General features: G+C 69.6%; 50 protein-coding genes and 6 pseudogenes (1 of these 56 running past the window's edge). 27 read left to right on the top strand and 29 right to left on the bottom strand.

Annotated features, from left to right (window positions below; genetic code table 11):
• On the bottom strand, positions 1-114 hold the start of the coding sequence (locus I8N67_RS21200; protein ID WP_200304736.1) for a VOC family protein. The gene continues 381 nt to the left of window position 1, outside the view; the window shows 114 of its 495 coding nt (coding positions 1-114); it begins with the start codon at positions 112-114; the stop codon falls past the left edge of the window.
• 230 nt (positions 115-344) lie between these two features.
• Between I8N67_RS21200 and I8N67_RS21195 the strand changes: the two genes are divergently transcribed.
• The 4 genes from I8N67_RS21195 (at position 345) to I8N67_RS44260 (ending at position 6,202) form a co-directional block, all read left to right on the top strand.
• On the top strand, positions 345-1,577 hold the full coding sequence (locus tag I8N67_RS21195) for a sensor histidine kinase (RefSeq protein WP_200304735.1): 1,233 nt from the start codon (positions 345-347) through the stop codon (positions 1,575-1,577).
• Positions 1,574-2,248: a response regulator transcription factor gene (locus I8N67_RS21190; RefSeq protein WP_200304734.1), complete on the top strand. Its 675-nt coding sequence runs from the start codon at positions 1,574-1,576 to the stop codon at positions 2,246-2,248. The genes I8N67_RS21195 and I8N67_RS21190 overlap by 4 nt, the downstream gene beginning before the upstream one ends.
• Before the next feature lie 183 nt (positions 2,249-2,431).
• Positions 2,432-5,674 (top strand): efflux RND transporter permease subunit, encoded by a 3,243-nt coding sequence (locus I8N67_RS21185; protein ID WP_200304733.1) that lies wholly within the window; start codon positions 2,432-2,434, stop codon positions 5,672-5,674.
• 396 nt (positions 5,675-6,070) lie between these two features.
• A complete protein-coding gene (locus tag I8N67_RS44260) occupies positions 6,071-6,202 on the top strand; it encodes a hypothetical protein (protein WP_307835309.1) in 132 nt (43 codons plus the stop codon).
• A gap of 23 nt (positions 6,203-6,225) precedes the next feature.
• Here I8N67_RS44260 and I8N67_RS44255 read toward each other — a convergent pair.
• The 5 genes and pseudogenes from I8N67_RS44255 to I8N67_RS44650 all read right to left on the bottom strand — a co-directional run.
• Positions 6,226-6,369, bottom strand: a pseudogene (locus I8N67_RS44255) (cupin domain-containing protein); the annotation flags it as partial.
• A 310-nt stretch (positions 6,370-6,679) separates the two neighbouring features.
• Entirely contained in the window at positions 6,680-7,588 is a 909-nt protein-coding gene (locus tag I8N67_RS21175; protein ID WP_200304731.1) for a MarR family winged helix-turn-helix transcriptional regulator, read from the bottom strand.
• Positions 7,589-8,100: 512 nt separating this feature from the next.
• Entirely contained in the window at positions 8,101-9,699 is a 1,599-nt protein-coding gene (locus I8N67_RS21170; RefSeq protein WP_200304730.1) for an MDR family MFS transporter, read from the bottom strand.
• A gap of 69 nt (positions 9,700-9,768) precedes the next feature.
• The gene (locus I8N67_RS21165; RefSeq protein WP_234046032.1) at positions 9,769-10,380 is read right to left on the bottom strand and encodes a TetR/AcrR family transcriptional regulator; all 612 of its coding nucleotides are present in this window, start codon (positions 10,378-10,380) and stop codon (positions 9,769-9,771) included.
• Positions 10,377-10,655: pseudogene (locus I8N67_RS44650) on the bottom strand (hypothetical protein); the annotation flags it as partial. The gene I8N67_RS21165 and the pseudogene I8N67_RS44650, both read right to left, overlap by 4 nt.
• Positions 10,656-10,768: 113 nt before the next feature.
• Between I8N67_RS44650 and I8N67_RS21155 the strand changes: the two are divergent.
• The gene (locus tag I8N67_RS21155; RefSeq protein ID WP_200304760.1) at positions 10,769-11,359 is read left to right on the top strand and encodes a M24 family metallopeptidase; all 591 of its coding nucleotides are present in this window, start codon (positions 10,769-10,771) and stop codon (positions 11,357-11,359) included.
• Between the two features lie 67 nt (positions 11,360-11,426).
• Here the strand turns inward: I8N67_RS21155 and I8N67_RS21150 are convergent, their stop codons facing one another.
• Both I8N67_RS21150 and I8N67_RS21145 read right to left on the bottom strand, forming a co-directional pair.
• On the bottom strand, positions 11,427-11,717 hold the full coding sequence (locus I8N67_RS21150) for a hypothetical protein (protein ID WP_200304729.1): 291 nt from the start codon (positions 11,715-11,717) through the stop codon (positions 11,427-11,429).
• A gap of 22 nt (positions 11,718-11,739) precedes the next feature.
• Positions 11,740-12,096, bottom strand: a complete 357-nt coding sequence (locus I8N67_RS21145) for an SDR family oxidoreductase (protein WP_200304728.1) — start codon at positions 12,094-12,096, stop codon at positions 11,740-11,742.
• Between the two features lie 311 nt (positions 12,097-12,407).
• On the opposite strand from I8N67_RS21145, the gene I8N67_RS21140 reads away from it, so the two are divergent.
• From I8N67_RS21140 to I8N67_RS21100, 10 genes and pseudogenes are all read left to right on the top strand, one after another.
• Positions 12,408-13,247: a polyphosphate polymerase domain-containing protein gene (locus I8N67_RS21140; protein WP_307835308.1), complete on the top strand. Its 840-nt coding sequence runs from the start codon at positions 12,408-12,410 to the stop codon at positions 13,245-13,247.
• Positions 13,244-13,921, top strand: coding sequence for a DUF4956 domain-containing protein (locus I8N67_RS21135; protein ID WP_200304726.1), 678 nt, complete (start codon positions 13,244-13,246; stop codon positions 13,919-13,921). Before I8N67_RS21140 ends, I8N67_RS21135 begins: the two co-directional genes overlap by 4 nt.
• Entirely contained in the window at positions 13,921-15,648 is a 1,728-nt protein-coding gene (locus tag I8N67_RS21130) for a CotH kinase family protein (RefSeq protein WP_200304725.1), read from the top strand. Before I8N67_RS21135 ends, I8N67_RS21130 begins: the two co-directional genes overlap by 1 nt.
• Positions 15,649-15,742: 94 nt before the next feature.
• Positions 15,743-16,489, top strand: coding sequence for a response regulator transcription factor (locus I8N67_RS21125; RefSeq protein WP_200304724.1), 747 nt, complete (start codon positions 15,743-15,745; stop codon positions 16,487-16,489).
• Positions 16,486-18,192 (top strand): sensor histidine kinase, encoded by a 1,707-nt coding sequence (locus I8N67_RS21120; RefSeq protein ID WP_200304723.1) that lies wholly within the window; start codon positions 16,486-16,488, stop codon positions 18,190-18,192. The genes I8N67_RS21125 and I8N67_RS21120 overlap by 4 nt, the downstream gene beginning before the upstream one ends.
• A 203-nt stretch (positions 18,193-18,395) precedes the next feature.
• On the top strand, positions 18,396-19,703 hold the full coding sequence (locus tag I8N67_RS21115; protein ID WP_234046031.1) for a dolichyl-phosphate beta-glucosyltransferase: 1,308 nt from the start codon (positions 18,396-18,398) through the stop codon (positions 19,701-19,703).
• 19 nt (positions 19,704-19,722) lie between these two features.
• A pseudogene (locus tag I8N67_RS42785) lies at positions 19,723-20,406 on the top strand (ArnT family glycosyltransferase); the annotation flags it as partial.
• 232 nt (positions 20,407-20,638) lie between these two features.
• Complete coding sequence (locus tag I8N67_RS42780; protein WP_234046047.1) at positions 20,639-22,072, top strand: mannosyltransferase YkcB-related protein; 1,434 nt, start codon at positions 20,639-20,641, stop codon at positions 22,070-22,072.
• A gap of 28 nt (positions 22,073-22,100) precedes the next feature.
• A complete protein-coding gene (locus I8N67_RS21105; protein ID WP_200304722.1) occupies positions 22,101-22,835 on the top strand; it encodes a response regulator transcription factor in 735 nt (244 codons plus the stop codon).
• On the top strand, positions 22,832-24,370 hold the full coding sequence (locus I8N67_RS21100; protein ID WP_200304721.1) for a HAMP domain-containing sensor histidine kinase: 1,539 nt from the start codon (positions 22,832-22,834) through the stop codon (positions 24,368-24,370). The genes I8N67_RS21105 and I8N67_RS21100 overlap by 4 nt, the downstream gene beginning before the upstream one ends.
• An 80-nt stretch (positions 24,371-24,450) precedes the next feature.
• Here the strand turns inward: I8N67_RS21100 and I8N67_RS21095 are convergent, their stop codons facing one another.
• The 10 genes from I8N67_RS21095 to I8N67_RS44250 all read right to left on the bottom strand — a co-directional run bounded on the left by I8N67_RS21095 (position 24,451) and on the right by I8N67_RS44250 (position 37,859).
• Positions 24,451-25,422 (bottom strand): MFS transporter, encoded by a 972-nt coding sequence (locus I8N67_RS21095; RefSeq protein WP_234046037.1) that lies wholly within the window; start codon positions 25,420-25,422, stop codon positions 24,451-24,453.
• Positions 25,423-25,698: 276 nt separating this feature from the next.
• Positions 25,699-27,012: an amidohydrolase family protein gene (locus I8N67_RS21090; protein WP_200304720.1), complete on the bottom strand. Its 1,314-nt coding sequence runs from the start codon at positions 27,010-27,012 to the stop codon at positions 25,699-25,701.
• The gene (locus tag I8N67_RS21085) at positions 27,009-28,595 is read right to left on the bottom strand and encodes an FAD-dependent oxidoreductase (protein WP_200304719.1); all 1,587 of its coding nucleotides are present in this window, start codon (positions 28,593-28,595) and stop codon (positions 27,009-27,011) included. Before I8N67_RS21085 ends, I8N67_RS21090 begins: the two co-directional genes overlap by 4 nt.
• Positions 28,592-29,488, bottom strand: a complete 897-nt coding sequence (locus I8N67_RS21080) for an alpha/beta fold hydrolase (protein ID WP_200304718.1) — start codon at positions 29,486-29,488, stop codon at positions 28,592-28,594. The genes I8N67_RS21085 and I8N67_RS21080 overlap by 4 nt, the downstream gene beginning before the upstream one ends.
• Positions 29,485-30,336: an alpha/beta fold hydrolase gene (locus tag I8N67_RS21075; RefSeq protein WP_200304717.1), complete on the bottom strand. Its 852-nt coding sequence runs from the start codon at positions 30,334-30,336 to the stop codon at positions 29,485-29,487. Before I8N67_RS21075 ends, I8N67_RS21080 begins: the two co-directional genes overlap by 4 nt.
• A gap of 98 nt (positions 30,337-30,434) precedes the next feature.
• Complete coding sequence (locus I8N67_RS21070; protein WP_200304716.1) at positions 30,435-32,213, bottom strand: FAD-dependent monooxygenase; 1,779 nt, start codon at positions 32,211-32,213, stop codon at positions 30,435-30,437.
• Positions 32,214-32,216: 3 nt separating this feature from the next.
• The gene (locus I8N67_RS21065) at positions 32,217-32,870 is read right to left on the bottom strand and encodes a VOC family protein (RefSeq protein WP_200304715.1); all 654 of its coding nucleotides are present in this window, start codon (positions 32,868-32,870) and stop codon (positions 32,217-32,219) included.
• A gap of 23 nt (positions 32,871-32,893) precedes the next feature.
• Positions 32,894-33,847, bottom strand: a complete 954-nt coding sequence (locus tag I8N67_RS21060) for a fumarylacetoacetate hydrolase family protein (protein ID WP_200304714.1) — start codon at positions 33,845-33,847, stop codon at positions 32,894-32,896.
• Between the two features lie 193 nt (positions 33,848-34,040).
• Positions 34,041-36,380 (bottom strand): thiamine pyrophosphate-binding protein, encoded by a 2,340-nt coding sequence (locus I8N67_RS21055; protein ID WP_372443769.1) that lies wholly within the window; start codon positions 36,378-36,380, stop codon positions 34,041-34,043.
• 168 nt (positions 36,381-36,548) lie between these two features.
• Complete coding sequence (locus tag I8N67_RS44250; RefSeq protein WP_200304712.1) at positions 36,549-37,859, bottom strand: PucR family transcriptional regulator; 1,311 nt, start codon at positions 37,857-37,859, stop codon at positions 36,549-36,551.
• A 527-nt stretch (positions 37,860-38,386) separates the two neighbouring features.
• Between I8N67_RS44250 and I8N67_RS21045 the strand changes: the two genes are divergently transcribed.
• Both I8N67_RS21045 and I8N67_RS21040 read left to right on the top strand, forming a co-directional pair.
• Positions 38,387-38,569 carry a hypothetical protein gene (locus I8N67_RS21045; RefSeq protein WP_307835305.1) on the top strand — a complete coding sequence of 61 codons (183 nt, stop codon included), beginning with the start codon at positions 38,387-38,389 and terminating at the stop codon, positions 38,567-38,569.
• Between the two features lie 276 nt (positions 38,570-38,845).
• Positions 38,846-39,244, top strand: coding sequence for a GerW family sporulation protein (locus I8N67_RS21040; RefSeq protein ID WP_200304711.1), 399 nt, complete (start codon positions 38,846-38,848; stop codon positions 39,242-39,244).
• A gap of 103 nt (positions 39,245-39,347) precedes the next feature.
• Here I8N67_RS21040 and I8N67_RS21035 read toward each other — a convergent pair whose 3' ends face one another.
• Positions 39,348-39,680: a hypothetical protein gene (locus I8N67_RS21035; RefSeq protein ID WP_200304710.1), complete on the bottom strand. Its 333-nt coding sequence runs from the start codon at positions 39,678-39,680 to the stop codon at positions 39,348-39,350.
• Positions 39,681-39,960: 280 nt separating this feature from the next.
• Here I8N67_RS21035 and I8N67_RS21030 point away from each other — a divergent pair.
• A pseudogene (locus I8N67_RS21030) lies at positions 39,961-42,012 on the top strand (alpha-L-fucosidase).
• Positions 42,013-42,429: 417 nt separating this feature from the next.
• Here I8N67_RS21030 and I8N67_RS21025 read toward each other — a convergent pair.
• Positions 42,430-42,636 (bottom strand): annotated as a pseudogene (locus I8N67_RS21025) (mycothiol transferase); the annotation flags it as partial.
• A 152-nt stretch (positions 42,637-42,788) separates the two neighbouring features.
• The gene (locus I8N67_RS21020) at positions 42,789-43,226 is read right to left on the bottom strand and encodes a hypothetical protein (protein ID WP_200304709.1); all 438 of its coding nucleotides are present in this window, start codon (positions 43,224-43,226) and stop codon (positions 42,789-42,791) included.
• A gap of 205 nt (positions 43,227-43,431) precedes the next feature.
• Between I8N67_RS21020 and I8N67_RS44245 the strand changes: the two genes are divergently transcribed.
• A complete protein-coding gene (locus tag I8N67_RS44245) occupies positions 43,432-44,532 on the top strand; it encodes a sensor histidine kinase (RefSeq protein WP_307835304.1) in 1,101 nt (366 codons plus the stop codon).
• A gap of 144 nt (positions 44,533-44,676) precedes the next feature.
• Positions 44,677-45,279, top strand: a complete 603-nt coding sequence (locus I8N67_RS21010; protein WP_200304708.1) for a response regulator transcription factor — start codon at positions 44,677-44,679, stop codon at positions 45,277-45,279.
• Positions 45,280-45,408: 129 nt separating this feature from the next.
• Here I8N67_RS21010 and I8N67_RS21005 read toward each other — a convergent pair.
• The 3 genes and pseudogenes from I8N67_RS21005 to I8N67_RS20995 all read right to left on the bottom strand — a co-directional run bounded on the left by I8N67_RS21005 (position 45,409) and on the right by I8N67_RS20995 (position 48,927).
• A pseudogene (locus I8N67_RS21005) lies at positions 45,409-47,092 on the bottom strand (glycosyl hydrolase family 28-related protein).
• Between the two features lie 248 nt (positions 47,093-47,340).
• Positions 47,341-47,760: a hypothetical protein gene (locus I8N67_RS21000; RefSeq protein ID WP_372443768.1), complete on the bottom strand. Its 420-nt coding sequence runs from the start codon at positions 47,758-47,760 to the stop codon at positions 47,341-47,343.
• A 312-nt stretch (positions 47,761-48,072) separates the two neighbouring features.
• Positions 48,073-48,927 carry a PfkB family carbohydrate kinase gene (locus tag I8N67_RS20995; RefSeq protein WP_234046030.1) on the bottom strand — a complete coding sequence of 285 codons (855 nt, stop codon included), beginning with the start codon at positions 48,925-48,927 and terminating at the stop codon, positions 48,073-48,075.
• Positions 48,928-49,087: 160 nt separating this feature from the next.
• On the opposite strand from I8N67_RS20995, the gene I8N67_RS20990 reads away from it, so the two are divergent.
• On the top strand, positions 49,088-50,089 hold the full coding sequence (locus I8N67_RS20990) for a glycoside hydrolase family 43 protein (RefSeq protein ID WP_200304758.1): 1,002 nt from the start codon (positions 49,088-49,090) through the stop codon (positions 50,087-50,089).
• Between the two features lie 318 nt (positions 50,090-50,407).
• On the opposite strand, the gene I8N67_RS42765 is transcribed toward I8N67_RS20990, so the two are convergent.
• Positions 50,408-50,707, bottom strand: a complete 300-nt coding sequence (locus I8N67_RS42765) for an alpha/beta fold hydrolase (protein WP_234046029.1) — start codon at positions 50,705-50,707, stop codon at positions 50,408-50,410.
• 446 nt (positions 50,708-51,153) lie between these two features.
• On the opposite strand from I8N67_RS42765, the gene I8N67_RS20980 reads away from it, so the two are divergent.
• From I8N67_RS20980 to I8N67_RS20970, 3 genes are all read left to right on the top strand, one after another.
• The gene (locus I8N67_RS20980; protein WP_307835303.1) at positions 51,154-51,369 is read left to right on the top strand and encodes a hypothetical protein; all 216 of its coding nucleotides are present in this window, start codon (positions 51,154-51,156) and stop codon (positions 51,367-51,369) included.
• Between the two features lie 100 nt (positions 51,370-51,469).
• Positions 51,470-52,366, top strand: coding sequence for a phosphotransferase (locus I8N67_RS20975; RefSeq protein ID WP_200304706.1), 897 nt, complete (start codon positions 51,470-51,472; stop codon positions 52,364-52,366).
• A complete protein-coding gene (locus I8N67_RS20970) occupies positions 52,363-52,671 on the top strand; it encodes a transposase (RefSeq protein WP_200304705.1) in 309 nt (102 codons plus the stop codon). Before I8N67_RS20975 ends, I8N67_RS20970 begins: the two co-directional genes overlap by 4 nt.
• Positions 52,672-52,708: 37 nt before the next feature.
• On the opposite strand, the gene I8N67_RS43905 is transcribed toward I8N67_RS20970, so the two are convergent.
• Together I8N67_RS43905 and I8N67_RS43900 are read right to left on the bottom strand one after the other, a co-directional pair.
• Positions 52,709-53,296: a serine hydrolase gene (locus tag I8N67_RS43905; RefSeq protein WP_267912801.1), complete on the bottom strand. Its 588-nt coding sequence runs from the start codon at positions 53,294-53,296 to the stop codon at positions 52,709-52,711.
• The gene (locus I8N67_RS43900) at positions 53,293-53,898 is read right to left on the bottom strand and encodes a serine hydrolase domain-containing protein (RefSeq protein ID WP_267912798.1); all 606 of its coding nucleotides are present in this window, start codon (positions 53,896-53,898) and stop codon (positions 53,293-53,295) included. Before I8N67_RS43900 ends, I8N67_RS43905 begins: the two co-directional genes overlap by 4 nt.
• An 86-nt stretch (positions 53,899-53,984) precedes the next feature.
• On the opposite strand from I8N67_RS43900, the gene I8N67_RS20960 reads away from it, so the two are divergent.
• Together I8N67_RS20960 and I8N67_RS20955 are read left to right on the top strand one after the other, a co-directional pair.
• Entirely contained in the window at positions 53,985-54,836 is an 852-nt protein-coding gene (locus I8N67_RS20960) for an alpha/beta fold hydrolase (RefSeq protein WP_200304704.1), read from the top strand.
• A 129-nt stretch (positions 54,837-54,965) separates the two neighbouring features.
• Positions 54,966-55,835, top strand: coding sequence for an alpha/beta fold hydrolase (locus I8N67_RS20955; protein WP_200304703.1), 870 nt, complete (start codon positions 54,966-54,968; stop codon positions 55,833-55,835).
• A 55-nt stretch (positions 55,836-55,890) separates the two neighbouring features.
• Here the strand turns inward: I8N67_RS20955 and I8N67_RS20950 are convergent, their stop codons facing one another.
• Complete coding sequence (locus I8N67_RS20950; RefSeq protein WP_200304702.1) at positions 55,891-56,463, bottom strand: TetR/AcrR family transcriptional regulator; 573 nt, start codon at positions 56,461-56,463, stop codon at positions 55,891-55,893.
• A gap of 77 nt (positions 56,464-56,540) precedes the next feature.
• Positions 56,541-57,008, bottom strand: coding sequence for a winged helix-turn-helix transcriptional regulator (locus I8N67_RS20945; protein ID WP_200304701.1), 468 nt, complete (start codon positions 57,006-57,008; stop codon positions 56,541-56,543).
• Between the two features lie 93 nt (positions 57,009-57,101).
• On the opposite strand from I8N67_RS20945, the gene I8N67_RS20940 reads away from it, so the two are divergent.
• The gene (locus I8N67_RS20940; protein WP_200304700.1) at positions 57,102-57,602 is read left to right on the top strand and encodes a PaaI family thioesterase; all 501 of its coding nucleotides are present in this window, start codon (positions 57,102-57,104) and stop codon (positions 57,600-57,602) included.
• The last annotated feature ends 69 nt before the right edge of the window (positions 57,603-57,671 follow it).

Below are 57,671 nucleotides of genomic sequence, written 5' to 3'. Positions count from 1 at the left end.
TCGTTCCTCGTCCTCGTCGGTCACTGTCAGGCCGAGAACCCGCGTGTAGAAGTCGCGCATGGTGTCGAGGTCGTTCACCCAGAAGCCGGTGTGACCGAGGCCGGTGATCGCCATTTTGTGTCCCCTTTTTCAGGAGTAGAGTTTCGTTTTACAGGACAATAGGCAGGCGGTGGTGGAGGCGTCAACCGTCGGCAGTGAGGGGACGGGCTCGGTTTCGGGACTGCGGCATGTCCGTCAGGCGACCGCGCCCGTGACGCACGTCGCTCACGTACCGCGATTGCGGTAGTGGCCAATGCCACGTTCAGGCGACGAACGAGGGCCGTACCGGTGCCTACGCTGCAACCATGACAACCAAGGGCCGATGGGGCCGGGTGACGTGCGCCCGAAGACCGGGGCGTGCCCGACTGCGCGAGTCCGGCCTCGTCGGCTGCGTGATCGCCATGTCCGCACTGTCCGCGTTCTTCGATCCGGTGGCAGGGGTCCTTCAACGGCCGGGTGCTCTGGGTATCACCTTCGCGCTCGCGTACGGCGCGACCCTGCTGGCCCGGCGACATGCGCCGATGACGACAGTCGCCGTCCTGTCGGCGCTGGCCTTCGTCCATCAGGCGTGGGGCGGTACGCCCACGCCCGCACTGCCCGCCCTCATGGTCGGCCTCCACGGTCTGGCGCTGCATCAGGGACGGCGACCGGCGTTGATCGCCGCCGCTCTCGTCGCCACCGGCACGGTCGCGGCCGCGATGCTCTTTCAGACGGGGCCGGTGCTGGGACCGCAGCGGGTGGGCGCCGTGGCCTGGATCGGGCTGGCCACCGCGGTCGGCGACGCGGTCCGCAACCGCCGCGCCTACGTCCGGGCGCTGGAGGAGCGGGCGGAGCGCGCCGAACGGACCCGCGAGGAAGAGGCCGCCCGCCGGGTGGCAGCCGAACGGATGCGCATCGCGCGCGAGTTGCATGACGTCGTCGCCCACGAACTGACCCTGATCAACGCGCAGGCCGGGATCGGCGTCCACGTGGGACGGAACGACCCGGTCCAGATGGCTGACCTGCTCACCGCCATCCGGGACGGGTCGAGGGGCGCACTCGGCGAGCTGCGCGCCATCGTGGGGCTCCTCGCGCAGCCGGAGGAGGCAGCGGCACCATTGGAGCCCGCTCCCGGGCTGGGCCGGCTCGAGGACCTGGTGCTGTCGTTCGAGCGGGCAGGCCTGATGGTGGAGGTCGTCCGGCAGGGCGCGGGGTGCTTCATCCCCTCGGCCGTGGACGCGACGGGTTACCGGATCATCCAGGAGGCACTGACCAACGTGCGCAAGCACTCCGGGGTGGACACCGCACGGGTCGCAATCGACGTCGGCCATGACGCGCTGTCCATCACGGTCGACAACGAAGGCCCCGCAGGATGGCGCCCGCCGAACGGGGGCGGCACAGGGCGCGGCCTGATCGGGATCCGGGAGCGGGTGGCGGCCGTCGGTGGCACTGCCGAGATCGCGATACGACCACAGGGCGGTTTCTCCGTGGCGGCCCGTCTGCCGCTGAGCCGGACCGGCAGTCCGCAACCCGCGGGGAAGGGCAACGACCTCTCATGACTCTTCGCGTCCTGCTCGCCGACGACCAGGCACTGTTGCGTGGCATGCTGCGGCGACTCCTCGACAACTCGCCCGGCATGGAGGTGGTGGGTGAGGCCGCGGACGGCACGGAAGCCGTGGCCCTGGCGCGTGCGCACCACCCCGACGTGGTCCTGATGGACATCAGGATGCCCGGCACGGACGGCATCGAGGCGACCCGGACGATCACCGCGGACCCGGACCTCGCCGGGGTGAAGGTGCTGATCCTCACGACGTTCGAGATCGACGAGTACGTCGCCGAGGCGATCGGCTCCGGAGCCCGCGGATTCGTCGGCAAGGGTGCCGACCCGGAGGAGCTCCTGGCCGCCATCGAGACGGTCGGCGCGGGTCGGCCCCTGTTGTCCGCGGCGGCCACGGCCGCTCTCATGGCCCGCTTCCGGGTGAGTTCGACCCGGACGTGGGACAAGGAGACGCGGTTGCTGGAGGAACTGACACCGCGGGAGAAGGAAGTACTGACGCTGCTGGCGACCGGGCTCACCAACGACAACATCTCCGAGCGGCTGCGGCTCAGCCGGCACACCGTCAAGACGCACCTCAACCGCACCATGACCAAGCTCGGCGTCAGCGAGCGAGCCCAGCTCGTGACCATCGCCTACGAGAGCGGTCTGGTACGGCCCGGCGAGACACAGTGAGCCTCCGCGAACGCGGTACGCCATCCGCCGGATAACGCATGCGTGGTACGCGGAAACCACCGCGGCCGGGCGATGACGGATGACGGGAGAGGCGGACAGGGTGGGGGACACGCCGTCCCGGGACCGCATGACCCGGGGCGGCCTCCTTTTCCTCCGTCCCACCGCAGAAGTGAGACCCTCCAGATGTCCTGGTTGTCCAGGCTGAGCCTCGCCAATCGCAAGCTGGCCGCCCTCCTCACACTGATCGTCATCGCTCTGGCGGTGTACGCAGTGCCGTCCCTGAAGCAGCAGTTGCTGCCCGACCTGTCCTTTCCCGCGATCACCGTGACCGCCACCTACCAGGGCGCGTCCCCGGACGTCGTCGAGGACCAGGTCGCCAAGCCCATCGAGGACGCGGTCAAGAGCGTCGACTCGGTGGAGTCGATGACCTCCACCTCGCGCACGGGCTCGGCGACGGTGCTGCTGCAGTTCGACTTCGGTGTCGACACCGACACGAAGGCGAGCGAGGTGCAACAGGCCCTCGACAAGGGCACCGTGAACCTCCCGGACGGCGTCGACCCCCAGGTTGTCACCGGCGGCACCGGCGACCAGCCCACCATCACCCTGGCCGCGACCTCCGACGCGGACCAGCAGCAGCTCGCCGACGACCTGTCGGACAAGGTCGAACCCGAGCTGAAGGCCGTCGACGGCGTGAACCAGGTCACCGTGTCCGGAGAGACGGACCAGGTCGTCACCGTCACGCCCGACTCCGACAAGCTTCAGGACGCGGGCCTGACCGTCTCGTCGATCAGGACCGCGCTGACCTCGAACGGCGGCACCAGCGCCGGCGGCTCCGTCGACTCCGACGGCAAGAGCCTGAGCATCGAGGTCGGTGGTTCCCTCACCTCGGTGCGGCAGGTCGAGAACCTGTGGCTGAGCGCGTCGTCCGGATCGAGTTCGAGCACGACGAGCGGCTCCGGGTCCCCCTCGGGCGCGGGTGCCTCGTCCGGGCTGGGCGCAGGTGCCACGGGAAGCACCGGCACGACGTCCACCGGCTCCGGTTCGCAGGACCCGGTTCAGCTCAAGGACGTCGCCTCGGTAAAGGTCCAGGACTCTGAGGCGACGACGCTGACGCGGACCAACGGCGAGGCCAGCCTGGGTATTTCCGTCACCATGGACCACGACGGCAGCTCGGTCTCCATCTCCGACGACGTCCGCGCCAAGATCCCGGACCTGGAGAAGTCCCTCGGCGACAACGCGCGACTCACGGTCATCTCCGACAACGGCCCGCAGGTGAGCGAGTCGGTGAACGGCCTCGTCGAGGAGGGCGCCCTCGGACTGCTCATGGCGATCCTCATCATCGTCCTGTTCCTTCGCTCGGTCCGTTCCACGCTGGTGACGGCGGTTTCCATCCCCCTGTCCCTGCTGATCGCGCTCATCGCCCTGTGGTACGAGGACTACTCGCTGAACGTCCTCACGCTGGGCGCCCTGACCATGGCCGTCGGACGGGTCGTGGACGACTCGATCGTCGTCCTGGAGAACATCAAGCGGCACCTCGGATACGGCGAGGAGAAGCGTGCCGCCATTCTCACCGGGGTGCGCGAGGTGTCGGCCGCGGTCACGTCCTCCACACTCACCACGGTCGCGGTGTTCCTGCCGATCGGCCTGGTGAGCGGCATCGTGGGCGAACTGTTCGCCCCGTTCTCCGTCACCGTCACCGTCGCGATGCTCGCCTCCCTGGTGGTGTCGCTGACCATCGTGCCCGTCCTGGCGTACTGGTTCCTGAAGCCGCCGAAGGAGGCCGTGGGCAAGGACCCGCAGCAGTTCCGCGTGCTCGTGGAGGAAGAGGAGCGCAACGGCCGTCTGCAGCGCGTGTACGTGCCTGTCATCGAGTGGGCCACGCGGCGCCGCAAGACCGTCCTGGGCCTCGCCGCCGTACTGCTCGTGTTGACCTTCAGCATGGTCTCCGGGCTGAAGACCAGCTTCCTCGGCGATTCCGGGTCGGATTCCCTCAGCGTCACCCAGACCATGCCGGCCGGGACCAGCCTGAACGGGACCGACACGGCGGCGAAGAAGGTGGAGGAGGTGCTGTCCGCTGTGGACGGCGTCGACTCGTACCAGGTCACGATCGGCTCGTCGGGCGGCTTCATCGCGACGAGTTCCGTGTCGGACAGCGCCAACTACAGCATCGCCCTGACGGACGGCGCCGACTCCTCCGCGGTGGAGGACACGCTGCGCGACAAGTTCGACAAGCTCAACGGCGCGGGCGACCTGACGTTCAGCTCCAACACCGGCTTCGGCACGAGCAGCGATGTCGAGGTCACGCTCAAGGGCGACGACACGGCGGCGCTGAGTACGGCCACTGACAGCGTCGAGAAGGAACTGAAGAAGGTCGACGAGGTCACCGCGGTCACGAGCGACCTCTCCCAGGAAGCGCCTCAGATCACCGTACGGGCCAAGGGCGAGGCGGCGGCCGAGCACGGGCTGACCGAGACAGGCATCGCTTCCTCGGTCGCCGAGGCCGTCCAGGGCTCCACGGTCACCCGGATCACCGTCGACGGCACGCAGCGCGATGTGGTGATCAGGACAACCTCCGACGCCCCGAACTCCGTCAGCGAACTGCGCGCGTTGAAGATCTCCACGTCTTCCGGTGACGTTCGGCTCGACAGTGTCGCGACCGTGACGCAGACCGAGGAACCCGTCGAGCGGTCACGAGTCGACGGCACCGAGTCCGTCACCGTCTCGGTGACCCCGGTGGGCGACAACACGGGCGCCGCGAGCACGGCGGTCGAGAACGCGGTGAAGAAGGCGGACCTGCCGTCGGGCGTCTCCTACGAGATGGGCGGTGTCACCTCCAGCCAGAACGACGCGTTCGGTCAGCTCGCCCTGGCCATCGTGGCGGCGATCGCCATCGTGTTCCTGGTGCTGGTCGCGGTGTTCCGCAGCATCCGCCAGACCCTGATCCTGCTGGTGTCGATTCCCTTCGCCGCCACGGGTGCCATCGCCCTGCTGCGCGTCACCGACACCCCGCTGGGCGTCGCGGCCCTGATCGGCCTGCTCATGCTCATCGGCATCGTGGTGACCAACGCCATCGTGCTGATGGACCTGATCAACCAGTACCGGGCCCGGGGCATGAGCGTCCCGGAGGCGGTCCGAGAGGGCGGCAGTCGCAGGCTGCGGCCCATCCTGATGACGGCGCTCGCCACCATATTCGCGCTGGCTCCGATGGCACTCGGCATCACCGGTTCGGGCGGCTTCATCTCCCAGCCCCTCGCCGTGGTCGTCATCGGCGGACTGCTCAGCTCCACCGTGCTGACGCTCGTTCTGATCCCGACTCTCTACACGATGGTCGAGACCCGGCGCGAGCGCCGTGCCGGCCGCAAGACCGAACGGAAGCACGCGGCGACTGCCGAGACCGAGGAGACGGTGCTCCAGCCGCAGGCGTGACGGAGGGGCCTGACACAGCTTCGGGTTCTAAATCCGTAGGTATAGGAAGGTGCGATCGGCCGCATGCCACCGGGGGGCATGCGGCCGACGCGTGCGCCAGGGCCTCCACGGGGCCGCCCAACACGCCCTGGGTTCTTCCCGGGTCGGACACTGCGTACGGGGTCAGACCGCGGCCGGGAGGTACAGCCAGTCCGTGTGGGTGTAGTCGTCGTCGGCGCGGCTGGTGAGGATGTTCTCGGACGGCGCAGGTCACTTGCCGCGCTCGCGCGCGGGCGGCGGCACCGGACCGCTGGAGGCCCCGCCGGTAGCGCAGCAGCAGCGGGGGAGTGGGCGGGGGCGGGCGCGCGAGTACCGCCGGGCAGCAGGCCCGGCCCGCCGCCGAACAGGACCTCCGACGTGGAGCGTTCGGCGGTCGCCGACGAGGCCGTACGTCCTTCGCCCGGTTCGAAGAACATGGCGTCCAGCGCCTCGACGAGCGGCAGGTCCAGCGCGTCGAACCAGGTCATCGGCGTGTCACCGGGGTTGTGATGCCCGTGCCAGGTCCAGCTCGGGGTGAGTATCAGGTCTCCGGCGGACATGTGCAGCGGGTCGCCGTTCACCAGGGTCCACACGCCTTCGCCGTCCAGTACGAAGCGCAGCGCGGCCGGTGTGTGGCGGTGGGCGGGGGCCCTCTCGCCGGGGCCGAGGTACTGCACGGCACCCCACAGCGTGGCGGTGGCGTAGGGGGCGCCGCCCAGGCCCGGGTTGCTCAGCGACAGCACCCGGCGGTCGCCGCCCCGGTCGACGGGTACCAGCTCGCCGGCCCGCTCGCCCAGCTCATGCAGTTCCCTGCCGCGCCAGCGGTAGGGCACGGCCTGGGCCTTCGGGGTCGGGGTGAGCAGTCCGCTCAGCTTCCACAGAGTTCTTGGTCTCCTGCGGTCCTTGCGGGAAAACGAAAGAGCGCGCAATAAAGTTCGTGGAGTGACTAATGAGCCGGGCGGTCACACGCCGCTCCCGCCCAGCGCCCTATGCCTCGCTCCTCCGTCCGAGCAGGCGGAGCAGACCGAGCAGTTCGCGGAGTTCGTCCGGCCGGAGGCCCTGCGTCAGCCTGCGCTGGACGTCCAGGACGGCGGGCATCACCTCGTACAGCACCTGGAGCCCTTCGTCCGTCAGGGTGAGCAGCTTGCGGCGAGCGTCGTACGGGTCCGCCGTGCGCCCCACCTCACCGCGGGAGATGAGGCGTTTGACGATCTCCCCCGCCGGCGCCTTGGCCAGGGCCACGCGCTCGGCGAGCGTCGTCTGGTCGATGCCCGGCTCACGGGCGAGCCGGTAGAGCACGCCGTACTGCGGAGAGGTCAGCCGTGTCCCCACGGCATCCGTCCAGTACCGGGTGTGCCGCTGCTGGGCGACCCGGATCAGGTGTCCGGGGATGTGCGCGGGGTCGGTGGGCAGGCCGATCAGCACCACGGCGGGTGCCGTGGAGGTCCAGGCGCCGGGAACGACACCGGCGATCGTCCGCATCAGGTGCAGGAACCGGCCGGTCTCGTCCGGGCTCAGGGCCGCGGTGAGCCGCAACTGCACCTGGGCGGCCCACGGGGCCACATCCAAGAACGCGGCCCTGCCCTCGCCGGTGAGCCGCAGCGCGTTGCGGCGGGCGTCGGCGGCGCGCTCGCGGGCGAGCAGGCCCGCGTGGTCCATCCGGGCCACGAGCTCCGCGACGGTGGCCTTGTCCAGGCTCAGCGCCTCACCCAAGGTGCGCTGGTCGATGCCCGGACGCATCCGCAGGCGGTGCAGTACGGCGAACTGCGGCGAAGTGTACCCGTCGGGCACGAGCTCCTGCCAGAGCCGGTCGTGGACCTGCTGGGCCGTGCGCACCAGAGCGCCCGCGGCGAAGACCGCCTCGTCCGGGATCGCGCCCGCCGGACCGCGTACCACCGCCCCACACCCTTCCGTCCCACGCTCGCCGCCTGCGACGCCCACGTCAGCGGCAGGGTAGCGGGCCGACCACGGGGAGAGCCGGGTGGCCGAACGCCTCATGGCGCGACCGCCCGTGGTGTACGGCGTCCAGGGCCGGGCCGCATCCCGGTGCCGACCGTGACGCCGCCGTCGACGACCCTGGCGACGTACACGCACATCCGCTCGCCGTCTGCCCGCCGCCGATCGCTGAGACAGACGTCCCGATGATCGAGGACGCCGTCGCAGCGGAACACGCGCACCGAGCATGGTCCGCCCCTGCGCGTCGGCAGTCGCACCTCATCTCGTTCGTGTCATTACGACTATTGGTCGGCCGAGCCGCAAGCGTGTCAACCCTGGAAACACGTCGAAGGACGGATGGGCGCAATTCTGTACCGGCCATACAAGGCGGCCTGGACCTCGCCCCCCCGCAACGTTGAGCTGCGCCGCTTCGGCGTGGTGGCTCGGGTGGGGTGCGGACTGAGGGGAGGTGGTCAGGTGCTGCCGGCGGTCTTCTCGCCCGTCTGAACCTGTCGCGGGACGGCTGACACGTCGGTGTCGGTGTTGGTGAGAGCGAGTTCCTTCTCCGGAAGGAGGAAGGCCAGCACGAAGCCGACGGCCAACAGAGCGGCCAGGTATCCGAAGATCGGGGTCAACGCCTGCTGGTACGCGTCGATCACGGAGTCCTGGAGCCGTTCCGGCAGCGAGTGCACCAGCGACGGAGTCAGGGAGTTGGTGTCACCCAGCCCGCTGACGGAGCCGCTCGACAGCCGCGCGGAGAGTTGGTCGGTGAGTCGTTGGGCGAAGGCCGCTCCGACTACCGCCGTGCCGATCGTCGCGCCGATCTCGCGGAAGAAGTTGTTGGAGGAGGTGGCGGTGCCGACTTCACCGGTGGGGAACGCGTTCTGCACGGCCAGGACCAGGTTCTGCATGACCAGGCCGACGCCTGCGCCGAGCAGAAAGGTGTACCCGGACACCACTGCCACCGGAGTGTCGACGTCCATCGTGGAGAGCAGTACCGCGGTAAGGGTCACCAGCAGCGAACCGATGATCGGGTAGATCTTGTAGCGGCCGGTCCGGCTTATCAGAACCCCAGAAGGGATGACGGTGCCCATGAGTCCGATGACCATGGGGACGAGCAGCAGCCCGGACTCTGTTGCGGAGACGCCGTACACCATCTGCAGGTACGTGGGCAGATAGGCGACGACCACGAACATGCCTATGCCGACGACGATCAGGCTTACCAGTGTGGCGATGTTGAAGATTCGGCTGCGGAACAGCCACAGCGGGACGATCGGCTCCGCGGCGCGGCTCTGCGAGAAGAAGAACAGGACCCAGGCGGCGACGGCTCCGGCGGCCAGAGCGAGGACCACCGGGTCCGTCCAGCCGTATGCGTTGCCGCCCCAGTCCGCCACCAGCACCGTGGCGGCGACGGCGACGGCCATCAGGGTGATGCCGAGGTAGTCGATGGTGACCTTGACGCGCTTGCGCGGTGTGCGCAGCGCGAAGGTGGCCACCGCGAAGGCGGCGGCGCCCACGGGCAGATTGATCCAGAAGCACCACCGCCAGGAGACGGTGTCGGTGAAGTAGCCGCCGAGAAGCGGCCCGGCCACCGCGGAGAGGCCGAAGACCGCGCCGATCGGGGCCATGAACCGCGCCCGCTCCCGCGGTGGTACGAGCTCGGCGACGATCGCCTGGGAGGTGATCATCAGACCGCCGCCGCCCAGCCCCTGAACGGCCCGCCCGATGATCAGCATGGTCATGTTGGTCGCGGATCCGGCGATGACGGATCCGGCGAGGAAGATACCTATCCCGCTGAGGAGGAGGGCCTTGCGGCCGAGCAGATCCCCGAAACGGCCGTACACGGGCATGCCGATCGTGGCGGCCATGATGTAGGCGGTGGTGACCCACGCCATGTGGTTCAGGCCGTTCAGTTCGCCGACGACGGTCGGCAGTGCGGTGGAGACGATCGTCTGGTCGAGTGAGGCGAGCAGCATGGTCGTCATCAGGCTGGCGAACAGCAGGCCGAACCGCGGGGGCAGTGCGGAGGAGTCAGGCTGCTCCGCCTGCGCAGTGGGGGAGGGGTCGGTCATCGGATCTCCAGAGGGGTGATGTCGTGGTGGCGGCCCGGGGCGGCGAATTGACGAGGGGTCATGCCGGGCTCAGTGCCCGAGGAGGGTGCGCAGCAAGGTCATCACGCGCTCCACGTACGGCATCGGGCTGTCGTTCTCGTCCTTGGGGTCTTCGGCCACCCAGCTCTCCATGCCGGTCTTGAGGGCGGTCATCGCCAGGGCGGCGATCAGGCGCGGTGCTTCGTCCTCCGCCCGCTGCCCCGTGCGCGTCGCCACGATGCCGGCCAGGTACCGCTCGAACGCTCCGAAGCCCGCCAGCATCGCGGCCAGTACAGGCGGGTGTTCACGCGCCAGGGCGAAGGTCGCGTGAAACTCGTCTCGCCGTGGTGGCTGCTCGGCTATGTCCCGCAGGAGCAGCGCGGTCAGGTCCGCCAGAATCTCGCGGGGGTGCGCTGGGCCGAGGGCGGCGAAGGCATCGACCTCCTCGTCCGGCAACTTCGGCGGCGCCTGGACGACGGCCGCCTCCTTGGTCGAGAAGTAGTTGAAGAAGGTTCGATGAGAGACATCGGCCTCCGTGGTGATCATCTCTACGGTGACCTTGTCAAAGCCGTGTTCTCCCGCCAATCGCAGCGCGGCGGCCCGGATCTCCTGCCGCGTCTCACGGCGCCTGCGCTCACGCAGTCCTTCTTTCTTACGAGTCATGGTTCCATACTTGCACTCTGTGCATGTTTTCTCAATGTGCATCCTTTGCGGGAGATGCATCGATCGGCCATTGCGGTCGGCGCGCCTGTGCGGTGGTGGACGAGACCACCGGGACGACCTGGGCGCGTCCTTCCACGGTTAGGACCCCGAGTCTCTGGCTCCGTGCTCCATCGCCGGTCCCAGCCGGTGGCAGACGCGGCGACGAGCGCGCCTTCGATCTCCATGGCGGACACCAACCGGTGAATCGTCGAGCCTGGGAGCCCGGTGTGTTCGGCGAGCTGGGAGTGCGGGCATCGTTGCTTGACGGGTCAGGCCTCCTCCGCTTCACTTGTCCTGTAGGGCGACATGGCTGTCCGATAATTCAGGACGACTGGGTGCGCCATGGTGACTGGGGATCCTCGAGAGCGACCTCGCCGAGGCCGCCACCGGCCGGGAATCCGCGAGCTGGACGTACGCCGGCGGCCCGTCCCGCACGGTGCGGCCCGGTGACCTGGTGCAGGCCGAGATCATGTCCTGCTACGGCGGATTCGAGACCCAGGTCCAGATATCCGTCGCCATCGAGCCGGTGCCCGAGGTGCTGCACACACTCCACGCCGTCGCCCGCGACTGCTACGACGCCGGCCTTCAGGCCCTGCGCCCGGGAGCAGCCTTCCTCGACCTGGCCAACGCCATGAGCGAACCCCTCCTCAAGGCAGGCCACTACAACATGACACCCCTGGTGCACAGCCTCACCCCGGCGGCCTTCGCGGGGCACATCGCCCTGAACGCCGAGCAGATCCCAGGCCAGGACGCCCGTCGTGTCTTCCGTACCGTCGAGCCGATCAGAGACCTGGAACTCGTCCCCGGCATGGCCTTCGCCTTCGAGCCCAACGCCTGTACCGGGCAGCACCGTGTCAACATCGGCGGCACCGTCGTCGTCGGCGAGAGCGGACCGGACGAGCTCAACGTCACACCCTGCCGCATGCACATCGTGTCCTGACGGACAAGGAGCGGTTCCCATGTCGCAACTGCCCGAAATCGCCAGACCCGGCGACCCGTCGACATCCTCAGAGAGTGCGTCGGCCACCCACCCCAAGGAGGCGCGGCGGGTCGCACTGGCCTGCACGGTCGGCACCGCCATCGAGTTCTACGACTTCGGCCTGTACGGGCTGCTCACCGGCACGGACTTCGGCCCGCTGTTCTTCCCCTCCGACGACGCCGTCGCCAGTCAGCTCGGCGCGCTCGCCACCTTCGCCGTCGGCTTCCTCGCCCGTCCCTGGGCGGCGCCATCGCGGCCACTTCGGCGACCGCTTCGGCCGCAAGCGCACGCTCGTCGTCACGTTCGTCGTGATGGGCATGGCCACGACTCTGATCGGGGCGCTACCCACCACGGACACGATCGGCGTACTCGCGCCCATCGCGCTGGTGCTGCTGCGCCTGATACAGGGCATGGCTGCGGGCGCCGAGTGGGGCGGCGCCCTGCTCATGGCTGTCGAACACGCCTACTCGCCATCGACAGCGGACAGCCGACGACGAGGGGCACGCCCGCACCGGGCGGGCCCCGACCTGATCGAACATCCCGGTACGGGTCGGTCCCGGACACATCACGCCGGCCCGGACTCCGACGGGGCCGAAGTCGACGGCCAGAGAGCGGGTCAGACCGATAAGGGCATGCTGCGCCGTGGTGTACGCGGCCGAGCCGGGCACCGCGACGGTTCCGGCCAGGGACGAGAACATCGACGACCTTGACGCCTACTACTCTGCGGGCCCGGCCGGGGGGCCTCGGCCACCGCGCAGGACCCTCGGCACCTGTCATTCACTTTTCGGACACCTTTAATACCCTTGCAATTACCTCGGAATTTTCAGCGCTTTCTCACACGACGCAGATTACGTGTCCCGTGACATCAGGACCGCGACGTACGAGGAGGAGGCGCATGGTGGCGCTGTCCCAGGGGTTCCCACTGAGGAAGACGCGAGGGACGGCGGCAGTTCCCGCACCCGCCGGATCGCTTGAGAACACGGCCCAGCCGGACGAGCAGCCACTGCATGTGGCCAGCAGACTCCACGCGTTCAACCGGTTCGAGTTGAAGTACCTGGTCCCGGTCGAGGAAGCGGCCGAAATCCGGGACGAACTGGCCGAGCGGATGGACCGGGACCTCAACAGCCCGGTCGGCGGCTACGGGGTGTGGAGCCTTTACTACGACACCCCTCAGCTCCGGTTCTACTGGGAGAAGATCGAGGGCCTGAAGTTCCGGCGCAAACTCCGGATTCGTCACTACGGCAACCTCGAAGGGGTCACCGACGAGTCGCCGGTGTGCGTGGAGATCAAGCAACGGGTCAACCGGGTCACGCAGAAGCGTCGCATCACCCTCCCGTACGGCGTCGCCCGGCAGTTGTGCGACGGCCGGGAACTGATCGAACACTCGCCGAAGGAGAGCCCCTTCGTCCAGGAGGTGCTCGAACTGATCATCAGGCTGAATCTGCAGCCCACCGCGATCACCGGCTATCAGCGCGAAGCCCTGGTCGGCCGGAGTGCCGACACCGGGCTGAGGGTCACCTTCGACCGGCGGATCCGTGGCCGCGACCGGGACTTCCACTTCGGCACTCCCACCCCGGAGAACCGGTTCACCATCTCGCCGCACCTGTCGGTGATGGAGATCAAGGTCAACGAGCGCACGCCGCACTGGATCACGGACCTGGCCGCGCGCCGCAACCTCAACCTCGTCCGTGTCTCCAAGTACGTGCAGTCCATCGAGGCGTTCGGCCTGGCGCCCCGGTCGGTCTTCCACATCAACGAGGCGGGTCACCCGTCTCTCACCACTACCACGAACCCGCTGCCCGCGCAGCGGCCGGCGCAGGACGCGCCCTTGAAAGCAGGAGCACAGTGAATTTCGATCTGCAGGAACTCAGCGGGACGTTCAGTGTCATGGACGTGGTCGCCGCCATGGCGCTGTCGTTCATCCTGAGCACGTTGATCGGTTACGTGTACCGGTACACGCACCGCAACGTCTCCTACAGCCAGTCCTACGTCCAGACCCTTGTCATCGTCGGCATGATCGTCGCTCTCATCATGCTGGTGGTCGGCTCCAACCTGGCAAGGGCGTTCTCCCTGGTCGGCGCCTTGTCCGTGGTCCGCTTCCGGAACGCCGTCAAGGAGACCAGGGACGTCGGCTTCATCTTCCTGGCGATGGCGATCGGCATGGCCTGCGGTGCCCGCTTCTACACGCTGGCAGCTGTCGGCGCCGTGGTGATCTGCGCCGTCGCCCTCGTCATGTTCAAGTTCAACTGGTTCGCCCTGAACGTCCAGCGCCAGGTCGTCAAGGTCCAGGTTCCCGCCGGTGAGGACTACAGCGCGGCCATCCGTGACGTCCTGATCCGCTACACGATGGAGTTCGAGCTGGTGAGCACCGAGACGATACGCGGCGGAGCACTGAACGAGGTCTTCTACACCGTGCGGATGAAGAAGGGCACCGAACCCGGCGACCTGGTGACCGCCTTGCAGGAGCGCACCTCGGGCCAACGGGTGACCGTCCTGACCGGTTACGACACGACCGATCTGTGATGGCCGCCAGCCCCGCGTCGAAACGACGGCAGCGGCCACTGCGGGACCGTGTCCCCGTGCGGCTGAGGCACCACTGGAAGCCGGCGGGCGCCCTGTGTGCCGGACTGGCGCTCACGCTCTTCTTCTTCGGCGACGCCCGCGTCTCGCCGTATGTCACCTCCGCCTCCCGAGTGGAGGCCGACCCCATCACGGAGAACGTCGAGGGCACGGTCGACCTGTACGACACATCCGTCGCCCACTCCGTGCAACTGGAGTACGACCAGACCGACTTCGACAAGATGATGAAGGAGTTCCGCGACGACGAGACCAAGGACTACATCGAGGCCGACCTCACCATCGACGGGGTCTACCTCGAGGACGTCGGGATCCGTCTGAAGGGCAACTCCACACTGAGATCCCTGAGCGGCGACGGCCAGAGCATGCCTGGTGGCGGCCAGGCACTGCCCGACGGTGCCGAAGCCGGGCAGGGTACTCCGGTCCCGTCGCAGAGCGGCGGGACCGGGGGGCAGGCCACCGGTGGCGGCATGGGCGGAGCCGGTGGCGGCATGGGCGGGGTCATGAACTACGACCTGTCCGAGGACAAGCCGGAGGAACTGCCCTGGCTGATCAAGATCGACGAGTACGTCGAGGGCCGCGCGTACGACGGTGAGCGGGAGATCTCGCTGCGTCCGGGCAGCGACGGACAGGTGCCGGTGAACGAGGCGCTGTCACTGTCTCTGATGGACACCACCGGTGAGAAGAGCGAGCGGTACGCCTTCACATCGGTCAAGGTCAACAACCGTCCCGTCACCACACGGTTGATGGTCGAGAGCCCCGACACCGACTACGCCGAGTCCGTCGCGGACGGCAACGGCGTGCTCTACAAGGCCCGGGCCGGCGGCAGCTTCGAGTACAAGGGCGACGATCCGACCGACTACGGGGACTCCTTCAAGCAGCTCAACAAGATCGGCAGCCAGGACCTGACACCGGTCATGAAGCTCATCAAGTGGGCCGACAAGGCCTCCGACAAGGAGTTCGAGGAAGAACTCGACCAGCACGTGGACGTGGAGTCCCTCGCCACGTACGTCGCGGCGCAGAACCTGCTGCTGAACTTCGACGACATGTCGGGCCCCGGCTCGAACTACATGCTCTGGTACGACCTGGACACCAAGAAGTTCTCGGTACTGGGGTGGGACTACAACCTCACCTTCTCGGGCGACGCGACATCGGGACCGGACGACTCCTCCGACATGGGCGGCGCTTTCGGCGGCGGACAGGGCGGTGACACCACCGGCCAGGACGAGCAGGACGGCCAGGGCATGCCCTCCGGTATGCCGGAGGGCGCCATGCCCTCCGGAATGCCGACGAACATGCCCGAAGGCGGTATGCCGTCGGGCATGCCCGAGGGAATGCCCTCCGGCATGCCGGAAGGGATGCCGGGCGGTATGCAGGGCGGCGAGGATGCCCAGAACGGCCAGGGCGGGTTCGGCGGCCTCTCGGGGCATCCGCTCAAGAGCCGCTTTCTGGAGTCGGACGCCTTGGACGGCGTCTACAAGACCGCTTACAAGGAGCTGTACGAGAAGTTCTACAGCTCTGGTACGGCCCTGAAGGCGCTCGACGGCATCGCCGACCAGGCCCGTGCGGCCGGCGCGGACGCCAAGAGCGTGGACTCCACCGTCGACCAGCTGCGCACCACGATCGAAGAGCGTACGAAGGCACTGGCGAAGGACAAGGAGGTGACCGGCTGATTCGGGCGCGGTGCCCGGACGGGGAGGTCCAGTTCGGATCCCCGTCCGGGCGCTCGGTGCACTCCTGAAGTCCGTTTCATCGAAGGAACCGCTCATGCCCGCCATGCCGCCCGGCCCCTCACTCACCCGACACACCGTGCTCGTCGTCGAGGACGACCCCGGCATCCGCACCCTGGTCACCTCCGCACTGCACGCCGCCGGATACACGGTGGCCACCGCCGAGACCGGACAGGAGGCCATGTTCGAGGCGGGCCGAAGGCGACCGGACCTGATCGTGCTCGACGTGGGTCTGCCGGACACCGACGGCTTCGCGGTGACGCGCCACCTGCGCGCCGAGGGCGTCTACACGCCCGTCCTGTTCCTGACGGCCCGTACGGACATCGAGGACCGGATCATCGGACTCAGTGCCGGCGGCGACGACTATGTCACCAAGCCCTTCCACATCCAGGAGGTCCTGCTGCGAATCCGCGCCATCCTCCGGCGCAGCGAAATGTCTCCGGTGAACGAGGCCCGGCGGGCGCCCCTGCGGTACGCGGACCTGGTCCTGGACGAAGAGACGCACGAGGTGCGCCGGGCGGGGCTGCCCATACGGCTGTCGCCCACCGAGTTCCGGCTGCTGGCCTGCCTGCTGACGCAGCCGGAACGTGTCTGGGACAAGAAGGAGATCCTCTCGCGCGTCTGGCACTACGACTTCGCGGGCGACGCCCGCATCGTCGACACCTATGTGCGCAACCTGCGGCGCAAGATAGACCGGGTCCCGCCCCAGCTCATCCAGACGGTGCGAGGAGTGGGTTACTGCCTGCGGACCGGCCGCGACGAATCCGGAGCGGAAGCGCTGTGAAGCGATGGACGCGAAGGGCTCAGCTCCGCTCGCTGCGGGCACGGCTGGTCCTCGGCACCACCTTGCTCGCGACCGCGGCCGTCCTGCTCTGCCAGGCGGCGGGACTCACCGTGCTGCGTACCTGGTTGACGGATCAGACCGACGGCAGGCTCATCCGCTTCCAGTCCGTGCCGCTCTCTCCGGATGCCGTCGGCGGCGGAGCCTCCCCCGGAGGACCGGGCGGCGCGGACGTCCTTCCGTCGGACTACCGGGTGTTCTTCTACGACCCGAGCGGACGCAAGCTGTCCGCGTCACTGGGCGGAGACGACGAGGAGGGCGCGGGACCACGCCTGCCGCGGAGGGAGTCGTCGCTCGGCCTGGAGAACGGACACCCCGAGACGTTGCCGTCGACCGACGGGAGCAGCCACTGGCGCGTGATCGCCAGGGCGAGGGACGACGGCACACGCGTCGTGGTGGCGCTCCCGATGAACGCGGTGGATGGCGCGACCTCAAAGATGCTGTGGTTCAGCCTGATCATCGGAGGTGTGGTCGCGGTCGGCGTCGTTCTCTTCGGCAACGTGGTCGTACGCGTGGGCCTGCGGCCACTGGCCCGGGTCGAGCGCACCGCCCGACGTATCGCGGACGGCGAGGTGGAGCTGAGCGTTCCCGACCGTCACGTGGTCACCGAGGTGGGACATCTCAGCCGTGCGCTGAACACCATGCTCGACCGGCTGCGTGCCGCGCTGCACCGCACCGAGACGTCCGAGCAGCGGCTGCGCAGCTTCCTGGCGGACGCCGGCCACGAGCTGCGGACCCCCCTCACCACGCTGCAGGGCTTCGCCGAACTCCTCGTACAGGAACCGGAGATGACCACGGGGCAGCGGCAGGAAGCCCATCTCCTGATCGTGCGGAACGCCGAACGGATGAGCCGCCTCGTGGACAGCCTGTTCCAGCTGGCCAAGCTGAGCGACGCGCCCCTCATGCACCGGGAGCCCGTCGACCTGCTGTCCCTGGCGGCCGACAGCATCACCGCCGTCGCCGTGCGCCACCCCGGACGTACCATCGGCCTGGGCGCGCTCACGGACCAACAGGGCTCCTTCGAGGCCGAGTTGGACGTCGTCGAGACATACGGCGATCCCTATCAGCTGGCGCAGATCCTCACGAACCTGCTCGGCAACGCCTGTGCCCACACCCCGCCAGGGGTGCGGATCCAGGCGCGCGTCGGCACGCTTCGCGTTCGCCCGTGCGGGGAAGGCACGGACCGGCCCGGACGCACGAGCGTGAATCCACCGCTGCGCGTCGGCACCCGGGTCTGCGCCGTCGAGGTGACCGACGAGGGCCCCGGCCTCGACGCGGCGGACGCCCGGCGGGTCTTCGAGCGCTTCTACCGGGCGGACTCGGTGCGGGGGTCCGCTTCGGGCTCCGGGCTCGGTCTGGCGATCGCCTCCGCCATCGCCGTGGCCCACGGCGGCCGTCTGGAGCTCGACACCGGGCCCGGTGAGGGCTGCACCTTCAGGCTCCTGCTGCCGCACGAGACCGACACCGCCGCGCCTGAGCCGGCAGGGCGGGAAGACGTGCCGGATGCCCGTCCCGCTTCCGGCCGGCCGGCAGCCGCCGTCGGCCCTCGGGTGAATGCTGACGCGCCGGAGAACGAGGAGCAGGGGAAAGAGCTCGGCCACTGGTTGTCGGGCGCCGTGCCGTGGGATGCGGCGGACCCTGTGTGACGGCGAGGGGGAGGGGGAGCGGCATGCCTGGCCGGGGACGGCGAATCCCGGCCGTAGGGCTGTGATCAGGCCTAGTTATCTGACTCTCTGTCAGTTCTCGCTTTCCTCTCCCAGGCCTCCCCGCCGGGTGGGTGACAGTCGTGACCTGTTCGCGATCAGCCCCATGGAGCCGCAACCCGTGTCCCTTCTCGCCTGAGGAAGCCATGTCACCCACCCCCCACAGCACGGCTCTCACCGACGCCCCTGACCGGACCGTCACATTCCAGTGCCCCGGCGGAACCGCACGCGCCGGCTCCGGCACGGCGACCGTGGAGATCGTCGTCCCCGTCTACAACGAGGAAAGCGCCCTGCCCGGCTGCCTGCGTACCCTGCACGCCCGGCTGACCGAAGAGTTCCCGTTCCCCTGGCGCATCACGGTCGCCGACAACGCCAGTACGAACGCCACGCCGGCCGTCGCCCGCCGCATCGCGGAAGGTCTGCCCGGCGTCGACGTCGTGCACCTGGACCGCAAGGGCCGGGGCCTCGCCCTGCGCACGGTGTGGGGGCGCAGCGACGCGGACGTCGTGGCCTACATGGACGTGGACCTGTCCACCGGCCTCGACGGGCTGCTGCCGCTCGTCGCCCCGCTCGCCACCGGGCACTCGGACCTCGCGATCGGCAGTCGGCTGGCACCGGGTGCGCGCACCGTGCGTGGGCCGCGCCGCGAGGTCATATCCCGCTGCTACAACGGAATCATCCGGCTCACCCACGGCGTGCGCTTCAGCGACGCCCAGTGCGGGTTCAAGGCCGCCCGTACGGAGGTGCTGCGGCCGCTGCTGGCAGTGACTCAGGACAACGCCTGGTTCTTCGACACCGAACTGCTGCTGCTCGCCGAGCACAACGGGCTGCGCGTCCACGAGGTGCCGGTCGACTGGGTGGAGGACGTCGACACCAGGGTCGACGTGGTGAGCACGGCCACCGACGACCTCAGGGGGCTGTGGCGGATGGCGCGGCTGAAGGGGTCCGGCGCCGCCCGCGTCGAACTGCCCCGCCGCCCCGCACCGGCCGCCGAGCACCCGGACGCGGTCCTGGCGCCGCCCACGAGGCGCGGCGTGCTGTCGTGGGAGGTGGGTTGCTTCACCGCGATCGGCATCGCCTCCACCGTCGGGCAGGCGCTGCTGTACTGGCTGCTGCGCGGCTGGTGGCAGCCCGCGGTCGCCAACCTGGTGTCGCTGCTGGTCCTGACGGTGCTCAGCACCGAGGCCAACCGCCGCCTCACCTTCCGGCATGCCCGGGACCCGGCCCGCCCGGGCGCACCTGGGCGCGGGCGGCCTGTTCGTCCTCGGCTATCTGGTCACCTCCGGGACGGTGCTGTGGTTCAAGGACGCCGACCCCAGCGCCTCACCGGCAGCCGAAACCGCCGTGCTGGCCCTCGCGTCCGTCGCGGTCACCGTCGTTCGCTTCGCCGTGCTGCGGCCGGCGGTCTTCCGCAGCAAGGCCGCCGGACCCAAGCCCGCCACCACGATTTCTGACGAGAGCTGAACTCCTTCCATGAACGAGTCCAACCGGACCCTGTCCGCCGCGCCGGTGCCCGGCGGTCCCCCGGACACCCCCGCCCGCTCCCTGCCCGCCTGGGCGGCACCGGCCGCGCTCGGCGCGATCCTGCTGGTGGCGACCGTGCTGTACGGCTGGGCGCTCGGTTCGCTGGGCTGGGGCAACGGCTACTACTCCGCGGCCGTGAAGTCGATGGGCAAGAGCTGGACGTACTTCCTCTTCGGCGCCTACGACCCGGCCGGAGTCGTCACCATCGACAAGCCGCCCGCCGCGCTGTGGCCCCAGGTCATCAGCAGCAAGATCTTCGGGCTGCACGGCTGGGCGCTGATCCTCCCGCAGGTGATCGAGGGCGTGGCCGGCGTGTTCGTGCTGCACCGCACCGTGCGCCGCTGGGCGGGGGAGCAGGCCGCGCTGCTCGCCGCCCTGGTGCTCACCCTCACCCCCATCACCGTGGCCGTCAACCGGGACAACAACCCCGACATGCTGCTCGTCCTGCTGCTGGTGTCGGCGGCGTACGCGCTCACCCGCGCCCTTCAGGCGGAGGGCCGGGCGGCGACCTGGTGGCTGTGTGCGAGCGGGTCCCTGATCGGGTGCGGGTTCCTCACCAAGATGCTGGCCGCCTGGATGGTGGTCCCGTCCTTCGCCCTCGTCCGGCTCGTGGCGGGAAGCGGCGCCTGGGTCGCACGAGTGGGGCGGTTGCTGGGCGCGGGAGCCGTCCTGGTGGCGTCCTCGCTGTGGTGGGTCGCGATGGTGGCGCTGTGGCCGGGGGGCCGGCCGTACATCGGCGGCAGCGAGGACGGGTCGGCCTGGGACCTGGTGGTCGGTTACAACGGGCTGGGCCGGGTCTTCGGCTCCAGCGGAAGCTCGTCGCGGTCCGCCGGGCAGTTCGGTGGCGCGGGCGGGTCTCGGCCGCATGTTCAACACCCAGATCGGCGGCCAGATCAGCTGGCTGCTGCCGGCGTGTGCCGTGGCGCTGGCGCTCGTGGTGCTGTGCACGGTGCTGCACCGCCGCGGGCAACTGGACCGGTCCACCCTCCTGCCCGCCTCGGGGTGGCTGCTGTGGGGGACCTGGCTGATCGTGTGCGTGGCCGTGTTCTCCACGCAGAAGGGCATCTTCCACCCGTACTACACCACGCAGTTGGCCCCGGCGATCGCCGCCCTGTGCGGTGGGATGCTGGCAACCCTGAGCCGTGTCCACCGAGCCGGCGTGGCGTGGGCTCCCTGGGCCGGCGCGGCGGCCGTGGCGGTGACGGTCGGCTGGGCGATGGTTCTCATCCGCCATACGCCGGACTGGAACGGGTGGCTGATCTGGCCCGTGCTGCTGATCGGCTGTGTGGCGATCGCACTCCTGCTGGCCCGGCGCGGTGGAAACCTTCTCCTGGCCGGGGTGGCTGCCGCGGTGGTGTCGATGCTGGCGGCGCCGGGGGTGTGGGCGGCGAGCACGTCGGCCTCGGCCTCGTCCAACTTCATGGCGGGCGGCAACCCGACGGCGGGTCCCACTCAATCGGCCTTCGGAATGTCCGGTATGCCCGGCCAGGGTTCCGGCGGGGGTCAGGGCTCGTCGGGAATGCCTTCCGGGATGCCCTCGGGCATGGAGGGCTTCCCCGGCGGGAGCTCCGGCTCGGGGCAGCAGGGCGAGCAGCCGACGGGCGGGATGCCCTCCGGGATGCCGTCGGGTATGCCGTCAGGGATGCCGGGTGGTGACCAGGGCGGTCTGCCGAGCGGTGGTCAGGGCGGCATGCCGAGTGGTGTCCCCAGCGGCATGCCCAGTATGGGCGCGTCCGGTGGCTCCGGCTCCGGCTCGGACTCCGGCTCGGACTCCGGCTCGGACTCCGGCGACCAGGGAATGCCCTCCTTCCCCGGTGGATCCGGCGGGATGTCCGGCGGATTCGGCGGTTCCAGCGGCTCGACACTCACCTCCGAGCAGCGCAAGATGCTCGACTACGCCGTGAAGCACTCACCGAAGGCGCGGATCAAGCTCGCCGTGTCGGGCGGCGCCCAGTCCACCAACGCGTTCATCCTGAACAGTGACGAGACGGTGATCGGCATGGGTGGCTTCATGGGCTCCGACGACGCACCCTCGGTCGCCCAGCTCAAGAAGTGGACCAAAAACGGAGAGCTGAGGTACATCCTCGGATCGGACGACTCCAGCGGTGGAGCGATGATGATACCGGGCATGTCGCAGGGGTCTGGGGCAGCCAGTGACCGCTCCGACTGGATCTCCAAGAACTGCACCAAGGTCTCCGCGTCGGAGTACGGAGGCAGCGAGACGTCTCAGCAGAGCACGGGCAGTGCGGCGCTCTCCGGCGGCGCCTCCGTGCTCTACGACTGCGCCCCCGCCCAGTGAGCAGCGACAGAACGGACCGCACAGCACGATGACAGAGCAGCCCGCGGACAGGGCGCGGTACAGGCTCCTCGTGGTCGAGGACGAACCCAGCATCCGCACTCTGTTGGAGTCCACCCTCCGTCTCACCGGATACGAGGTGAGCGGGGCGGAGGACGGCCAGTCCGCCCTCGTCGAGATCGAACGGCGGGAACCGCACCTGGTGCTGCTCGACGTGATGCTCCCCGACCTGGACGGCTTCGGGGTCACGCAACGCCTGCGGGCGGCCGGGAACGGCGTTCCCGTGCTGTTCCTGACCGCCCGCACCGACGTCGACGACCGCATCAAGGGTCTGAGCTCCGGCGGCGACGACTACGTGACGAAGCCGTTCCACATCGAGGAGGTGCTCCTGCGCATCGAGGCCATCCTGCGCCGCACAGCCGCCCAGGGGACGGAACTGCTCGTCGCGGAGACCGTGCTGCGCTACGCCGACCTCGAGCTCGACGAGGGGGCGCATGAGGTGCACCGCGCCGGGCACTACGTTGCGCTGTCGCCGACCGAGTTCAAGCTGCTGGCCTATCTGATGGCCAATCCGGGCCGGGTGCTGAGCAGGGCCCAGATCCTCGATCATGTGTGGAGCTACGACTTCTCCGGCGACGCCCGCATCGTCGAGACGTACGTCAGATACCTGCGCAAGAAGATCGACCGCTTCGAACCGCCGCTCATCCATACCGTGCGCGGTGTCGGCTACTGCCTGCGGCTGCCGCGCGGGGCGGCGGACCAGTGAAGCCGCTGCTTCCCCGCCCGCCCGGGTCCCTGCGCCGACGCCTGATCCTGGGCGTCACCGCGCTGGCGACGGTCGCCGTCGTCGTCTCCCAGGTCTTCGGCTTCGTGGTGCTGCGCTCGTGGCTGCTGGACCGCGTCGACCAGCAGCTCGCCGACTTCCACCCTCCCTCCCCCGCCTACGTCGACGCGAGCAGAGGGGGCATTCCCGGCGGACGGCCCGGCGTCCTGCCCTCGGACTTCCGCGTCTACTTCTATGACGCCTCCGGCCGCCGGACGGACGTCTCGCTCGGTGCCGACGGCACGCCAGGGCCTCGGATCGCGGATTCGGTGGTGGAGCTCGGTATACGGGACGGTCACCCGGCGACGGTGGATGCCGTCAGCGGCGACAGCCGGTGGAGGGTGTTGCTGAGTTCCGGCCCGGACGACATGCACGCCGTCGTGGCCCTGCCGCTGGACACGGTCGACGGTGCCACTTCCAAGAGCCTCTGGCTCGATGCCGTGCTGCTCGCCATCACCGTCGCCGCCCTCCTCGCGCTGGGCCGCTGGGTCGTGCGGCTCGGCCTGCTCCCGCTGACGCGCATGGAGGACACCGCCGAGCGCATCAGCGCGGGGCAGCTCGATCTGCGACTCCCCGACACCGATCCCCGCACCGAGATCGGGCGGCTCGGCCGGGTGCTGAACTCCATGCTGGAGAGGCTGCGGCAGGCCCTGGGCGAGCGGGAGGCGTCCGAGGCGCGCATGCGGCGCTTCGTCGCCGACGCCGGCCACGAACTGCGCACCCCCCTCACCGCCATCCAGGGCTACGCACAGCTCGCACTGCGCCGAGCGCGTCTGTCGGCCGACGAGCAGGACGAGGCCCATCAGCTCATCGCACAGAACGCGGAGCGCATGGGCCTCCTCGTCGACGATCTCCAGCTCCTGGCCCTGCTGGACAGGGAACCGTCGTACGACAGCGCCCCGGTGGACCTGCTCTCCCTGGCGGCGGACGCCGTGCGGACCGCCGCCCTGCACGGGGCGAGCCATCCGGTCGACCTGGGCCCGCTGCCGGACCCGGTGGGCAGCGGCGAACTGGACGTGGTCGAAGCCACCGGGGACCCCCACCGGCTGAGACAGATCGTGGAGAACCTGCTCTCCAACGCCCGTCTGTACACCCCGTCCGGCACTCCGGTCCATGTCAGGGTGGGCGAGACCCGAGTGAATGCGGACACCTGCGGAGCGGACCGCCCGGGACGCACCAGCGCGTCACCACCCCTGCCGCACGGCACGCCTGTCGGCGTCGTCGAGGTGGCGGACGAAGGGCCAGGACTCGCCGCCCGGAACGCCGAGCACGTCTTCGAGCGCTTCTACCGTGCCGACCCCTCCCGCTCCCGTGCCCACGGCGGCAGCGGCCTGGGCCTTTCCATCGCCTCCGCGATCGCGGAGGGCCACGGCGGCCGTCTGGAACTCGACACCGCCCCGGGCAAGGGGTGCACCTTCCGTCTCGTACTCCCCGCGCGGCCCCCGGATGAACGGAACGGTGGCACGTCGTGTTGGTGACCGCCGACCTGGTGTCCGCCCGCGATCGCCCGGGCGGCGGATGTCTCGCGGCTGTGTGCCCCCGTCCACAAGCCCGTTCATCACGAGGTCGACGATCCGCTCCCCGTACTGGCCGTCGACCGGCGCACCGCCACCAGCGCGCTCGCGGCCAACAGGGCCACCGCCACGCCGAAGCCGATCCCGGCCGCCCGAAGCCCCACGACGTCGGCGGCCACCCCGACGCCCACCACGGGCACGGAGATGGCGACGTAGAGCACGATGAAGAACGTCGAGGCGACCTCCGCCCGCTGCCCGGCGGGCGCTTCGGCGTTGATCGCGGCCAGTCCCGCGCGAAAACTCACCCCTTGCCCCAGCCCGGCTGTCACGGCGGCGCCCAGCAGGAGTACCAGCGATTCGGCGGCGAGTCCCGCGATCAGCAGGGCCATGCCCGCGATCAGCAGAGCACACCCGACGGGCTGGGCCGCTCGCCCCAGGGGGCGTACGAGTGTGATCTGGCCGATGGCCGAGGCGGCGAACACCGTGCAGACCACGGCGCCCGAGAGCGCGGGATCGGACAGGTGCAGCAGCTGCCCGAGAAACGACGGTACGACCGCCGTGAACAGCCCGAGCACCGCGAAGCTCGCGAATCCGGCGATCGACGCCCGTAGGAAGGTGGCCCGCACCTGCTCGGGCACCCTCGGGCGGGTGATGCGCGCTCGCGGCCGTCCGGTGATCTCGACCGGTTGCGGCATCAGCCAGATGCCGGCCGTGACCAGGGCGAGCATGCCGAGGTGCACCTCGAACGGCAACCGCAGCGGTGCCGGGGCGAGCTGGGCGAGCAGCCCTGACAGCAGCGGTCCCGCGCCCAGGCCGCCCATGTTCGCCACCGTGCCCACCAGGGTGGCGCGTTCACCCGCGTCCCTGCCGGCCAGGTCGACCAGTGCGGCGGTCGCTGTGCCGGTGAAGATGCCGGCGGACAGGCCCGACAGGACGCGGCCGGTGATCAGCAGGGTGAGATTGTCCGCCTCCAGGAACACCAGAGCGCTGAGTGCGGCGCAGGCGAGTCCGGGCAGCAGGGTGCGCCGCCGTCCGAGGACGTCCGAACAGCACCAGTGCGGTCAGGACGCCCACCGCGTACGCGGCGAGGATCACCGTGCTCATGAGCGTCGAGAAGCCCAGGCGCTGCTGGTAGAGCACGTACAGCGGGGTGGGCAGGGTGGTGCCCAGCATCGTCCCGGCGAAGGCCGGTGCCACCAGCCGGAACGCGGTGTCCCGCGGTACGGCCGGCCGGCGAGGACGCGCGCCGACGCGTGGCTGCCCGGGTGCCGCGGGCAGCCGGCTGCGAGCGCTCACACCCCGTCCATCGCGCGGAGGAGCCGTTCGCCCGACTCCTGGAGCCGGTCCTTGACCTTGTCGAGGTCGCAGTCGAGCAGGGCGTGGTCGCGTTTGCGCCAGCGGCCGGCGACCATGACCGCTTCGATGTTCGCGATGTCGCAGTGCAGGGCGGCGGCGATCGGATGGTGGGCGGGCCACAGGTTCAGGGCACGGGTGTCGACGGCGACGAGGTCGGCCTGCATGCCCGGCTCGATGCGGCCGACCTGATCGGCCAGGCCGAGCGCCTTCGCGCCTTCGACGGTGGCCCACGCCAGAGCCTGCTTGGCGGTGAGAGACGCAGTGGTGGCGTGCGTGCCGGTGCGCTGCCGGTGGTCGGCGTGATCGAGGCCGCGCTGGTGGGCGAGGGCGACACGGGCGGCGGTGAGGACCTGGCCGGGCACGACGGTGTCGACGTCGGTGCCGAGCGACGGGGCTCCGCCGTGGCGCAGCAGGGCGCCGGTGACGGGAGTGCCGTGACCCTGGCCGAGTTCGTTCTCGGGGGTGCTGGTGAAGGTGACGCCTGCCTCGACGAGTGTCTTGACCCAGCTGTCGGGCATGTCGGAGCCGTGCACCACGTTGGTGCGGGGACCGAACAGTCCGGCCGTGCGTACGGCGTCCCAGCCGGGCGCGAGTTCCCCGCCGCTCTGGTGGAGGGACACGACGAGAGAGCGTTCGGCCGCGGCCCGGAAGTCGGCCACCGCGGTGTCGGGGGAGGAGTACTGCGGCCCCTGGACGGCCATGCCGAGGGTGAGCAGGGCATGGCCGCGGACAGGGCCGTCCAGCAGTCGGTCGATCTCGGCGAGCGGATGCGGGAGGTCCGGATCCCGGTAGGGGGTGCCATGCAGGAAGACGGCCCGGATGCCGGCCTGGAGAAGCCCTTCGACGGCCGCGTCGGCGTGCTCGGGCGTCAGGCTGTTGTGGCACCAGTCGCCGAGGGTGGTGGTGCCGCAGTCGATCTGGTTCAGCGCGCCGGCGAGATTGCTGACGTACATGTCGTCGGGCCCGTAGTGCCGGACGGCGCCCCCGTGCAGGTGGGTGAGGTACTCCATGAGCGTCCAGTCGGCGCCCACGGCACGCAGCCCGGTCTGCCAGGTGTGCAGGTGTGCGTTGACCAGACCGGGGATGATCACGCGCCCGGTGAGGTCGACAGGTTCGGCGTCGGGCGCGTCCAGGTTCTCGCCGATCAGGACGATGCGGTCGCCGTCGACGAGGATGTCGGCACGCTCGGCGTCGGGTCGGCCCGGAGCCATGGTGACGACCCGCGCGCCGCGCAGCAGTACACGGCTCATGCGACGCGCCCCGTACCGGGGGAGGCCTCCGATACGGTGTGGTTCCCCGCGGGGGGCGTCATCGCCTGGATGGCGGCGCGGGTGCTGGTGAGGAAGTCGCCGGTCGCGATGTGGCCGATGTAGCCGTCGGGGCGGACGAGCAGCAGGGTGTCCTCGGTGAGGCCGTGGACCGAGCCGAGTGTTCCCGCGGAGTCGGTGAGGACGTGGTCCGCGCGTTCGGCGGTGGAGCCGACGGCGATCCGCTTCAACTGCGCGCCGGTCGACGGCCATTCGAGCTGGTCGAGGGCCTGGGCGGCGTCGCGGCCGTGGGCCAGGACGGTGAAGTGCGGTCCGCGCATGACGTCGAACAGCCTGACGTGCTTGCCGGCGCTGCCGGTCAGCACGGCGTCCGGAGCCCGGTCGCCGACGCGCAGTGTCGTGGTGCGGTTGCTGTCGGCGGGGGCGAGGGGGCCGCCGAAGTAGGTGAGGGCGAGCTGCTGTTCGTCCTTGCCGCGCTTGAGGCTCGACGGGTCGAGCTTGGCGATGCCGTCGTACTTCTTCGTGGACAGCCCGAGCACCGCGGCCGCGATCGGCATGCGTTCGGCCTCGTAGGTGTCCAGGAGCGCGGGGTCGGCGCCGGCCAGGACCTGGGCGAGCTTCCAGCCGAGGTTGTAGGCGTCCTGGATGCCGGTGTTCAGCCCCTGGGCGCCGGCCGGGGTGTGCACGTGGGCGGCGTCCCCGGCGAGGAAGACGCGACCCTGGCCGTAGCTCTCGGCGAGGCGGATGTTGGGCCGGAACACCGACGTCCACTGGATGTCGCTCAGTGTGATGTGCTTGTTGCCGGTGGTCGAGCGGATCCGTTCGTTGAGCCGCGCCTCGTCGAGCACGGGCTCCTCGTCGGCCGCCAGCCGGATCATCCACTGGAACAGGTCGCTGTGGGGCAGGGGGCAGGCGCCGGTGAACCTGCCCCCGGGGCGGGGCCACATGTGCCAGCGGTCACGGGGCAGGCCCGTGGTGACGGCGTCCACGATGATCATCCGGTCCTGCTCGTCCGTGGACCCGGTGAAGCCGATGTCGAGCTGCTTGCGGACGGCGCTCGAACCGCCGTCGGCGCCGACGACGTAGCGGGCGGTGATCTCCTCGATGCCGTCGGGGCCCGCCACCTTGGCGGTGACGAGGTCGGTGTCCTGGGTCAGTTCGACGAGTTCCGTCGCGAACTCGACCTGGTGGCTGAGCTGTTCGAGGCGGTCGTGCAGCGCGCGGTCGGTGCTGTACTGGGGGATCAGCCATGTGTTGGGGTACGGAACGTCCGCGCTCGGCTGCCGGTTGCGCATCATCCGCCACGGCACCGCCAGCGGGCCGGCGTGGATCCCGAGCAGCGGATAGGTGCTGCCGCTCGCGAGGACCGAGTCGAGTGCTCCGAGGTCCTCCAGCACCTCCAGGCTGCGGGGCTGGATGCCCTTGGCCCGTGAGCCGTCGAAGATGTGGTCCGACTTGTTGACGATACGGATGGCGAGGCCGCGCCGGGCGAGGTCGATCGCCAGGGCGGTCCCGGTCGGGCCGGCGCCGATGATCAGGACGTCGAGGGGCTTGTGGTGGTTCATGAGCTGTGCCTTTCGGTATGGGTTGCCGCGAACGAGGCGATGTGCTCGGCGACTTCGCGGGGGCGTTCGTAGGGGGCCATGTGGCCGCAGTCGATGACGTGGCACTCCTGCGGCTTCAACAGGGAGCGCGCGGTGTCGAGAGCCTCGATGGGCGTGACGTTGTCGTCGGCGCCCCAGAGCAGCAGTGTCGGTATGCTCAGGTCGCCCGCGCGCCGGAACAGCTCGGCGCGGCCGGACAGCGGCACATGCTGGAGGGTTTCGAAGAACGCGTAGAGCGAACCTTCGTAGCGGTAGGCGTCGAGGACCATCGCGGTCAGCTCTGCCTGGCGCTGCGGATCGCGCACGTTGTGGCCCAGGTGGCTCTCCAGCAGCCGGCGGCCGAACCGCCGGGCCACGAAGCCGGTCAGCAGGTCACTGGCGAACAGCCGGTCCGTCGGCACCTTCTTGGGGATGAGCCCGGCAGGTCCCGCGATGGTCAGGGTCATCAGGGACTCCCGGTGCCGCGCGGCGTACTGCATCGCGACGAGGCCGCCGATGGAGGTGCCGACCAGATGCACCGGCTGCCTGATGCCGAGCTTGTCCTTGAGCTCGAAGAGCTGGCGGACGAAGAGCGTCTCGTCGTACGTCGTCCGCACGCGGTCGGAGTAGCCGCGCCCGTACGCGCTGCACGCCAGGGTGCGCAGCCCCCGGGCCTGGAGTTCCGCCGCCAGCGCGTCCCAGTAGAACAGCGGAACCGTGAGACTGCCGGCCAGCAGGACGACGTCGCCGTCCCCGGGTCCGGCCAGCTCGTAGTGGGTGACACCGTCGGACAGCTCGACGAAGCTGCCGCGCAGGTTCTGTCGCGAGGCCGGGTCGAGACGGCGGTCCTCACTGGTGGATACGAAGTACTTCACGGTCGGCCTCCTCGCCGCGGCCGCGTGCTGTCGGCAGGGGAGCCGAGGAAGCCGGCGACGGCGCCGCCGACCCACTGCGGCTCCTCTTCCGGCAGCAGGCGTCCGCCGTCGGGATGGACCAGCTCCTGGGCGCCGGGGATGTCCCGGGCGAAATGCTGGCCATCCAGGGCCGCGCTGCGCAGCACCAGCGTCGGCACCGCGATGCGCGGAATCTCCGCACTGCGGTCGGGCTGGTCGGTGTTGACGAAGTCGACGAAGGCCGACCGGTTTCCGGGCCGGCTCATCAGCTGGTACGACCGCTCCACCAGCTCCGCGTCGACGATCTCCGAGTGCGGGCCGACGGCCGAGCGCAGGTTCCGCTCGATCGCGCGGCGTGGCATCGCCCGGCGCAGCACGGGACGCAGCAGCGGGTTGCGGGCCAGCCGCATACCCGCCGGGAGCGAATGCTCCGGGTAACCGGTGGCATTGACGAGCACCAGGGCGTTGACCCGCTCCGGGCGGTCCAGCGCGAGGTTCCACGCGATGTTCCCGCCGAGCGAGTTGCCCACCACCGCGCAGCGGCGTACGCCCAGGGCGTCCAGGAAACGGGCGACGGTCGCCGCGTACGTCGGGACGCGGTAGTTGCGGTCGGCCCGCGGACCGGTGAGTCCCCACCCCGGCAGGTCGGGACGGATGACGTCGTAGGACTCCGAGAGCAGGGCCGCCACGCCCTCGAAGTGGTGCAGGGACGAGGCGCTGCCGTGCAGCAGCACGACTGGCGGCCCGTGCCCGGCGCGTTTGTAGTGGACCCGCAGACCATCGACGTCCGCGAAGAGCGAGTCGGATTGGGATTCAGACCAGGTCTTCATAATGGTTACAGTGTTGCCGATATTTGCCTCCTGTCAAGCGGGCGGGCCTTTCCGCAGTCGGGATCACGGGGTTGTCCGCCGGACTTACGGCGGAACGCTCAGCGCTGAGCCGCGCCGAAGGGTCCCCACTTGTTCTCGAGCAGGGAGATGAGCTCGTCGGCGGCATCACGGCATGCCTCCGTGGTGCGCCAGGCGACGTGGCCGTCCGGTCTCACCAGAACGGCTCCTCGCTCACCCACCTCGTAGAGGTCCAGGAGGTTTCGCTGATCGCCGGGGGGCGTGGCGACCAGGCCGAGTACCTGGAGGGGAAGAATGGTCGCGAACCGGCGTCCCCGTAGCGCGTGTGTCCATGCCCGGGGGTCCGGGGTGACGAGGGTGAGTCCGTTGTGCGCGAGGAGGTCGTGTACCGGGTGAGGGCTTCCCTCGTGCAGGACCATGGCGTGCGGGAGGCGGGCGCCGGGCCAGGTCGTGGGACGGTAGCTGACGACGCCCTCGCCGTCGAGCGGCTGCGGTCCCGGCTCGCGGCAGATGAGAGGACCGTCGTAGGCGTAGCCGAACTCAAGTCCGGTGGAGGCGAAGTGCTCCAGTTGCGCAGGGATGCTGGAGGCGATGTCCGTACGGAGCCGGCGCGCCCGGGAACTGTCGCCCCGCAGGGCTCGGGTACGGCGCAGCTGCAGGCGTGTCACGAGGTCCGCGGCCCTGGCCATCAGCCGTCCGGGTACCCGGGAGAGCAGGGGGTGGCTGACGGCTTCGGTGGCCGCGCGAAGAGACCGGTTGGTGATGCCGAGCGGCTTGGTCACCTCGTCGAGGCGGAAGTGGTTGGCCACGCTCTGCTCGGCGAAGCGTTCGACGACGGGCCGGCGCTCTGTCTCGTAGGTGTCGAGGAGAGTGTCGTTCGCGGAGCCGTCGAGCACCGCGGCGATCTTCCAGGCGAGGTTGTGGGCGTCCTGGACACCGCTGTTGAGGCCGAATCCGCCGGTGTGCGGGAAGCGGTGTGCGGCGTCGCCGGCGAGGAGCAGCCGGCCTTGGCGGAAGGTGTCGGCCGTGTGGGAGGTCATGGTCCAGGTACCGGTCGAACGGACCTCGACGGGGACGTCCGGTCCCAGCACCTTGGGGAGGGTGCGCTCCCAGTAGGTGCGGCTGTCGCGCGCGATCTGTTGTTCCGGATGGAGGTAGGCGGTCATGAGCACGTAGTCGCCGCCCGCGTGGGAGATCAGGACGCCGCAGAGGTTCGGTTCGTAGATCCAGGTGAGCAGGGGTGTGGCCGTGCCCTCCGGGTGGAGGTCGGGGGCGTTGAAGAAGACGCTGCCCATGTTCGCCAGCGCCCGGCCCCGCATACGGATCCCGGCGCTTTCGCGGATGGCACTGTTCGCGCCGTCAGCGGCGATGACGAATCTCGCGGTCACGTCCTTGATGTGACGGACCGTGGTGCCGCGCCGGAAGTCCACGAGGGGTTCGCGTTCCAGGGCCTTCCAGAGCACGGGCATCAGAAGGTGCTGTCCGATGTGGGAGATCAGGAACGGGCTGTGGGTGCGTACGAGCGCGAGCTGTTCGGAGTCTTCGAGGAGGTCGATCTCGCCCAGCGGTTCGTCGGCGAGCCGGCAGTTCCAGCGGATGATGTTGACGGTCTCGATCGGTGGGGCCAGCGCCGCGATCTCCTGTGCCAGCTTCGGTGACGCGTGGTGCCAGATCTCGAATGAGCGCGCGTTGACGACGTGTGCGGCGGGGTGCAGCAGGGGGTCCGTTCGCCGTTCGAGGACGGTGCTGGGGATGCCGTGGCGGGCGAGGAGGAGGGCGAGGGTGCATCCTGTCGCTCCCCCACCGACGATGACGATCGGCTCGGCCGGTTCGGCTGGTTGAGTCGGTTCGATGGACATGGCTCAGAGCGTCTTCCATGTGATCGCCCGCTTGTTGGCCCGCGGAGTGGTGCCCGGGCGGGTGCCGGCGCCGGGCTTGAGCAGGTCCGCCGGGGACGCACCGCTCCTGAGCCGTTCGAGCAGGTAGTCGGGGTCGATGTCGGTTCCGATGGAATTGGCCGCGAAGGCGGGGCTGCCGAAGTGGTCCGCGGTCGCTTGGGACGTGGGGAAGTTCTCGGTCTGGAATTCCAGGCGGATGCCGTCGGGGTCCTCGTAGTAGAGGGAGGTCGTGGGGCCGTGGTTGATCGCCCACACCGGCAGGACTCCGGCCTTCCTGAGGCGGTCGTAGGTCGACAACAGCCGCTCCAGCGACCGGAAGGTGAAGGCGAGGTGGTCGATTCCGTAGATCTTCCGGCGGAACCGGGCCAGGGGGAAGACGTGGCGAAGGAGGCCGGGGACCTTGACGAGGGCGAGGCGGTGGCTCTCCTCGTCCCAGGTGAGGAAGGCGATCTGCTTGTCCTCGTGAACGACGCGCGCGCCGAAGACGGTGCCGTACCAGGCGATCATCTCCTTGCCGCGCGCGGTCTTGACGACCCAGTGGGCCAGGAAGTCGGGAGCGAGGGCGCCCGAAGGAGATGATTCCTGGCCAGCCGCGGTGTCGGGGCTCGTGTGCCGCATGTGCTGTCCTTCCTCGGGTCCGTTCAGGGCGCGGTGATGGTGGTGTGCTGGACGCCCAGGTCGATGGACCGGTCGGCGTTGTGGATGGCGGCGGTGATGACGTCACCCGGCGCGAGATAGGGCTTTTTCAGGTTCTGGCGGATGAACAGGGCCCACAGCTTGTCCTCGGGCAGCAGGGCGGTGGCGAGCCGGCGCACCAGGGCGGGAGGTGACGTCGCCACGCACCCGTGGGGGGTGCCGGTGAGGAGGAGGTCACCGGGGCTGAGGTTGCAGAAGGTGGTCAGCTCCTTGAGGGTCTCGGCGGGGCGGTACAGCAGGTTGGTGGTGCTGTCCTGCTGGCGGAGTCCTCCGTTGACTTCGAGGCGCAGGCCGAGTTCGTCCAGGAGGGGGAACTCGTCGGGTTCCGGTACGGCGAGGAAAGGGCCGACGGGACAGAAACCGCGGTAGCTCTTGCCCTTGAGGAACTGGCCCTGGGGCAACTGAACATCGCGGGCGGAGAGATCGTTGGCGATCGTGACCCCGAAGACGTACTCGTGGAGGTTCTTGTCCGTGACCTCCTCCGGCTCAGTGACCTCCTTGCGCAGCACCAGGGCGAGTTCGATCTCGTAGTCGAGGAGGCGCACATGGCTCGGCCGGGCGACAGACGCGTGCGGGCCGGTGAGCGAGGCGTCGGTCTTGTCGAAGAAGAGGTTGAACGCGCGGGCGTCGGGGTCCATCCCGGACTCGATCGCGTGCTGACGGTAGTTGGCTCCCTGGCAGATCACCCGGCAGGGCCGCGTCACCGGGGACAGCAGTTCCACGTCGTCCAGGTGGAGGGCCACGGGTTGGCGGCTCGCGGCACGCCAGTCGTCGCTGCCGTGCCGGATGAGGTCCGCGGTGGTGCGGTAGGTGTCGCTCAGGGGCGAGAGCCCACCGTCGATGACGACACCCCACCTGTTTTCGCTGAAGGAGCGGTAGTGGGCCAGATGGGTGACCATGGACGAGCCTCCGGGGCGCTGGTGGGACTGGTGTGGGGAACGCGGGCCGGGCGCGTTGGCATGTCGGCGGCCGGTTCGGCCGGTTCGGCCGGTTCAGCCGGTTCGGCCGGTTCAGCCGGTTCAGCCGGTTCAGCCGGTTCGGCCGGTTCGGCCCGTTCGGCCCGTTCGGTCGGTTCGGTCGGTTCGGTCGGCTTCAGTCGACGAGGTCCAGGGCGGCGCACACGATCGCCGGCTCGTCGATGCCGTGGTGGCGGTACACGCTCGCCAGGTCGCCCGACTGTCCGAACCGGCTGACACCGAGGTGGGTGGCGGGAACGCCGTGCACGGTGGCGAGGAAGGCCAGGGTGTGCGGATGTCCGTCGAGCACCGTGACCAGGGGCCTGGCCGTCGAGGCGGGCAGCAGGGTGTCGAGGATCCGGTCCGGTGTGTCGCTCAGGCCGCGGCGTGCCTGTACGGCCTCGAAGAGGAGACCGGGGCTGGTGACGCACAGCACGTCCGCCGGCTGCCCCAGGGCGGTGAGACGGTCCGCGGCCGCGACGGCCTCCGGCAGGAGCGCACCCATGGCGGCGATGGTCACGACGGCGCCGCTGGTCCGGCGCAGCACGTACCCGCCGGCGACGGTGTGCCTGCGGCGCCGTTCGCGTGCCACGGGGTCGGCCGGCACGTCGGCGAGCGTCTGGTCGACCGGCCTGGTCGACAGGCGCAGGTAGGCCGAGCGGCCGTTCTTCCTGCCCAGGCGGGCCAGGGAGGCGAGCAGGACCCACTCGGTGTCCTGGGCGAAGGCCGGTTCGTAGGTGGTGCAGCCGGGCTGCTCCAGACCGATCGAGGGCGTTTTGACCGACTGGTGTGCGCCGCCCTCGGCGGCGAGGGTCACACCGGAGGGGGTTCCGACGAGGATCGACTGTCCGCCGGAGTAGATACCGAAGGACCAGGGCTCCAGGGCCCGTTCCACGAACGGGTCGTACAGGACGCCGATCGGCAGCAGTGGCCGGCCCCAGCGGCTCCACGTGGAGCCGAGCTCGCCCAGGGCGCACACGAGGTTGGTCTCGGCGATGCCGAGCTCGATGTGCTGGCCGTGGGGGCTTTCGCGCCAGTGCAGGAAGGTGTCGGGGTCGTCGGCGAACCAGTTGTGGCGTTCGGCGGCGGACCAGGCGCCGACCTTGTTGACCCAGCCGCCGAGGTTCGTGGTGGAGCTGACGTCGGGGCTCAGCGTGACCACGCGCGCTCCGGTCTCGGGGGCCGACCTGAGGAGGTCGAGCAGAGTCCGGCCGAGGGCCGCCTGGCTCGACTGGGTTCCGGAGACGGTCCGGCCGAAGTCGGTCGGCACGGGCGGCGGGTCGGCCTCGGGGACCGGGGCGCGGGCAAGGCGTGCCGACGCCTCGGCGCAGGCGACCGCCTCGGGACTGCCGGCGGGAAACCGGGCCCACTTGTCCGCGAGGTCCACGCCGAGCCGGGCGGCGAGATCGGCGACCTGGGACGCGGTCAGCAGCGAGGAGTGGTTCTGGGGGTGGCCTTCGGTGGGCAGGCCGTACCCCTTGACGGTGTAGGCGAAGATCACCGTGGGGCGGCTGTCGTCGATGGTGTCGAACGCGTCCGCGAGGGCCTTGTGGTCGTGGCCGCCCAGGTTGCGCAGAGCCCGCAGCAGATCCTCGTCGGGTACTTCGGCGAGGAGGGAGCGGATCCGGTGCGTGTCCGCGTCGGTGCCGGCGTCGGCGTCGGTGCCGGGAAGGCGCTCGCGCACGTCGCGGGCCGGCAGCCGGAGCAGCCGCTGGTACTCGGGGTTGGTCATCGCGTCGAGTCGCTCGCGCAGGGCGTGGCCACCGGGGCGGGTGAACAGGCCCTCCAGGAGGCTGCCGTACTTGACGGTGACGACCTGCCATCCGGCGGCGGCGAACATTCCCCCCAGACGGTGGGCGGCGATGTCGGGCACCACACGGTCCAGTGACTGGCGGTTCATGTCCACGATCCAGACGACCTCGCCCAGGTCCGCGACCATCGGGTCCAGGACGGCCTCCCAGCAGGCGCCTTCGTCCAGTTCGGCGTCGCCCATGAGGGAGTACTGGCGACCTGTGCCGGCTCCCCCGAAGCGGGCGTGGACATAACGCCGTGCCAGCGCGCCCCAGACCGGTGCCGTCGCCCCGATGCCGACCGAGCCGGTCGAGTAGTCGGCCGGATCGGGGTCCTTGGTACGGCTGGGGTAGCTCTGCAGGCCGCCGGACTCACGCAGCGTCGTGAGGTACCTGGCGTCGAGGTCGCCGAGAAGGTGATTGATCGCGTGCAGCACCGGTGACGCGTGCGGCTTGACCGAGACGCGGTCCTGGGGCCGGAGGTGCTGGAACCACAACGCGGTCATGACCGAGACCATCGACGCGCTCGACGCCTGGTGGCCTGCGACCTTCAGGCCCGAGGGGTCCTCGCGGACGTTGTTGGCGTGGTCGACCATCGCCGCCGAGAGCCACAGGACACGCCGCTCGACGGATTCGAGCACCTCGGCCGGAAGGCGGGTCGGGTTGTTCGTGACAGCCGGCATCAAGGGCTCCTGGCAAGGGCCGACGTCCCGCGTCAGCGGTGTCGGGGGGGCGGTACGGACCCCACCATGAAGCCCCACGTCCCCGTGGTGTCGCTTGGACTGCGGTGCAAACGCACGCGCTCCGCTTGTACTCCAGTCACCTTGCGGGCCGGGAAGCCTGTCCCGACTGCCTCAGGACGGCGTCGGGTCCGGGGAGAGGACCGCCTCGCCGAGCTCCTCGACGAGCGTCAAGGCCGCCTGGAGCTGCATACGCCGTACGCCGATCTCTCTCCCGCGCAGCTGCTCCGCCCGCTGCACCCGGTAGGCGACCGTGTTGCGTGCGACGTGCAGGCGCTCGGCCGCGCCGTTGAGGCTGCGCTCCTCGTCCAGGTAGCACTTGAGCGTGGTCCGGACCGTGGCGGTGGACTCACCGGGACCCGCCAGCCCGCCGAGCTCGCGCCGGACGAATTCGCGGGCCGGGCCGATGCGGTAGCTGAGCATGGCCACCAGGTCGAGTTCGCCGTAGTCGAAAAGCCGGCGAGCGCCGGACGGCTGCCCGTGGGACATCATGCCGACCCGGGCGGCTTCCAGCGCCTGGTGGTGGCTGTCCCGGAAACCGTCGAGCGACGGGGCCGCCAGCCCCGCGGCGATCCGCACTCCAGGGCCGGGCCGGGGTGTGCCGTTCGCGGGGAGGACCGGTGGCCGACGGACACCGGAGCCCCAGGCCCACACTCTCCGGTCGCCGACCGGCACCACCAGGGTCGACGTGCAGCCGGCCGCACGCAGCAGGTCGACCGCGGCCTCCTCCAGCCGGCCCGACCACACGGGGGTCGGATCGTCGGCCCAGGCGACGACAGCGAGATGCTGCCTGGTCAGGTCGTACCCGAGAACACGCGCGGCACGATCCAGCGGCACCGGGTCGCCGTGCAGGACGCTCTGTACGACCTCCATCCGGGCGGCGGCGGCACTGGCCAGCCATGCCTGCTGCACCTGACCGAACTCGCGGGCCATGTCGGCCGTCAGCTCGTCGACGACCGCGAGCATCAGCTCGCAGACGCGCCGCATCGCCGTGAACCGCTCGTCGACCGGCAGCAGCCGTTCACAGGCGTCCAGCACCTCGTGGACGGCGAAGGCGTGGCCCACGTGGATCGCGCGCAGCATGTGCTCCATCCCTACGCCCCGGCTCACCACCTCGGCCGTGCCCAGGAAGACCTCGGGCACGTCGGCGACAGCGAAGTCCCGCTGCTCGGACAGGGCGGCCACCAGGCCCAGGGCGACCGCCTCGCAGCCCCTGCGAAGCTCCTGCGCGATCCCGTCGAGGGCCAGTTCCGGGATCTCCTCGGTGATGTGTACGGTCATGGCCCGGCCGAGCTCCACCGCCCAGCCAGAGGGGCCCGCTCCGACGCGGGTCACGAACTCCGCCAGCCTGGGCGGCGGCAGCACCGAGTGCGCCACCGCGTCTTCGTCACGTGGGCCGAGCTCACGGAGCCATGTACCGATCACGCTCAGCGCCTCCTTCTCGCGTTCCCGGCCGGGTTGCCGGATCTGCTCCCCTCGACGCCTCGATTGTCAGCGACACGAGGATCTCGGTGAGGAGCGTCTGCCGAGGCGCCGCATGCCGCCGTCGCACTGCGCCCCGCCTGGGACGGCGGCACAAACGGCTCCCGCCCGGGCACCGTCGAGCCGCGCACCGAACTGGCGCGGCCAGATGACGGCCACTGAACCTTCCGACTCCAGTAACCCATGGTCACAGTACGAGAACTCCTCTGCCGCCCTCACCACACGAATCACACGCCCGCAAGCCGGTGAAGGCGTCCCGGCCTCACCGCCACATGTCTCATGGCGTGGCTCAAACGACGACAGGTGTGATCGCAAGATGGGCTCCACTCCCTCCAGGCGGGGTGGCCGGCACAAGGGCAAGTGGCTCATCCGCTCCGATCGCCGTGATCGCCGCGCCGTGTTCTTCCAGGAGTGAGAGGCCCCGGCGTTCTCCGACGTGACCGCCGACGCACTGCTCGCCGATTCTGGCGGTGTTCGCCGAGGCCGACGGTCCGCTGTGGGCATGGCACGTCTGCGAAGAAGCGATGGACCTGAAGATCGTGCCGAACAACGTCAACAACGTCAACAACGTCCGCACCAAGCTCAAGCGCCTGGCCCGCCGCGGCGTCCTGATCGAGACCGAGCGGGGACTGTTCGCCCGACCACGACCGTGACCCCTCGACGCAGTCCCCCGATCAGTCCGCTTGCCCCAACCGCGACGACGAACCAGACACCCGCCCTCTGGCTGCGCCGCCCGGCGAACCTGAAGTGCATCGGCATCACCACGGCTTCCGCCGCGTAGGAGCCCTGCAACTGCCCTTCCCCGACGGCTGGTTCGAGGCGGCCGTGGTGTGCCCGGCTCCCCGCCACGCAACCGATCCGCACGCGGCCCATGCTAGGCACCCCCCATATCCTCGGTACCGCCGCAACCGCCACCCCGGAGGTATCCGATGACCAGCTCAGAAGCACCGGCCCAGCCCGTCCCGCAGGCCGGCACGGCCGCAGCCCTGATGGAACGCCTGGCCGAACAGCTCGGTAGCCGGGCCTCGGTGACAGCCGTCTTCGGCGAACCCGTCACCAGCGGCGGAATCACCGTCATTCCGGTCGCCGAAGTCGCCTTCGGATTCGCCGGGGGCACGGGCCCCGAAGCCGGAGCCGCCAACACCGGCGAAGGAGGGGGCGGAGCCGGCGCCCGCCCCCGCGGCTACATCGAGATCAAAGACGGCACCGCCACCTACAAACCCCTCCGAGCCCCCTGGGTGAACGTCGCCTTACCGCTCGCCGCCCTCCTGACAGGAACCGTCGTCCCCCTGCTCGTTCGCCGCCTCGCCAAGCGCCGCCCTCGCTGAACAACTCAGGTTCTCGGTTGCCTCAACCGAAACGACGAAGTCCCCGCCGGAGCCGGACGCGCCGCGCGTGCTGCGATGAGCAGGCTGGTCAAAGGCGGTGTTCTCATCGCGGCTCCTCCGCGTGCGCGGGGGCCCGGCCGCCGTGCGCGCCGGTGATGACGGACTGGATACGCGGCAGGCGCTCGGCGAACCCGTCCGGATCCAGCGGGACCGGCCCGTCGACCAGCCACCCGGTCAGCGCCATCGCTGTGGCACCGGTGAAGAAATCCGCCACCTCGCCGGCGGCCTGTTCGTCGAGGTCGCCGAACAACTGCCGGGCGCCGGCGACGCTGTAGGGGCGGAACAGGCTGTTCACCGTTCTGATCGCGGCATACGCGCACGATCCGGTCAGCATCGCGCCGTAGAACTGTCGGTGCCGGGCGAAATGACGGGCCACCGCGAGCGTGGTACGCGCGACCTCAAGTGTAGGACATCCGATGTATAGCATCGATCCGGATGGATGACAGCCCCTCAGTAGGCGGACCCGCGTCCGAAGATCCTTCGTATATAGCCTTATTCCCGGCGGCTCTTGTCTCACCTCTAGACACGGCCGCCATTGTGATCCTGTAAATCCATCCGATGTCTTTTCTTTGGGATGACGCGGAGTACGGCACCCAGGCCGGCACTTCGCTCCTTGACGCCTTGCCATCCCTCCCCCTGACACATGGAGCCGCACCATGTCCTCAGCTCGCCTCAGCAGACGCTCTCTGATGAAGGCCGCCGCCCTTGCCGGAGGAGTGGCGGCCTTCGGGCTGCCGCAGGCCCTGTGGCCCTCCACGGCCGCGGCGTACGCCGTCCCCTCGAAGATGGACTGGTGGTACCAGGCCCGGTTCGGGATGTTCATCCACTTCGGGTCCTACTCGCACCTCGGCCAGGGCGAGTGGGCGTTCGACAGCCAGCGGTGGAGCAAGGCGGACTACCAGACGCAGGTCACCGATAGCTTCGACCCGACCGAGTTCGACGCCGCCACCATCGCCGAACTGGCCGAGAACGCCGGCATGAAGTACCTCGTGATCACCGCCAAGCACCACGAGGGCTACGCGATGTGGGACTCCGACGTCCCCGGCTTCACCGACAGCACGGGCAACAAGCAGTACAACCTGCACGACTTCAACGGCATCCGGACCGACCTGCTCATGGACCTCAAGACGGAGTGCGAGAGCCGTGGGATCAAGTTCTGCCTGTACTACTCGATTCTCGACTGGAACCACCCGTCCCAGACCGACCGCCACGAGGGCGGTCTCACGACGATGTCCTCGCAGGCCGCCCGCACCGCGTACATCGCCGACATGAAGGCGCAGCTCCAGGAACTGCTGGACCGCTACGACCCGGCCCTGCTCTGGTTCGACGGCGACTGGTTCGGCGAGCCCTCCAGCCCCACCCTGGAAGACTGGTGGCTGACATCGGACGGCGTCGGCCTCTACAACTGGCTGATCGCCCGCAAGCCCGGCCTCATCGTCAACGAACGGGTCAAGCGGGACCACGGTCTCGGCGACTACGCGGTCGCGGAGTTCGCGATACCCGGCGAGCCGATGGGCCGGCCGTGGGAGCGGTGCGCCACCATGAACGGCGCCTGGGGTTACGACGCGTCGAGGGAGAACTCCTACAGATCCGTCAAGGACATGGTCCAGGAACTCGTCACAGTGGTCTCCCGGGACGGCAACCTCCTGTTGAACATCGGCCCCAAGGGCGATGGTTCAGTCACGGCGGGAACCCAGACCGTCCTGAACGGCCTGGCCTCATGGATGTCGACGTACAGCGACAGCATTCACGGCACCAGCGGCAGCCCGTTCGCCACCGAACCGGCGTGGGGGAAGGTCACCAAGAAGAACGGCAAGCTCTTCGCCCATGTCTTCACCTGGCCCACGAACGGCCAGCTCCGGATCCCGGCGGTCGACAACACGGTCAGCCGCGTCTATCTGCTGAACAACCCCTCGGTCGCTCCCGTACACCGTCACCGACCAGATCAACGTCACCGTGCCCGCCACCGCGCCGAACGCCAACGACTCCGTGGTGTGCGTCGAGGTCCAGGGCATGCCCGTGAGGGTCTCCGCGACGGTGTTCCAGAACACCGGCTACCAAGGTGCCCGCGCCGTTCTTCCTCTGGGCAGCTACACCTCCTCCCAGCTGTCCTCCGCCGGCCTGGGCCTGCCATGACCTCCTCCCTCCTCGTACCCGACCGCTACCAGGTGACGGGCTACTCCGGCGACAACTTCACCGGCACCGCCTGGACGTTCACCTCCAACACCGCCGACCTTCGGACGACCGGAGACAACGACGCCATAGCCTCGCTGAAGGTGACGTTCGACCCGGCCACGTACTACAGCCTGACCAACGTCACGAACCATCTGATGCTGGACAGCGGCGGACAGGTCGCCAGCGGCTCGAACCTGAAGCAGTGGGAGTCGATGGAGCACGCCAATCTCCAGTGGCAGGCGATTGAACTCGGCAACGGCTACTACAGGCTCGTCAACCGAGCCAACGGCATGGTCGCCGACGGCTGGGGCTACACCAGCAACGCCGACCCGGCCCGGCAGAGGGCCTGGGACGGCAGTGAAACCCAACAGTGGCGGATCACCCACCGCGGCCAAGGCCGGTACTCGATCGCCAACCGCAGCACGGGACTGGTCCTCGACGGCGGCGGAATCGTCGCCTCAGGGGCCGTGACCAAGCAGTGGACGTGGCAGCAGAACAACAACCTGCTGTGGACGTTCAGCCCGGTCGACTGACTGGCGCCACCCCGGTGGCATGCCTGAAGTCTTCGCCGGCGGGCGCCTACGAGCCGGTAGGCGCCCGCAGCGGCACGGCCCCTGAACCCATGGAGACGGTTGCCGAACCGCCATGCCTTGGGGGCGAGGTCCCGGGCGCTCTGAAGGCGGGCGTACACCCGGGTGCTCGGTGGTGGCCGCCACGGGGAGCCGCTACGCGTCTTCGATGGCGACGATGTCCAGGACGCGCGGCCCGTGCACGCCGTCGCTGGTGGCCGAGGGGCCGGAGACGAGCGTCAGCGGCCGGTACGGTCCAGGCGGCTCAGCGCCTCGGGCACTCGGGAACGATCTGGCTCGCCCGGACCACGCAGATGTGCTGGTCCGGCAGCAGGGTCAGGGATCCGACGGTGGCTCCGCCCGCGACCCGCACGACAGGTCTCAGGCGCCGGTCCGCCCGTCGACGAGCTCACGTACGGCATCGAGGTGGCCGTTGTGGCGGGACGTCTCCTCGATGAGGTGGAGGATCACCCACCGGAGGTCGACGTGGCGGCCGTCGCTGACGGGACGCTTGGCCTTCGAGTTCAGGTCGTGGTCGGACACCAGGCGACGGTAGCGGGCGCTCTGCTCCTCGTACTCGGCGAGAAGCGCGAGGGCGAACGCCGTCGGCCAGCGCCGCAGCAGTGCCTTGACCGGGCGCCGCCGCTCCGCGAAGGCGCCCGACGAGGTCGTGGCGGACATGACGGATCTCCTGTGGTGTGAGGAACGAGGCGTACGTGGACGGGGCGCGGGGAGTGCGGTCAGGCGCCGTACTCGTCGCGGTGGCGCAGCATGACCACGAACATCAGCGGCAGCATCAGGACGTGCTCCAGGACCATCAGCGAGTCGGCGGCGATCACATCCAGCCAGAGCAGCGGGAAGAGCGCGACCGCCGGTGCGAACATCGCGCCGCACATCGCGAGGACGTCCGGCCAGGCGTGGCCGCGAAGGCGCATCCATACGGTCATGCCGACCGACATGTCGAACGCCATCTCCAGGAGGGCGAGTTCGGGATGGCCGGCCCTGGAGAACTCCACGTCCGCGAGCGTCAGCGCGATGTCCGTGACCGTGCCGAGGACCAGCATCCCGACGACCATGGCCACCACCATCTCCAGGTAGTGACGGGCGAAGCCCCACCAGCCGTGCCCGCCCTCGCCGTCGTCCTGTGTCCGCACAGTGCTGTCCTCATGTGTCCGCATGGCGCTCTCCGTAAGCTGTTGTGGGCCTGGGCCGGTTGTCTCCACGGCCTTCAGCCTGCTCGTGGAGCAGCGCCGTCAGTAGTGCCGTATCCGCATGTCCGAGCGTGGTGATGTCAGGTCTGCCGTATGACATCTGTCATGCGGGGACGGCGAGTTGGTCGTACGGCCCCCTGTCCCCGCGCCGGGCTGCTGCGACAATGGCCGTGTGAGTGACGGGCCGAGCGAGCGCGGGGCGGGGCTGAGGAGTTTCCGTCGCTTCACCTGGTGGACCGTGCTGGGGACCACCGTGTGCCTTCTGGTGGTGTTCTTCGGCGAATGGATCCTGGACACGGACGTGCCCGCCTTGGCCCGCGTCCCGACGGCCGTGGCCCTCGTGGTCGACACGGTGGCGAGCGCGGTGCTGCTCGGTGGTTGGCTGACATTGTCGGCCGCCGCCGCCGACACGCGTCCCGTACGCCCGCCCAGGGGATGGCTCGTCGCCGCCGTCGCCGCCGTCGCCGCCACGGTCGTGCTCGCGGCGCTCCCGCTGGCCCGGCGCGACTACGGGTTGTGGGCGGTCGCGCCCGCCATCACGGTGGCGATCTGCGCCACCTACCTCGCGCCGCGCCACCGGCGTTCACTGATCGTCGGCGCGGTGCTCCTCGCCCCGCTGCCGGGCGGCGCGGTCAGCCTGGCCGCCGGGGACGGGAAGCCGGCGTATGCCGCGCTCTTCCCGGCCGGGCTCGTCGCGTTCACCGTCTGGATGGTTCTCGGCCCGCTCTGGGCCTGGAACCTCGCCGGACGACTGGACCGGGCGCGACGGCTGGAAGCGGAGCTGGCGGTCAGGGACGAACGGCTGCGGTTCGCCGCCGACCTGCACGACATCCAGGGCCACCACCTCCAAGCCATCGCGCTGAAGAGCGAGTTGGCGGCCCGGCTCGTCGAGCTGGACCCGGTGCGGGCCGCCGCCGAGATGAGGGAGGTACGGCAGCTGTCTGTGGACGCCCTCCGCGACACCCGGGCCGTCGTGCGGGGTTACCGCCGTACGACCCTGGACGACGAGATCGCCAACGCCGGCCGGGTGCTCGCCGCGGCCGGCATCGACGCCCGTACGGCCCTCGAACCCGCCGCCCTCACCGCCGGGATGGCCGACTCCACCCGGCACCTGCTGGGCCTGGTCATGCGGGAGGCCACCACCAATGTGCTCCGCCACAGCCAGGCCCGGTACGCCGAGGTCGACTACCGCGTCACCGAGGGGCACGCCCATCTGCGGGTGGGCAACGACGGCGCCGACGAGCTCCCCCCACCGGGGACGGAACGGGACTGACCGTCCTCGGCGAGCGACTGCGGGCGGCCGACGGCGAGTTGACGTGGCACCGCGACGGCGACCGCTTCGTCGTCGCCGCGTCCCTGCCACTGGGCACCACGAACCCGACCCGAACCCCACAAGTCCGGTGAAGGGAGCGGCACGATGATCCGGCTCCTCATCGCAGACGACGAGGACCTCCTCCGAAGCGCCCTGGCCACCCTGCTCGCGCTGGAGGAGGACCTCACCGTGGTGGCCGAGGCCTCCACCTCCACCGACGCGGTACGGCTCGCCCGCGAACACCGCCCCGACATCGCCGTACTGGACCTGGAGATGCCGCCCACCGACGGGCTGCGCGCCGCCGAGGAGATCGGGGCCGAACTCCCCACCCGGATCGTCATGGTCACCCGGCACGCCCGCCCCGCGGTGCTGCGCCGGGCCCTCGCCGCCGGAGTACGCGGCTTCGTACCCAAGACGACTTCGGCGGCCCGGCTGGCGGAGATCATCCGCGATGTCGCCGCCGGGCGCCGCTATGTCGACCCCGAGATCGCCGCGTCCGCCCTCACCGAGGACGACTGCCCGCTCAGCGCCCGCGAACTCCAGGTCCTGCGCGCCGCCCGCACCGGCGCCTCGGTCGCCGAGATCGCCACCGAGGTGCACCTGGCCCAGGGCACCGTCCGCAACTACCTCTCCGCCGCGATGTCCAAGCTGGGCGCCCCCACCCGCCACGCGGCCGCACATCACGCCTGGCAGCAGGGCTGGATCTGATCGCGCCGGGGCTCACCCGTTTCGCCGCGGGGGTCCTGTCGAACGCCGCACGCGTTCACACTGATGAACGCTGTCCGCGTGAGTGTACATGGTCGGCCACCAGGAGCACGCCCAGCCGTGGTCCCGCGCTCACCGGTCCACTCCGTTCAGCTCGTCCCCTGCCGTGTGATCCACCGCCGAGTGGCCCAGCCCGCGCTGCGCCGCGTGCAGGTTCCGTGGCCGTACCGCGTGCGGGCTGCCGTACAGCTCCAGGCGCGTATGCGGGTCACCGGTGAAATCGGGGACGTCGATCGGGTCGAACTCCCTGACCTCGTCGATGCCGACGGTGGCGGAGTACGGTGCCAGGGCGTCGATCTTGATCAGGCCCGCCCGGGCGTTGGTGACGCGGATGTTCCAGTGGGTGAACCGGGCGCCGAACAGCGGACCGGCGCTCGCGTCGCCGCCGTGGCGGCCGTTGTTGTTCACGGTGATGTCGGTGCGGACATTGGCGAAGGGCAGACCGCGGTGGCTGTCGAAGGTGCCCATCCGCATGTCGCCCCGGGACCAGACGTTGTACGAGGACAGCCCCCTCGACGTTGATGCCGTGCAACTGGGTGTCGGAGGGCGCGCGGCTGGTGCGCTCCTCGATCGTGAAGTCCTCGAAGAGGTTGTCGTGCGACCCCTCGCGGCAGAAGTAGGGGTGGTGGGAGCCACGGCCGGTGACACGTGTCCGTCGCAGGGTGCACGCGGAGGCGGACACGAGGCCGAAGCCGTTGTCGACGTGGCGGACGGTCACGTCGTCCACCCAGCAGTCGTACGCGCACTGCAGGACGACCCCGTTGTAGCCCTTGTCCAGCAGATGCGGCTGCTGCGGAGTCTCGGTCGCCTCCAGGGTCAGTCCCTCGACCCCCGCCGCCGTCAACTCCGGTACATGCGTGGCTAGTTGGGGGCTCCACTCCGAGCGTACGTCGAGTGGGAGCGGGCGTTCGAGGGTGACCTGTCGACCCCGGACCCGGGTGATGCGCACCGGCCACTCGTAGGGGACGTACGACGTCAGTTTCGTCTTGTCGTCCCAGAGGTAGGCCTCCGGACCCGGGCCGCCGCCGCACATGTGCTCAAGGAGTGTGTGGTCCGCGTCGTCGGCGAGCCGGAGCAGGACCAGTGCGCCGGGGCGCAGCGACGTCGGGTCCGTCACCGTGACCGTCCATGAGCCCCGCCGGGCCGGAGCGACCGCCGTGAGCGGACGCCACTCGTCGCGCTTGTTGCCCGTCCAGCCCTCGAAGGGCCACGCCTTCGCCCTGATCGCGGCGACGAGCGAGGCCCAGCGGGCCTTGGGGGCCAGCCAGATCAGGCCGCCCGCCCACGACCAGCCCGACTTGTCACCGCCGTAGCGGGAGCCGTACACCCCGATCAGCTCGGTGAGGTTCTTCGTCGCGTACAGCGTCGTACGGCCGCTGCCGGCGCCCTTGAGGACCACGTTCGAGCGGTCCAGGCGGACCACGTCGTCGATCCGGAACGTGCCCGGCGGGATGGTGACCGTGCCACCGCCTGCCCGGCCGGCGGCGGCGATGGCACGGTTGATCGCGGGGGCGGAGTCGGTCCTGCCGTCCGCCACCGCGCCGAAATCGCGTACGTCGGCGACGGCGGGGCGGCGGGGGAAACGGGCCGCCCCGCCGCGGAAACCGGCTCGGCCGATGTACGGGATCTGCGGGTGTGTGAAGGGTGTGCGCCTGAACTCCCGCCAGAGAAGGGGGCGGTTGTCGGCAGCCGCGGTGCCTGTGCCCGCGGCTACGGCGATGGCGCTTCCCGGCAGAGTTCGCCTAGCCGTGCTCATGACATTTCGGCCGTCCGAGGCGGCCCTGTGCGCGTCTCTCATGCCCGTTCGCCCTTCCCATGGATTTTCATGGATGTGAACGACGTTCAGATCTGCGTTGACCCGTGAGCATGCCACGACGTTCTTGAGTGCGAAAGGGCTCGTGCGGCGGGGCTTCGTTCAGATACCTGGCAACCCCCAGTGGGGCGCGTCCTCGTTCGGGCGTGCGGGCGTGACGGTCAGGTCGGGCCGGTCTCCCCTGGCGGTGATCAGCGCCGACTCGCCCTTGCGCAGGGCGACTTGGATCGCGCCGTCGTCGGCGGCGGAGTACCGGAGGGCGTGGCCCCGCCCGTCCCGTACGTCGATCGGGCCAGGCCGAAGAGGGAACCGAACTCCGGCCGGTGGTCCTGCGCTTCGGAGTGCTGGACGTTGAAACGCACAGCCGTCGACGCGGCACCCGGCTCGGCGTAGATCCCGGAGCCGAGGAACCCGTTGCCGAGGAACGGGCCTTCGTGCCAGGTCGTCGGCATCCGCCGCCAGACCAGGTCGGCGTCGTCGAGGACGGAGCGCCAGGGGTCGACAGGGGTCGCGTCGGCCTCGGTGGCATCGGGGGTCTTGGCGGCCTCGCCCCGGTCGGCCGCTGTTGCCTGCGTGGGCAGACCCGAGGTGGTCAGTAGTACGCCACCCAAGGTGGATCCGGTGGCGAGGACGGTACGTCTGGACGGATCGGGCGCGGAGGGAGCGGGCAGGTGCCTCCAGACAGGCTCACGTGAGTCATCGGAGCTATATCGCGATGAAGCATGGAGATGGGGTGAGCGTGTCGTCAATGAGGAGGAATAGATCCGATGTGTTGGCAGTCGGAGCGGTAACCGGGTGGTGGCACCTGGGTGGTGGTCACCAGGAGGCGGCTCCCGGGAGGCGGCCACCGGCAGGCGGTCACCAGGAGGCGGGCACCGGGAGGCGGCCACCGGGAGGTGCCGGCGCACTCTCCCCGCACCCGCTCACTCTCCCCGCATCCACGCCCGGGTTCCGAACGAGGCACACGCCCGCGAGGCCACCGAGGCCGCATCGCGTAGGGCGTTTACGAACGCCTCCGGTGTCAAGTCGTCCTGAGCCGCCGCGAGATGATGGGCGAGGGCCCCGTGCAGGACGTCACCCGCGCCCAGCGTGTCCGCCACCCGTACGGCAGGCACGTCCACCGTGCCTCCACTGTCGGGGCCCGCCCACACGAGGGGTCGTCCTCCCCGGCTGACCGCCGCCCAGCCGACCCCGTGTTCCCGCAGAAACCGCAGGGCGTCCGTCGGGTTGTTCGTGCCGGGCGGGTGGAAGTCGTCCGAGCAGACGGCCACGTCGATCGACGCCAGCAGCTTCTCCGTACCGGCCTTCCAGCTGCCCCCGTCGAGCAGGGTCCGACGACCGGCGACACCTGCGGCGCGGGCGGCGGCCACGGCCAACTCCATGTGGTGGCCGTCGAATTCGACGATGGCACAGGCCGCCACCAACGCGTCGAGGTCGGCGGGCGGGGCGAGCCGGTACCCCGTCGCATTGGTCGAGGCGACGGCACGGTCCCCGCTGGACGGGGTCACCAGAACGGACGACACGGCGGGCGGCTCGACCGAGCCGGCCGCCAGGTCCGACACGGTCACGCCCAGCCGGTCCAGGTCCGCCGCGACGGCGACTCCCAGGGGATGGGAGCCGATCGCGGTGAGCAGCGTGGCCGCGCCGCCCAGGTGAGCGAAGGCCACGGCCGCGTTGGCGGCCGGACCGCCTGCGGCCACCACCTGCTCACGGGCCGTCAGTTTCGCGTCGGCACCTGGCACATGGTCGACGAGCTGGATGACATCCAGTGTGCTCAAGCCGACGAACAGCCCCACAGGGCGTCCCCGCGTCGCCGCCACCACCGGCCCCCGCGATCCCCGCACCGCCTCGGCCAACGTTCCCCACTCTCCCCTCGACCACGCGCCGTTTGTCGCTGTCGCGTCAACGTATGCTCCGACCGTGGCTGAGACCGACCTCATGCGGCTTCCCGACATGCCGCTGCACGATCCGTTCGTCGTCGCCGACGACAAGACCCGCACCTACTACCTCTATACGTCCAACGAACCCTCCGTGTCGGGCGTGGACGGCACCGGCACGATGGTCTACCGTAGCCGTGACCTGCGTGACTGGACGCGTCCCGTCGTGGTCTTCCTGACTGCCGAACAGCAAGGGATCTGGGCGACGGACGGTGCGTGGGCGCCGGAAGTGCACGCATGGGGCGACAAGTACTACCTCTTCACCACGCTGCACAACGAGGACCGGCTCCTGCCGGTGCCCTCACCCAACCAATGGGGCACACCGTTCCAGATCCCGAACTACGCGCGCGGCACCATCACCGCCGTATCCGACTCGCTGCTGGGCCCCTTCACGGTTGTCGACCCCGCACGCCCCACCCCGCCCGCGAACCTCATGACCCTCGACGGCACGCTCTACGTCGATCCGTCCGGACAACCCTGGATGGTCTACGCGCACGAGTGGCTGCAGACCATCGACGGGACCATGGAAGCGATCCGCCTGGCCCCGGACCTGTCCCGGACGGCCGGCGATCCCCTCTTCCTGTTCAAGGGCTCGGACGCGCCCTGGCTCAGCGAACAGATCCCCGCCGGCACACCGCATCAGCTCCCGCCCTACATCACCGACGGCCCACAACTGCACCGAGCCCCTGACGGCTCGCTGCTCATGCTGTGGTCGACGTACGAGAAGAACCTGATCGGCCAGGACGGCACGGTCAGCGGCGGATACGTGCAGACCTACGCCGTCTCGGAGTCCGGCGACATCACGGGACCGTGGCGACAGCGACGGCCGCTGGTCCGCGACGACAGCGGTCACGGCATGCTCTTCGCCACCTTCGACGGCCGGCTGATGATGGTCCTCCACCGCCCGTTCGAAAACGCGCGCGGCAAGCTGTACGAGATGCGGCTCCACGGCGACGAGTTGAGGGTGGCGCGGCAGTGCACCGATCTCGACGGGGGCGGATGACGAGGTATTCGGGCAGGGAATTCAGGACTTGAGGAATTCCGGCGCCCGTGTCACGAATTCCTCGTGGTACTGGAAGATCCCTCCGTGCCCGGCATCCGGGTAGAGGGGGAACCAGTTCGCTCCGGGGCAGGCGTTCGGCCAGGTCGAGGGGGTGGTGACTGGGCACCATCCGGTCGTGCTCACCGTTCACGACGAGGACCGGTTGGTGAAGGGCGGACCGGTCTGCGGGTGTCTGGCGGCCCCACCGTTTGATGGCTTTGAGCTGGGCGCGGACGGACGGCAGCGCGATGTCCTTGTCGCGGTTGTCCGTGCGCTCCTTCAGCCGTCGCAGGAAGGCGCGTCCTGCCTCCCGGCCGTCCGCGGTCCCGGTGAAGAAGAGGGAGAGCTTCGAGTCCTGGCGGTCAGGGCGCCCTTGAGCGTGGCCTGGATGGTGAGAGCCGGGACCTTGTCGATGCCGTGGCCGCCGGCGGGGCCGGTGCCGGCGAGGATGACCTTGCGGACGAGGCGCGGTTCTTCTCCGGCGATGACCTGTGCGATGAAGCCGCCCATGGACAGGCCGAGCAGATCGACCTGGTCGAAGCCGAGGGCGCGGATGAACCGCACCGCGTCGCCAGCCATCGCTTCGATCGTGCCGGCGTGGAGCCGCCCGACCCGCCCACCCCACGGTTGCCGAAGGTGATCACCCGGCGTCGCGCGGCGAGTCCGTCGACGACGCGCGGATCCCCGTTGTCCAGGTTCCCGGCCGGGTGAAGCAGGAGGATCAGCGGCACCCCATCCTCCGGACCGAGCTGCCGATGGACGAAGTCCACGCCGCCGACGGCCACGGAACGGGTCGGGGTCGGGACGTTCTGGTGCGACGATCGTGCGGGGGAGGGGGATTCCGGGGTGCGCTCATGTCCAGTCCTTCGGGGCGTTTCTGAGTGCTTGTGGTATGCGGATGCCAGGGCGTTTCCGCTGTCGGATGTCAGGGCGGAAGGCAGGGAGATGTCGACCGGACGACCGAAGGACACGCCGAGGCACGTCCCCCAACCGGCCTAGTCGGTGGATGTTGCGCATTTGACCTCGTGCGCACCTACCGCGGCTTCCTCGACCGGCGCCGGGCTGACCGACCGCAGGACGAGTACCGCGAGCCCACCGAACAGGAGTGGCACGACTTCCAAAAGCACTTCGAGCTCCGCAAGGTCTCACTGGGCACCTGCGGGCGCCCCTATGGCACCCCCTGCCAGCACGAACATGCCTGCTTCTCTGAACTTGGAGGCTGGGCGTCCCAGAACCTCTGATCTGCAGCTCTCTGTAACCGGATTGGTGATGCCAGAAATCACAGCGAGTGTTCCGGAGAGCGAGAGCCGTTCCCCTGCCGGCTCAGTACTGTGACTTCGCATGGCCGACACCGAGATTGAGATCACCGCAGACCTGGTTCGCGACCTGCTGCAGGAGCAACATCCAGACCTTGCAGGGCTGGCCATCCGGGAGGTGGCGGGCGGCTGGGGCAACCAAATGTGGCGTCTCGGGGATGAGTTGGCTGTGCGCATGCAGCGCATGGACCCCACTCCGGAGCTCCAACTGAAGGAGCGGCGGTGGCTACCGGTGCTGGCCCCGCGTTTGCCGCTCCCGGTGCCGCTCCCGGTGCGGTTCGGTGACCCGTCCGAGCGCTTTCCCAAGCACTGGACCGTGATGACGTGGGTTCCCGGCGAGCCGCTGGACCACGGCTCGATCAGCCGCGGCGCCCACGCGGCCGACACGCTGGCGGGCTTCCTCCGGGCGCTCCATGTGGAGGCGCCCGCCGAGGCGCCGCTCTCTACGGACTTCGGTGCCCACCCCAGGAACTGCACGGACGGCTTCGAGAACTTCTTCCAGGCCGTTGTCTCCGACGACATCGCTGCTGACGTCCGGGCCGTCTGGGACGACGCCGTTGCGGCCGACGCGTGGGAGGGCCCGCCGGTGTGGGTGCACGGCGACCTCCATCCCGCGAACGCCGTCGTCTCGGAAGGAACGCTCTCGGGCATCGTCGACTTCGGTGCCATGTTCGCCGGCGACCCGGCGTGGGACCTTGCCGCCGCATGGGTGCTGCTACCTGCGGGCATGGCCTCACGGTTCTTCGACATGTACGCGTATGCAGACGAGGCGGCGATCCGGCGCGCCCGTGGGCTGGCCGCGATGAAGAGCCTCTTCCTGATGCTCATGGGGCAGAACGGCGATCGGGGCCTTCCCGGCGGCAAGCCGCACTGGGGACCTGCAGGCCGGGCGGCACTTGATCGTGTTCTGAAGGGCGTTTGAGGCAACGCTTCTTTAAGAAGCCTCGGCCTCGCCGTTCGTTCACGCCGGAGTTCAAGGCCGAGATCGTCGAGCTGTGCCGACGTGGTGACCGCTCGGTCGGTCAGATCGCCAAGGACTTCGATCTGACCGAGACCGCGGTGGGGCTGTGGGTCAGCCAGGCCGAGGTCGATGCGGGCGAGCGGGACGGCCTGACCAGCAGCGAACGCGAGGAGCTGGCGGAACTGCGGCGGGAGAACCGCCGTCTGCGCGAGGATGTCGAGGTCCTCAAGCGTGCGACGGCTTTCTTCGCGAAGGAGACCCGGTGACGGTGCACCCGTTCATCGAGGCGGAGAAGCGTGCAGGTCACAGCGTGAAGCGAGTGTGTGAGCCGGCGCACGGTGCGTGGTCGATCAGGGCGCTGGCCGCGTTCTCCTGCTCCAGTATGTGCTCCTTGGTGTCGCCGCGGGCCTCGGACATGGAGACCACAGCGCTTCGACGCCCGTCATCGGTGACGCCGTTGAGGGTGATGTAGCCGCCGTCCCCGCCCTCATGGCTCCAGTAGGTTCCTCCGCATCCCAGGGGGCGTTCGACCAGGCCGAGCCCGTATCGGCCGTCCGGCCACAGCTTTTGGACCTCCGCACTCACGGGGACGGTCTGCTTCATCTTGGCCAGCTGCCGTGCCGGTAGTAGGCGGCCGTCGAGCAGCGCGCGGAAGAAGCGGTTCTCATCCCGAGTGGTCGTGACCCACGAAAGGTTCTCGTGGTCCACCGGTATCTGGTCGGTGACATCCACCCGGGAACCGGGGCCGAAGCGCTGGTAAGCCTGGGAGTGGGGCCGGGGCAGGGTGGGCGAGGTGCCCATCCACCGGGTCTGGTCGAGGCCCAGCGGGCGCAGGATGCGGTTTTTGATCTCTTGGTGAGTGGGGTGACCGGTGGCCTTCTGGATGATCATGTCGAGCAGGACGTAGCCGGTGTTGGAGTACGCCCAGCCCTTGCGGGCAGGAAGTCCTCCGGCTCATGGGCCATGGCGAGGTCGACCAGCTGCTTGGGTTCGTAGATGTTGTGGCGCTGCTGGTAGTACTCCTTCGGCGTGGTGTATCCGGGCAGGGCGTCCCGGATGCCGCTGGTGTGCTGGAGCAGGTGGCGGATGGTGATCTGGCTGCCGTCGTTGCCGTTGCCCCGCACCACTCCGGGCAGCCAGTGGTCGACCGTGTCGTCCAGGGACGGCCTGCCCTGGGCCTCCAGTTGGAGGACCACGGTGGCGACCAGCGTCTTGGACGTGCTGGCCATGCGGAAGTAGCCGCCGGAAGAGACCGGGCGGCCGCTGTTCAGGTCAGCGGTACCGTTGGTGGCGACCGACTGCCGACCGTCAGGCGCGATCACGCGGGCCTGCACACCGCTCACACCGAGGGCGTGGATCGCCTCGGTGTCCCGGCGTAACCGCTCCACAGGGGAGGGACCGGCGGGCTGAGCGATGGCGGGGACCACCTCGGCGGTGAGCAGCGTAGCGACACCGAGTGCCAGGACCAGGTGCTTTCTCAGAGTCGAAGTCATGGCTGGACGCTAGTTTCGCCCCCACCGGGGCGCGATCCGGCGCACCCCAAGATCGGAACGGGGGATAACCCCCCAGCGCGGGCACCATGAGCACGTATCTGGCAGACAAGGCCGAGAACCTCACCGTCGAGGGCCACTCCGCGCGGTTCACCTTTCGGCGGATGGGCCCGCAGGGCGGTGTCCCGCTGGTCCTGCTGAACCGCTTCCGCGGCACCGTCGACTGGTGGGACCCGGAGTTCCTGGACCACCTGGCCGCCGACCATGACGTGATCGTGTTCGACAACGTCGGCGTCGGCTACACCGACGGCGAGCCGCGCGACTCCCTCGAAGGATTCGCCGAGGGTGCCATCGAGTTCATCGAGGCACTCGCCCTCGCGCAGGTGGATCTGCTCGGCTGGTCCCTGGGTGGCATCGTGGCCCAGCGCGTGGCCCTGCGCCGACCCGAACTGGTGCGCAAGCTCGTCGTGGCGGGCAGTGGCCCGGCCGGCTGGGTGCCCGGTGCGCCGCCCTTCAGTGAGAAGGTCCTGGGCATCATGGCCAAGCCTGATGCCGACCTGGAGGACATGCTGTACCTGTTCTACCCCGAGACGGACGCGGCCCGCGCCGCCGGGAAGGAGCACTTCGAGCACGTCTCGACCCGGCTCGCCGCCGGCGGCCCGGCGGTCTCCGAGGCGGCCGCGCAGGGCATGCTCGCCGCGGCGGGCGAACTTCTGGCCGCCCCCTTCGATCAGGTGCGGGCGGAACTGGAGGCCATCAAGCATCCCGTTCTCTACGCCAACGGCCTGCACGACGTGATGATCCCCGCCCACGCCTCCTACGTCGCGGTCCAGCACCTGGACAACGCCACCCTCGTCCTCTACACCGGCGCCGGCCATGCCTTCCTCTTCCAGTACGCCAAGGCCTTCACCACTCAGGTGGCCGACTTCCTCGCCACCTGACCGGATCGCTCATCTCGTTCGCCCGCCGGCTTGCACCCACACGGCAGTCGACCGTCGACCTCCGCGGACCGCAGCCGCAATCGGGCGACGCACGCGCACGGCCCCGAACCGAAGGACAAGGACACCGCCATGAATGACGCGCAAGAAGTAGGCGACGACGTGGTGACGTCGTACAAGAACGCACCGACCCGCACCGTCACCGCCGGGGGAGTGACCTTCTCCTACCGCGACCTCGGTCCCAGGTCCGGCGTCCCGGTGGTGTTCATCACCCACCTCGCCGCGGTCCTCGACAACTGGGACCCCCGGGTCGTCGACGGCATCGCCGCCAAGCGCCGGGTCATCACGTTCGACAACAGGGGCGTCGGCGCCACCACCGGCTCGACGCCGAAGAGCATCCAGGAGATGGCCGAGGACGCCGTCACCTTCATCCGGGCGCTCGGGCTGGAAAGCGTCGACATTCACGGCTTCTCGATGGGCGGCATGATCGCCCAGGTGATCGCGCGGACCGACCCTCAGCTCGTCCGCAAGCTGATCCTCACGGGGACCGGCCCCGCGGGCGGCGAGGGCATCAAGAACGTGACCCGGCTGTCGCATCTCGACACGGTCCGGGCGCTGTTCACCCTTCAGGACCCGAAGCAGTTCCTCTTCTTCACGCGCACGGCGGGCGGGCGTCGAGCCGGAAGGCAGTTCCTGGCCCGCCTGAAGGAGCGCACCCACGACCGAGACAAGGCGATCTCCCTCCCGTCGTACGGCGCCCAGCTCAAGGCCATTCACCGCTGGGGGCTGGAGCGGCCCCACGATCTCTCGGCCGTCCACCACCCTGTGCTCGTCGCCAATGGCGAGAGCGACAGGATGGTGCCGTCGAAGAACTCGGCCGACCTGGCGCGGCGACTGCCGAACGCCGAGCCGGTGATCTACCCCGACGCCGGCCACGGAGGCATCTTCCAGTTCCATGAGCGGTTCGTGGTGGAGGCCCTTGAGTTCCTCGAGCGGTCGTAAGGGCGAAGCGTGAGGGAAGGATGGTCGGTCCGTCGGCGCGCCACCGCTCGCGTGCTCAGCGCATGAGGGCGAGGGCGTTCTCAATTCCCTGTTCGAGGACCTCGTCGGCGAACTTCCGGTCGGAGAGGGCGCGGGACAGTTGCAACGTCCCCACCATCATCGTGAAGAGTCCTATGGCCTTCCCGCGAGCGGACCCCGGATCGCCAGGTGTCAGACGGGCGGCGATCTCCTCCACGATGGCCTTTGCGCCGTCGGTGTACGCCTCCTTGGTCGCGTCCTCGCAGCGGCCGATCTCGTCGAGCAGGGCGGCGGACGGGCAGCCGAGGCCGGGCTGGTCGCGGTGCTGGGGCGACAGGTACTCGCGCAGGAGGTCCTCAAGCCCCTGGCGGCCGGGCCGCAGCGTGCCGTATCTCTCCACCTGCGCGCGCAGTTCGTCGGCGACGACGGTGGCGACGAGGTCGTCCTTGGACGCGAAGTGGGCGTAGAAGGCTCCGTTGGTGAGCCCGGCATCCGACATCAGAGTGGAGATACCGGACCCGTCTATCCCGTTCTGCTTCAACCGATGGCCGGCCTTGTCGATGATCCGCTGCCGCGTCACCTGCTTGTGCTCTTTGGTGTAGCGCGCCACGAGCATCCTCCCGTCGTTCCGTAAGGCCGTTGCCTCGCACTCCAGCCTAGTTCATGGTCTGACGCACGTAATATTATTCACGACCGGCGACGGGCGCCCGGTCCCAGCCGGGCCGTGACCTCTTCATGGGCGAGGGCGGAGTGCTCCGTGGAACACTCGACGACGACGCGGACGGCGGCGCCGCACTCGGTGTGGTGAACGTTCAGCACGGGGCCCTCGGGGCCGAGGGTGTACGCCTCGCCCCACTGGCTCAGTGCCATCAGGGCGGGCCACAGGTCCCAGCCCTTGCGGGTCAGGCGGTACTCGTTGCGGGAGCGGCTGCCCGGCTCCCGGTAAGGGGCGGTCCTCAGGATGCCGGCTGAGGTCAGCTTCCGGAGGCGGTCGCTGAGGACGGCCTCCGACAGGCCGATGTGGCGGTGGAAGTCGTCGAAGCGGTGAACCCCGTTGACAGCGTCGCGCAGGATCAGCAACGTCCACCTGTCCCCGACCACGTCGAGCGTGCGTTGCACGGGGCAGTTCTCCGTACTCGCCTCAAGCCACTCCATGCCGCCATCGTAGAGGCTCTGGCTTCGTCATTGACAGTCAGGCGTGCGCAGGGCTAGCTTCGCTTGAAAAAGTCAGAGGAAGGGTGCTGGGCCGTGGGGCGAACACGTACGTATCAATGGGACGATCCCGCGATCCTGGCGGAAGCCGCCGGACGCATGGCCGGTGTCGACTTCCTGCGCGCACTTCAGACGGGACAGCTTCCTGGGCCGCCCGTCAACCACACCCTCGACTTCACCCTGGACGAGGTGCGGCCCGGCCGGGTGGTCTTCTCCCTGATACCGGGTGAGGAGCACTACAACCCGATCGGCAGCGTGCACGGCGGCATCTTCGCCACGCTTCTCGATTCGGCGGCGGGCGCCGCCGTCCACTCCACCCTCCCGCTGGGCATGGCGTACACCTCGCTCGATCTGACCGTGAAGTTCCTGCGGAGGATCACCGTGGACACGGGCCCGGTGCGCGCCATCGGCACGGTTGTCAACAGCGGCCGCCAAACGGCCCTCGCCCAGGCCCAGTTGCTCGACGCGACGGACCGCCTGCTGGCCCACGCCACCAGCAGCTGCATGCTCTTTCCCGTGCCTGCCGCGCAAGGCTGACTTCGTCGGCATCCGTCGGCCTCCGTTGCCGGGCCGCGGCGGGCCGCACTCATGCCGAGGCGCCCGAGG

The sequence above is a fragment of the Streptomyces adelaidensis genome (assembly GCF_016598475.1).
GTDB lineage: Bacteria > Actinomycetota > Actinomycetes > Streptomycetales > Streptomycetaceae > Streptomyces > Streptomyces adelaidensis.
The sequence above is the reverse complement of the archived record's forward strand: the minus strand, read 5'-3'. Positions and strand labels throughout refer to the sequence as shown.

Coding starts and splice junctions, on each gene's coding strand:
- I8N67_RS21010 (WP_200304708.1), top strand. CDS start 44,677: ATGATCCGGCTCCTCATCGCAGACGACGAGGACCTCCTCCGAAGCGCC.
- I8N67_RS21130 (WP_200304725.1), top strand. CDS start 13,921: ATGGCCGCCAGCCCCGCGTCGAAACGACGGCAGCGGCCACTGCGGGAC.
- I8N67_RS21170 (WP_200304730.1), bottom strand. CDS start 9,699: ATGACCGACCCCTCCCCCACTGCGCAGGCGGAGCAGCCTGACTCCTCC.
- I8N67_RS20960 (WP_200304704.1), top strand. CDS start 53,985: ATGAGCACGTATCTGGCAGACAAGGCCGAGAACCTCACCGTCGAGGGC.
- I8N67_RS20955 (WP_200304703.1), top strand. CDS start 54,966: ATGAATGACGCGCAAGAAGTAGGCGACGACGTGGTGACGTCGTACAAG.
- I8N67_RS21070 (WP_200304716.1), bottom strand. CDS start 32,213: ATGTCCATCGAACCGACTCAACCAGCCGAACCGGCCGAGCCGATCGTC.
- I8N67_RS21165 (WP_234046032.1), bottom strand. CDS start 10,380: ATGACTCGTAAGAAAGAAGGACTGCGTGAGCGCAGGCGCCGTGAGACG.
- I8N67_RS21040 (WP_200304711.1), top strand. CDS start 38,846: ATGACCAGCTCAGAAGCACCGGCCCAGCCCGTCCCGCAGGCCGGCACG.
- I8N67_RS21075 (WP_200304717.1), bottom strand. CDS start 30,336: ATGAAGACCTGGTCTGAATCCCAATCCGACTCGCTCTTCGCGGACGTC.
- I8N67_RS21125 (WP_200304724.1), top strand. CDS start 15,743: ATGCCCGCCATGCCGCCCGGCCCCTCACTCACCCGACACACCGTGCTC.
- I8N67_RS42780 (WP_234046047.1), top strand. CDS start 20,639: ATGTTCAACACCCAGATCGGCGGCCAGATCAGCTGGCTGCTGCCGGCG.
- I8N67_RS21060 (WP_200304714.1), bottom strand. CDS start 33,847: ATGGTCACCCATCTGGCCCACTACCGCTCCTTCAGCGAAAACAGGTGG.
- I8N67_RS21090 (WP_200304720.1), bottom strand. CDS start 27,012: ATGAGCCGTGTACTGCTGCGCGGCGCGCGGGTCGTCACCATGGCTCCG.
- I8N67_RS21195 (WP_200304735.1), top strand. CDS start 345: ATGACAACCAAGGGCCGATGGGGCCGGGTGACGTGCGCCCGAAGACCG.
- I8N67_RS21105 (WP_200304722.1), top strand. CDS start 22,101: ATGACAGAGCAGCCCGCGGACAGGGCGCGGTACAGGCTCCTCGTGGTC.
- I8N67_RS43900 (WP_267912798.1), bottom strand. CDS start 53,898: ATGACTTCGACTCTGAGAAAGCACCTGGTCCTGGCACTCGGTGTCGCT.
- I8N67_RS21150 (WP_200304729.1), bottom strand. CDS start 11,717: ATGCCCATCACGACGAACGTGACGACGAGCGTGCGCTTGCGGCCGAAG.
- I8N67_RS20975 (WP_200304706.1), top strand. CDS start 51,470: ATGGCCGACACCGAGATTGAGATCACCGCAGACCTGGTTCGCGACCTG.
- I8N67_RS21145 (WP_200304728.1), bottom strand. CDS start 12,096: ATGTTCTCGTCCCTGGCCGGAACCGTCGCGGTGCCCGGCTCGGCCGCG.
- I8N67_RS43905 (WP_267912801.1), bottom strand. CDS start 53,296: ATGATCATCCAGAAGGCCACCGGTCACCCCACTCACCAAGAGATCAAA.
- I8N67_RS42765 (WP_234046029.1), bottom strand. CDS start 50,707: ATGGCTGGCGACGCGGTGCGGTTCATCCGCGCCCTCGGCTTCGACCAG.
- I8N67_RS21020 (WP_200304709.1), bottom strand. CDS start 43,226: ATGCGGACACATGAGGACAGCACTGTGCGGACACAGGACGACGGCGAG.
- I8N67_RS21065 (WP_200304715.1), bottom strand. CDS start 32,870: ATGCGGCACACGAGCCCCGACACCGCGGCTGGCCAGGAATCATCTCCT.
- I8N67_RS21115 (WP_234046031.1), top strand. CDS start 18,396: ATGTCACCCACCCCCCACAGCACGGCTCTCACCGACGCCCCTGACCGG.
- I8N67_RS20945 (WP_200304701.1), bottom strand. CDS start 57,008: ATGGAGTGGCTTGAGGCGAGTACGGAGAACTGCCCCGTGCAACGCACG.
- I8N67_RS21190 (WP_200304734.1), top strand. CDS start 1,574: ATGACTCTTCGCGTCCTGCTCGCCGACGACCAGGCACTGTTGCGTGGC.
- I8N67_RS21085 (WP_200304719.1), bottom strand. CDS start 28,595: ATGAACCACCACAAGCCCCTCGACGTCCTGATCATCGGCGCCGGCCCG.
- I8N67_RS20990 (WP_200304758.1), top strand. CDS start 49,088: ATGCGGCTTCCCGACATGCCGCTGCACGATCCGTTCGTCGTCGCCGAC.
- I8N67_RS21185 (WP_200304733.1), top strand. CDS start 2,432: ATGTCCTGGTTGTCCAGGCTGAGCCTCGCCAATCGCAAGCTGGCCGCC.